Origin of the sequence: Flavobacterium sp., assembly GCF_040402955.1 — a bacterium.
Classification (GTDB): Bacteria; Bacteroidota; Bacteroidia; order Flavobacteriales; family Flavobacteriaceae; genus Flavobacterium.
Window position 1 is genome coordinate 78172 of the sequence record NZ_JBBALQ010000006.1, and the last position, 45103, is coordinate 123274.

General features: G+C 31.9%; 38 protein-coding genes. 30 read left to right on the forward strand and 8 right to left on the reverse strand.

Translation table 11 applies throughout. The features are described 5' to 3' along the window. Window positions 1–1149 (forward strand): sigma-54-dependent transcriptional regulator (locus tag ABWP78_RS04855; RefSeq protein WP_353169657.1); only part of this gene is annotated, 1149 nt, incomplete at its 5' end. A gap of 43 nt (window positions 1150–1192) precedes the next feature. Next, window positions 1193–1801, forward strand: coding sequence for a DEAD/DEAH box helicase (locus tag ABWP78_RS04860; RefSeq protein WP_353169658.1), 609 nt, complete (start codon window positions 1193–1195; stop codon window positions 1799–1801). A gap of 41 nt (window positions 1802–1842) precedes the next feature. Here ABWP78_RS04860 and ABWP78_RS04865 read toward each other — a convergent pair whose 3' ends face one another. After that, a complete protein-coding gene (locus ABWP78_RS04865) occupies window positions 1843–2901 on the reverse strand; it encodes a nucleoid-associated protein (RefSeq protein WP_353169659.1) in 1059 nt (352 codons plus the stop codon). 110 nt (window positions 2902–3011) lie between these two features. Continuing rightward, window positions 3012–3563, reverse strand: coding sequence for an IS1096 element passenger TnpR family protein (locus ABWP78_RS04870; RefSeq protein WP_353169660.1), 552 nt, complete (start codon window positions 3561–3563; stop codon window positions 3012–3014). 152 nt (window positions 3564–3715) lie between these two features. Between ABWP78_RS04870 and trxB the strand changes: the two genes are divergently transcribed. The 9 genes from trxB (at window position 3716) to priA (ending at window position 13802) form a co-directional block, all read left to right on the forward strand. Further along, on the forward strand, window positions 3716–4663 hold the full coding sequence (trxB, locus tag ABWP78_RS04875; RefSeq protein WP_353169661.1) for a thioredoxin-disulfide reductase: 948 nt from the start codon (window positions 3716–3718) through the stop codon (window positions 4661–4663). Between the two features lie 142 nt (window positions 4664–4805). Continuing rightward, window positions 4806–5162, forward strand: a complete 357-nt coding sequence (locus tag ABWP78_RS04880) for an arsenate reductase family protein (protein ID WP_353169662.1) — start codon at window positions 4806–4808, stop codon at window positions 5160–5162. Continuing rightward, window positions 5155–6051, forward strand: coding sequence for a DMT family transporter (locus ABWP78_RS04885; RefSeq protein WP_353169663.1), 897 nt, complete (start codon window positions 5155–5157; stop codon window positions 6049–6051). Before ABWP78_RS04880 ends, ABWP78_RS04885 begins: the two co-directional genes overlap by 8 nt. Window positions 6052–6115: 64 nt before the next feature. Further along, a complete protein-coding gene (locus ABWP78_RS04890) occupies window positions 6116–6976 on the forward strand; it encodes a YicC/YloC family endoribonuclease (RefSeq protein WP_353169664.1) in 861 nt (286 codons plus the stop codon). A gap of 90 nt (window positions 6977–7066) precedes the next feature. Then, a complete protein-coding gene (gene gmk, locus ABWP78_RS04895) occupies window positions 7067–7639 on the forward strand; it encodes a guanylate kinase (protein ID WP_353169665.1) in 573 nt (190 codons plus the stop codon). Between the two features lie 102 nt (window positions 7640–7741). Continuing rightward, window positions 7742–8323, forward strand: a complete 582-nt coding sequence (gene nadD, locus ABWP78_RS04900) for a nicotinate (nicotinamide) nucleotide adenylyltransferase (RefSeq protein ID WP_353169666.1) — start codon at window positions 7742–7744, stop codon at window positions 8321–8323. Between the two features lie 390 nt (window positions 8324–8713). After that, on the forward strand, window positions 8714–9880 hold the full coding sequence (locus ABWP78_RS04905; protein WP_353169667.1) for an iron-containing alcohol dehydrogenase: 1167 nt from the start codon (window positions 8714–8716) through the stop codon (window positions 9878–9880). A 408-nt stretch (window positions 9881–10288) separates the two neighbouring features. Further along, window positions 10289–11284, forward strand: coding sequence for an NAD(P)H-dependent glycerol-3-phosphate dehydrogenase (locus ABWP78_RS04910; RefSeq protein ID WP_353169668.1), 996 nt, complete (start codon window positions 10289–10291; stop codon window positions 11282–11284). Window positions 11285–11360: 76 nt separating this feature from the next. Then, complete coding sequence (gene priA / locus ABWP78_RS04915; RefSeq protein WP_353169669.1) at window positions 11361–13802, forward strand: replication restart helicase PriA; 2442 nt, start codon at window positions 11361–11363, stop codon at window positions 13800–13802. A gap of 76 nt (window positions 13803–13878) precedes the next feature. Here priA and ABWP78_RS04920 read toward each other — a convergent pair whose 3' ends face one another. Then, window positions 13879–14577 (reverse strand): LytR/AlgR family response regulator transcription factor, encoded by a 699-nt coding sequence (locus tag ABWP78_RS04920; protein WP_353169670.1) that lies wholly within the window; start codon window positions 14575–14577, stop codon window positions 13879–13881. Window positions 14578–14780: 203 nt separating this feature from the next. Between ABWP78_RS04920 and rpsF the strand changes: the two genes are divergently transcribed. The 19 genes from rpsF to ABWP78_RS05015 all read left to right on the forward strand — a co-directional run bounded on the left by rpsF (window position 14781) and on the right by ABWP78_RS05015 (window position 40543). Further along, window positions 14781–15122, forward strand: a complete 342-nt coding sequence (gene rpsF / locus ABWP78_RS04925) for a 30S ribosomal protein S6 (protein WP_353078732.1) — start codon at window positions 14781–14783, stop codon at window positions 15120–15122. Window positions 15123–15124: 2 nt separating this feature from the next. Further along, window positions 15125–15412 (forward strand): 30S ribosomal protein S18, encoded by a 288-nt coding sequence (gene rpsR / locus ABWP78_RS04930; RefSeq protein WP_091312528.1) that lies wholly within the window; start codon window positions 15125–15127, stop codon window positions 15410–15412. 61 nt (window positions 15413–15473) lie between these two features. Beyond that, on the forward strand, window positions 15474–15917 hold the full coding sequence (gene rplI / locus ABWP78_RS04935; RefSeq protein WP_353169671.1) for a 50S ribosomal protein L9: 444 nt from the start codon (window positions 15474–15476) through the stop codon (window positions 15915–15917). 94 nt (window positions 15918–16011) lie between these two features. Then, the gene (locus tag ABWP78_RS04940; protein ID WP_353169672.1) at window positions 16012–16488 is read left to right on the forward strand and encodes a DUF6495 family protein; all 477 of its coding nucleotides are present in this window, start codon (window positions 16012–16014) and stop codon (window positions 16486–16488) included. Window position 16489: 1 nt separating this feature from the next. Continuing rightward, window positions 16490–18481: an NAD-dependent DNA ligase LigA gene (gene ligA / locus ABWP78_RS04945; RefSeq protein WP_353169673.1), complete on the forward strand. Its 1992-nt coding sequence runs from the start codon at window positions 16490–16492 to the stop codon at window positions 18479–18481. Between the two features lie 185 nt (window positions 18482–18666). After that, window positions 18667–19185, forward strand: coding sequence for a DUF6913 domain-containing protein (locus ABWP78_RS04950; RefSeq protein WP_353169674.1), 519 nt, complete (start codon window positions 18667–18669; stop codon window positions 19183–19185). A gap of 1 nt (window position 19186) precedes the next feature. Continuing rightward, a complete protein-coding gene (gene dapA, locus ABWP78_RS04955) occupies window positions 19187–20065 on the forward strand; it encodes a 4-hydroxy-tetrahydrodipicolinate synthase (protein WP_353169675.1) in 879 nt (292 codons plus the stop codon). Window positions 20066–20149: 84 nt separating this feature from the next. Beyond that, window positions 20150–20956, forward strand: coding sequence for an outer membrane protein assembly factor BamD (locus ABWP78_RS04960; protein ID WP_353169676.1), 807 nt, complete (start codon window positions 20150–20152; stop codon window positions 20954–20956). An 8-nt stretch (window positions 20957–20964) separates the two neighbouring features. Further along, on the forward strand, window positions 20965–21279 hold the full coding sequence (locus ABWP78_RS04965; protein ID WP_091312562.1) for a DNA-directed RNA polymerase subunit omega: 315 nt from the start codon (window positions 20965–20967) through the stop codon (window positions 21277–21279). Window positions 21280–21294: 15 nt separating this feature from the next. Continuing rightward, window positions 21295–22506, forward strand: a complete 1212-nt coding sequence (gene coaBC, locus ABWP78_RS04970) for a bifunctional phosphopantothenoylcysteine decarboxylase/phosphopantothenate--cysteine ligase CoaBC (RefSeq protein WP_353169677.1) — start codon at window positions 21295–21297, stop codon at window positions 22504–22506. Continuing rightward, window positions 22496–23380: a type IX secretion system protein PorD gene (porD, locus tag ABWP78_RS04975; RefSeq protein WP_353169678.1), complete on the forward strand. Its 885-nt coding sequence runs from the start codon at window positions 22496–22498 to the stop codon at window positions 23378–23380. Before coaBC ends, porD begins: the two co-directional genes overlap by 11 nt. Before the next feature lies 1 nt (window position 23381). Continuing rightward, on the forward strand, window positions 23382–25034 hold the full coding sequence (locus tag ABWP78_RS04980; protein WP_353169679.1) for a DNA repair protein RecN: 1653 nt from the start codon (window positions 23382–23384) through the stop codon (window positions 25032–25034). Window positions 25035–25089: 55 nt separating this feature from the next. Next, the gene (gene fabV, locus ABWP78_RS04985; protein ID WP_353169680.1) at window positions 25090–26280 is read left to right on the forward strand and encodes an enoyl-ACP reductase FabV; all 1191 of its coding nucleotides are present in this window, start codon (window positions 25090–25092) and stop codon (window positions 26278–26280) included. A gap of 157 nt (window positions 26281–26437) precedes the next feature. Then, a complete protein-coding gene (locus tag ABWP78_RS04990; protein ID WP_353169681.1) occupies window positions 26438–30283 on the forward strand; it encodes a fibronectin type III domain-containing protein in 3846 nt (1281 codons plus the stop codon). A 221-nt stretch (window positions 30284–30504) separates the two neighbouring features. Beyond that, window positions 30505–36513 carry an NIDO-like domain-containing protein gene (locus ABWP78_RS04995; protein ID WP_353169682.1) on the forward strand — a complete coding sequence of 2003 codons (6009 nt, stop codon included), beginning with the start codon at window positions 30505–30507 and terminating at the stop codon, window positions 36511–36513. A gap of 89 nt (window positions 36514–36602) precedes the next feature. Further along, window positions 36603–37598: a glycosyltransferase family 2 protein gene (locus tag ABWP78_RS05000; RefSeq protein WP_353169683.1), complete on the forward strand. Its 996-nt coding sequence runs from the start codon at window positions 36603–36605 to the stop codon at window positions 37596–37598. Between the two features lies 1 nt (window position 37599). Beyond that, complete coding sequence (coaE, locus tag ABWP78_RS05005) at window positions 37600–38187, forward strand: dephospho-CoA kinase (protein ID WP_353169684.1); 588 nt, start codon at window positions 37600–37602, stop codon at window positions 38185–38187. 70 nt (window positions 38188–38257) lie between these two features. Further along, a complete protein-coding gene (locus ABWP78_RS05010) occupies window positions 38258–39841 on the forward strand; it encodes a sensor histidine kinase (protein WP_353169685.1) in 1584 nt (527 codons plus the stop codon). A gap of 3 nt (window positions 39842–39844) precedes the next feature. After that, the gene (locus tag ABWP78_RS05015) at window positions 39845–40543 is read left to right on the forward strand and encodes a response regulator transcription factor (protein WP_353169686.1); all 699 of its coding nucleotides are present in this window, start codon (window positions 39845–39847) and stop codon (window positions 40541–40543) included. Window positions 40544–40580: 37 nt separating this feature from the next. On the opposite strand, the gene rlmF is transcribed toward ABWP78_RS05015, so the two are convergent. The 5 genes from rlmF to thrS all read right to left on the reverse strand — a co-directional run bounded on the left by rlmF (window position 40581) and on the right by thrS (window position 44976). Then, window positions 40581–41495 (reverse strand): 23S rRNA (adenine(1618)-N(6))-methyltransferase RlmF, encoded by a 915-nt coding sequence (rlmF, locus tag ABWP78_RS05020; protein WP_353169687.1) that lies wholly within the window; start codon window positions 41493–41495, stop codon window positions 40581–40583. A 124-nt stretch (window positions 41496–41619) separates the two neighbouring features. After that, a complete protein-coding gene (gene rplT, locus ABWP78_RS05025; RefSeq protein ID WP_353169688.1) occupies window positions 41620–41964 on the reverse strand; it encodes a 50S ribosomal protein L20 in 345 nt (114 codons plus the stop codon). Between the two features lie 174 nt (window positions 41965–42138). Beyond that, the gene (gene rpmI / locus ABWP78_RS05030; protein WP_353169689.1) at window positions 42139–42336 is read right to left on the reverse strand and encodes a 50S ribosomal protein L35; all 198 of its coding nucleotides are present in this window, start codon (window positions 42334–42336) and stop codon (window positions 42139–42141) included. A 112-nt stretch (window positions 42337–42448) separates the two neighbouring features. After that, window positions 42449–42949: a translation initiation factor IF-3 gene (infC, locus tag ABWP78_RS05035; protein WP_353169692.1), complete on the reverse strand. Its 501-nt coding sequence runs from the start codon at window positions 42947–42949 to the stop codon at window positions 42449–42451. An 86-nt stretch (window positions 42950–43035) separates the two neighbouring features. After that, on the reverse strand, window positions 43036–44976 hold the full coding sequence (gene thrS / locus ABWP78_RS05040; protein ID WP_353169690.1) for a threonine--tRNA ligase: 1941 nt from the start codon (window positions 44974–44976) through the stop codon (window positions 43036–43038). Between the last annotated feature and the right edge of the window lie 127 nt (window positions 44977–45103).

Genomic DNA, 45103 nt, shown 5'->3' on the forward strand with positions numbered 1-45103 from the left:
ATCATAGAAGACGAAGCGCCAATTAGACGCGTTTTAAATAAAATTTTATCGGAAGAAAATGATACGTATTTGGTGCAAGAAGCTGAAGACGGTTTACAAGGAATTGAATTGGTAAAAAACGAAGATTTCGATTTGATTTTGTGCGATATTAAAATGCCAAAAATGGATGGGGTTGAGGTGCTTGAAGCAGTTAAAAAAATGAAACCTGAAATTCCAATGGTGATGATTTCAGGTCACGGCGATTTAGAAACTGCCATTCAAACGATGCGTTTAGGTGCGTTTGATTATATTTCGAAACCACCAGATTTAAACCGATTGTTAAATACTGTTAGAAATGCTTTAGATAAAAAGCAATTGGTTGTAGAAAATAAAATTCTTAAGAAAAAAGTATCTAAAAACTACGAAATGATAGGTGAAAGTGAAGCCATTTCACGTATTAAAACTATGATTGATAAAGTAGCACAAACGGATGCTAGAGTTTTAATTACAGGTCCAAACGGAACAGGTAAAGAGTTAGTTGCGCATCAATTACACGAAAAAAGTAATCGTGCTCAACAAGCCATTATTGAAGTAAATTGTGCTGCTATACCTTCAGAATTAATTGAAAGCGAATTATTTGGACACGTAAAAGGTGCTTTTACATCTGCTGTAAAAGATAGAGCTGGGAAATTTGAAGCAGCAAACGGCGGCACTATTTTTTTAGATGAAATTGGCGACATGAGTTTGTCGGCACAAGCTAAGGTTTTACGTGCTTTGCAAGAAAATTTGATTCAAAGAGTTGGCGCGGATAAAGATATAAAAGTTGATGTTCGTGTGATTGCCGCAACTAATAAAGATTTGAAAACAGAAATAGCTGAAGGTCGTTTTAGAGAAGATTTGTACCATAGATTAGCTGTAATTTTAATAAAAGTTCCAGTATTAAATGATAGACGTGAGGATATTCCTATGTTGATTGCCCATTTCGCTTTGAAAATTTCTGAAGAACAAGGTAGTTCGGTAAAAATATTTTCTAAACAAGCAGTGAAGTTATTACAAGAATACGATTGGACGGGAAATATTCGTGAACTAAGAAATGTAGTAGAGCGTTTAATTATCTTAGGAGGAAGTGAAATCTCTGAAAATGATGTAACTTTGTTCGCTTCTAAATAAAATCAGCCAATAGCTTAAAGTTTACGGCAAAACGCTAAATAAAATGCAATTAAAAAAAATAAACCCACTTTTACAGGAAGCATTAATCGAAAACGGCTTAACCGAAGCGAATGAAATGCAACAAGAAACGTTTTCAACTATAAAAAGTGGTGCGGATGCTGTAATTCAATCCGATAAAAAATCTGGAAAATCAACAACAATTGTATTAAATGTGATTCAACGATTGGAAAAACCAATAATGGAATCGCCAAGAGCTTTAATTGTGGTTGAAACAAAAGAGAAAGTTTTGGAAATGGTTGACATGTTTAAAAAATACAATCGATACACACAATTACGAGTTTATGGCGCACACGATAAAGGCGATATGGATTGGGATAAAAATCAAATTTCTTTAGGGATAGATGTTTTAATTGGAACGCCTAATCGCTTAGATTTAATGTTTGCTACTGCAGGTTTTGATGTAAATAGATTGCTTATGTTTGTCGTTGATGATTCTGATATTTTGTTTAAACTTCGATTAGATGCCAAAACAAATCGAATGTCAGAAAGTATTTCTAAATCGCAACGTTTGATTTTTTGTAATAAAATTTCAGATCGAGTAGAAGCGGTTGCCGATAGAACTATGATAGAACCCTTATTTTTTGAAATGTAAAAAAAATCCTCAATTATAAGTAATTGAGGATTTTTTTATAATTATGATTTACTTTCTTTGTTAAAATAAACCAAGTAATAATACATTTGTTTTTCTTCATCCCACCCTTTTTCTACAAATTTTTCTGCACTTTCTGGGTTTATGAAGTCTAACTTTATTTGTATATGAGTATCTAATTCAATTACATTTTTAAGTTTTCTACGAATATCTGTTACAGCAGCATTGGCTATTGGAAAATTAGAAACATCTTCAATGCTATATTTTGCTCCTTTGTCTACTTTATAATTTCTGAATTCTGGAATTAAATCGGGGTTGTTAATTACATCATTTAAGAATGCCGTTTCTTCAAATTCGTCGTTTTTCGCAAAATGATTTACCGCGCGATTCATAAATAATACTTCTTCCTTTTTATCTTCTGCAGGTAAAACAACTTCTTTTGCAAAATCTTTGCAAAACTGTAAGTATTTCTTAGTCATAAATGTTTCATCTTGAAAAACATCGACACTTAAAAAATGCTCTAACCAGTAACGCGCATCATATCTATTGCTATCAACGGTTAATATTTTGTAACCTTCCTCTTTTTTGTAATTGAAAATCAAACAACCTTTATCTAACTTGTTTAAGTTGATTCCGTCTTGTAAAATCATTTCTAGGTTACTTCCGTTTTCTTGAAATTGTAAGAAGTCGGTTTTAATTTCACTTTTAAAAACACCAATCGCATCTACTACATTATTATCAATAGAAACATTAGTTAAATAAGCAATATATACTTCACCACTTTTAATGTGTGGATGGTTGGATTGTTCAAATAAATGTTGTGTAATTTTTTTTGAAACGTTATGAATTTCACTTGGTTTATTAAATACTTCGGTAGCTAAATTGAACATTTCATTGTATTCTAAATCTACCTCATGTGCAAATTGATAGTAATTTTCTTCTTTTTCGCGAAAAGCTTTAAAAAAATACTCTTTCAAAATTGGCATAATTTCGTCATTCAACGTGTACGGATTTTCGGAAAGAAAAATTTGTTCTTCTTTGTGTTTATTACCAACTCGGTGTATAGAAAGGTTTTCTAAGTGTGTATTAAATAAGTTTATCATTTTAATGTGTCAATAAGTCAATTTGACAATGCGTCAATTAACTGTAATTATTAATTTTTATTTAGTTTTTTAATTGGCACATCGCCGCATTAGCACATTGGCTAAATAAACTAATTCCAATTTTCTTCAAAGCCTTGATCTTCGTATGATTCAGAATCACCATAGGCATCCAAATCATCTTCGTCTAAATCATCTTCAAACTCATTAAACAAATCTTCGTTTTCTAAATCGCCGCCTCTAAAACCACTTGTTGTAGCTTCGTCGGGTAAAATTCCGTGAGAAAACAATAATGCAGGATAATTTACATCTTCTTTATTTGTTTCAATAGCAGCTAATTCTACGAAAAAGGTCCACATAGAGAATAAATCGTAAACATATACTAATTTAGTATTTTGTTCGTGCACTAAATCGTCTAATTTATATTCTGCCATTGTTTTTATTTCACCTGGAATATCACCTGTGTCAAACATAGGAATGCCATCCTCTTCGTGCCATGCCCAATCGTCACCACAAGTATAAAAAGCACCTACTTCGGATCCATCAAAACCAAAAGCATTTACTAAAGCATTGTGAAAATCTTCTAAGCTGTCTTTTGAATCAATAGCAATATCTCTAAAGATATCTTCTTCATTGTCTAAAATGGCTCTAAACTTATAAATCATAATGTGAGTTTTTAAAAAACAAAAGTAATCAATATTTAAAACTTTTATTATTGAAAATTACGATTGTTGATAAATAGTTTATCGAATTAAATGATAAAGGAAAAAATGTTTTTTGAATTTACTATTTTTGCTTAGAATTAAAATTAATCATAATGTCAAACGAAATAGAAAAAGTAAAATGCCTAATAATAGGTTCTGGTCCAGCAGGATATACTGCAGCAATATATGCAGCTAGAGCAAATATGAATCCTGTTTTATACCAAGGAACACAACCAGGAGGCCAATTAACAACCACGAATGAAGTAGAAAACTGGCCAGGAAATCCTGAAGGAATTACTGGTCCTGAAATGATGATTGGTTTACAAAAGCAGGCACAACGTTTTGGAACTGATGTTCGTGACGGTTGGGCAACAAAAGTAGATTTTAGTGCTGAACCACATAAAATTTGGATCAATGATACAAAAGAAATTCATGCTAATACGGTTATTATTTCAACTGGTGCCACAGCAAAATATTTAGGTTTACCTTCAGAACAACATTATCTTCAAACGGGTGGTGGTGTTTCCGCTTGCGCGATATGTGATGGATTTTTCTATAGAAACCAAGAAGTAGTTATTGTTGGAGCTGGAGATAGTGCTTGTGAAGAAGCACATTATTTATCTAAATTATGTAAAAAAGTTACCATGCTGGTTAGAAGTGAAAAATTTAGAGCTTCAAAAATTATGGAACAACGTGTAAAAAATACCGAAAATATTACTATTTTAATGAATCATGATACGGTAGAAGTATTAGGCGATGGACAAGTGGTTACAGGCGTTAAAGCTAAAAACAAAACTACAAATGAAGATTTTGAGATTTCAGCAACTGGATTTTTCGTAGCGATTGGTCATAAACCAAATACAGATATTTTTGCAGATTATATAACATTAGACGAAACAGGTTATATTATTAATGTACCAGGCACTTCCAAAACAAATGTACCAGGTGTTTTTGTAGGTGGCGATGCTGCAGATCATGTGTACAGACAAGCTATAACGGCTGCAGGAACAGGTTGTATGGCAGCCTTAGATGCGGAAAGATATTTAGCTAGGAAACACTAACTTTTTGGTACATATTTATACAAAAATCGGATTTTTATATCCGATTTTTGTGTTTTAAAATAAAACGCAAAACATTGCAACAAAAATAACTTTCTTACCTTTGTGTTTTAAATTTATTTTTTTTAAGACCAATTCAACACATATGCGAAAAATATATTACCTCGCTTCTTGCGATACTTGCAGAAAAATAATTAAGTCATTGCCTTCAAATTCAAATTTAGAGTTTCACGATATTCGTCAAAATCCTATCACCGTAGCAGAATTAGAATTTATGCACCAGCTTTCTGGTAGTTACGAAGCTCTTTTTAGTAAAAAAGCGCAATTATATAAAGAAAAAGGATTAAAAAATTTATCTCTAACAGAAGCCGATTATAAAAATTATATTCTGGAACATTATACCTTTTTGAGTCGCCCAGTTGTGGTGTTAGAAAATGAAATTTTCATAGGAAATAGTCAGCCAAATATATTAAAATTGCAAAAGGCTTTAAATAATGAATAGTAGGTCTTGGGCTTTAGTTTGTGCTTGGATTGTAGCAATTATTTATGGAGTAACTTTTACCGTAGCTAAAGATGTAATGCCAAAGTATGTTGATGCTTATGGATTTATTGTAATGCGAGTTGCCGGTGCTACCATATTATTTTGGTTGGTTTCTTTTCTCGGACCTAAAGAAAAAATAGCAAAAAACGATTTTTTTCGCATTGCCGCTTGTGCTTTTTTTGGTGTTGCTTTCAATATGCTAACTTTTTTTAAAGGATTAAGTTATACCTCACCAATTATGGGGGCCGTTTTAATGGTAACTACTCCTATGATTGTTTTAGTGCTTTCTGCTATACTTATGAAAGAAAGCATGCAATCGAAAAAAGTTATTGGTATACTTTTAGGATTAGCAGGCACAATAACCTTAATTTTATATGGTAAAGATTTAAATAATGCACCAAATGCCACTTTAGGAAATGTATTAGTATTTGTAAATGCGGTTTCATATGCCTTTTACCTAATTTTTGTAAAGAAGTTAATGGATAAATACAACGCATTTACGTTTGTAAAATACATTTATTTGTTTGGTTTTTTTATGGTATTACCTTTTGGATATAATGAGTTACAAGTGGTAAACTGGAACGAAATCCCTTTAGATGTTAGTTTGAAAATTGGTTTTGTAGTTGTTTTTTCTACCTTTTTAACGTATTTGCTAAACTTAATTTCGATGCGAAATTTAAAACCAACAACAGTCGCTGTTTTTATTTATTTGCAACCTTTTTTTGCTACAATTTTTGCTATTGGTTTAGGAAAAGACAATTTGAATGTAGTAAAAATAGTTTCTGCAATATTAATTTTTGTTGGGGTTTATTTGGTGATTCATAAAAAGAAAGGGACTCGAAACGACTAATCACTATTCACTTTTTACTAATCACTAAAAAAACTTATCTTTACACTTTATTAGAAAAAAATATATGATATTATCAATGACCGGTTTTGGTAAAGCAAGTTTGCAAGTATCAACCAAAAAAATTACAGTAGAAGTTAAATCTTTAAATAGTAAAGGACTCGATTTAAATACGCGTATGCCTTCTGTTTATAGAGAAAACGAATTGGCTTTAAGAAATCTTTTAGCGCTTAAACTGGAAAGAGGAAAAGTCGATTTTTCATTATATGTTGAGGTAACTGGAGAAGATACTTCATCTAAGATAAATGCGCCAATTGTAATAGCATATATGGCTCAGTTAAAAGCTATTTTACCAAACGCTGACGATACAGAATTGATGAAATTGGCAATTCGTATGCCGGATACGATGAAAACGGAACGTGAAGAAATAGACGAAAATGAATGGAAACAAATTCAAACCGTAATTGATGAAGCGATTGAAAATATGTTGTCTTTTAGAAAATTGGAAGGCGCTTCTTTAGAAAAAGAATTTACGTTACGTATTGAAAATATTAGAAATTATATGAATCAGGCATTAATTTTAGATCCTGAAAGAGTAAATAACATTAAAGAACGTTTACAAACGGCTATTGACGAGTTAAAAGTAAATGTTGATACGAATCGTTTTGAGCAAGAACTAATTTATTATTTAGAAAAATTAGATATTACTGAAGAAAAAGTTCGTTTAACCAATCATTTAGATTATTTCTTGCAAACGTTAAACGGAAGTGAAGCCAATGGAAGAAAATTAGGTTTTATCACTCAAGAAATGGGTAGAGAAATCAACACAATGGGGTCCAAATCAAACCACGCAGAAATGCAAAAATTGGTTGTAATGATGAAAGATGAGTTAGAAAAAATTAAAGAGCAAGTATTGAATGTTCTTTAAAATTATATGCCATAAGCATTAGGCTTTAGGCAATTTAAAAACTATATTACAAGCTTATAGCATATTGCTTAAAGCCAAAAGCTTAAAAAAATGAATCAAGGAAAATTATTAGTTTTCTCAGCTCCGTCAGGGTCAGGAAAAACAACTATAGTAAGACATTTATTAGAACAGGAAGATTTAAATTTAGAATTTTCTATTTCTTGCACCACACGTGAACCAAGAGGCGAAGAAGTGCACGGCAAAGATTATTATTTTATTTCTTTAGAAGAATTTAAAAAACACATTAAAGCGGAAGATTTCGTGGAATGGGAAGAGGTTTATAGAGATAATTTCTATGGTACATTAAAAAGCGAAGTCGAACGTATTTGGGCAAAAGGTAAAAACGTAATTTTTGATATTGATGTAGCAGGTGGATTGCGAATAAAATCGAAATTCAAGCAAAAAACATTGGCAGTTTTTGTGAAACCACCAAGTATTGACGAGTTAAAAATTAGATTAAAAAAGCGTTCTACAGAAAGCGACGATAAAATAAATATGCGAATTGCAAAAGCATCGGTAGAATTAGCCACAGCGCCACAATTTGATACAATAATCAAAAATTACGATTTAGATGTTGCCAAAGTTGATGCGTATAATTTAGTTAAGGAATTTGTGAATAAATAGATATTACACAGAGTTACGCAAAGATTCAAAGAGTAACACAAAATTTATTTTTTGCGAAACTTTTCGAATAAACTTTGTGTATCTCTGCGAAACAACAAAAAAATGAAAATAGGTTTATATTTCGGAACGTTTAATCCCATACATATTGGGCATTTAATTATTGCCAATCACATGGCGGAGCATTCGGATTTAGATCAAATTTGGCTGGTAGTAACACCACACAATCCACACAAACAAAAAAACACTATGTTAGACGATTACCATCGTTTACACCTGGTGCATTTGGCAACTGAAGATTTCCCTAAAATTAAACCATCTAATATTGAGTTTAAATTACCACAACCAAATTATACAATTAACACCTTGGTGCATTTGCAAGAGAAACATCCTAATTACGAATTTTCTTTAATAATGGGTGAAGACAATTTAAATTCACTTCATAAATGGAAAAACTACGAAGCTATCTTACAACATCATCACATTTATGTATATCCACGATTAAATTCTGGTGAAATAGACAAACAATTTGTCAATCATACAAAAATTCACCGAGTTGGAGCGCCAGTTATCGAATTATCATCAACATTTATTCGTGAAAATATTAAAAACAATAAAAATGTAATTCCTATGCTACCTCATAAAGTTTGGGAATATGTTGAACATAATTTGTTTTATAAGAAGTAGGATTATATGAAAAAAGCTTTTTTTCAATTGCAAAGAACAAAGAAAAATACATTAATTATTTACATATTGTGTATTATTTCAATATTTGTAAGAATACTGTCTGAACATTTTAGAGGCACTTGGATTTATCTTTATTTGAGTTTGTTTTTTCTTATAGTTTTCTATGGTAGTATTTTTTGGTCTATTTTCAATGGAATTATTATGTATAAGAGAATTAAGTCAAAAACTAAGTTTGATTTTTTATGGATTTTTATTAATTATATTCCTTTTATTATCTTGTTTATAAGATTTGCATCTATTTGGTAAAATATAAATTTAATTCATCTTAACATTCCTTTACCATTTGTGCTGTGCTTTAAGTAGTATCTTTGTTAACTAAATAAATATATCATGTTAAACTTCGAGTTATACAATCCTACCAATTATATTTTTGGTAAAAATCAAATAGAAAAATTAGCTTCATTACTTCCAGCCAATGCAAAAGTTCTTTTAGCGTATGGTGGTGGAAGTATTTTTAAAAATAGCATTCATGAGCAAGTTACGGAACACTTAAAAGATTTTGAAGTTATTGAATTTGGTGGTATAGAACCCAATCCGCGTTTTGAAACCTTAATGAAAGCCGTAGAAATTATTCGTACCGAAAAAATCACTTTTATTTTAGCTGTTGGCGGTGGAAGTGTTATAGATGGTGTAAAATTTATTTCTGGAGCTGTTAATTATGAAGGAAATGCAGTTGATATTTTAAAAAACAGAATTTTATTTAAAGATATTTCAAAAGTAATTCCATTCGGAACAATCTTAACATTACCCGCTACAGGTTCAGAAATGAATTCGGGAGCTGTTATTACCATTAATGCCACACAAGAAAAACTAACCTTAGGAGGAAGTGCTCTGTTTCCTAAATTTTCAATTTGTGATCCAACAGTAATTCAATCGTTACCTAAATGGCAACTTCAAAACGGAGTGGTAGATGCCTTCACACATGTTTTAGAGCAATATTTAACGTATCCGCAAGAGGCAATGTTACAAGACCGGATTTCAGAAGGTATATTACAAACATTAGTTGAAATAGGTCCAAAAGTAGTTGAAAATCCTACCGATTATAAATTAGCATCAAACTTTATGTGGTGTGCTACAATGGCTTTAAATGGTTTAATACAAAAAGGAGTTGCGTCAGATTGGGCGACACACATGATTGGTCATGAATTAACTGCTTTGTACGGAATTGACCATGCAAGAACATTAGCGATTATAGGTCCTAATTTATATCGAGTGATGTTTGATTCTAAAAAAGAAAAATTGGTGCAATTTGGCGAAAGAGTGTTTAATATAAAAGGAAATTCAACGGAAGAAATTGCTGAAAAAGCTATAGTGAAATTGGTTTCATTCTTACAAGAAATGGGAATGGAAACGAAACTTTCTGAAGCAACTACAAATTATTCCGACACCGCCAATTTCATTGTAAATCGCTTTGAAGAAAGAGGTTGGAAAGCTTTAGGGGAAAAACAAAATATTACTTTAGAAAAAGTAAGAGAAATTGTTGAAATGAGTTATTAAAGGAAGTAAAAAGTAACATAGTAACAAAGTAGCAAAGTAATAAAGTTAAAAGTTAGAGAATCTATGTTTTCTATGTATTGCAAAGCTACTCAAATTATCATAACACTTTCTATGTACCTATGTGTTTAATTTTGGTGAAAAGTAAAAAAAAGCGTCCAAGAATTTCTCCTTGAGACGCTTTTTGCAAAAAAAACTACTAACTAAACTACTTTTATTATTTTTTAATCGATATAAGATTATTTTCAATAGTCGTGCCAGAAAATACATCTTCACAAATAATTAACAGTTTTTTCGATTTTATTTTAAATATTTTCAAAATTATTTTTTTTTAGGAATTTATTGCTAATGATTTTTACTATTGCATATTGCCATCCAAAAGTGTATTTTTGAACTTCATAATTTTAGAAGATGGAAAGCAATAAAAAATTTGCAGTTATAGGAGGTGGAAGTTGGGCAACAGCACTAGCCAAAATGTTATGTGAAAATCAAGAAAAAATAGCTTGGTACATGCGTAGTACTTATGCTTTGGAGTATTTGAAGCAGCAAAAACATAATCCAAATTATTTAAGTTCTGTGGCATTTGATACTAATAAATTACAACTAACAAACGATATTAATGAAGCAATTAAATTTGCAGACATTATCATTTTTGCTATTCCATCTGCTTTTTTAAGTGCGGAATTAGAAAAAATGACTGCATCTTTAGAAGGAAAAATAATTTTTTCTGCTATAAAAGGAATTGTACCAGAAACTAGTTTAATTGTAGGCGAACATTTTCATGAAACATTTTCTATTCCATACGATAATATTGGAGTAATCACCGGACCATGTCATGCAGAAGAAGTAGCATTAGAGCGATTATCGTATTTAACTATTGCTTGTTCTGATGAAAAAAAGGCAAAATATGTAGCTAAAAATTTGGCATCGTATTATATAAAAACCAAAACGTCTGATGATATTGTTGGAACCGAATATGCAGCGGTTTTAAAGAATATTTATTCTATTGCGGCTGGTATTGCTCACGGTTTAGGTTATGGAGATAACTTTCAAGCCGTTTTAATGAGTAACGCCATTCGTGAAATGAAAAAATTCATTCGAAAAGTGCACAAAATGAAACGTAATATTAACGACTCGGCATATTTGGGCGATTTGTTAGTAACGGGATATTCCGTTTTTTCAAGAAACCGAATGTTTGGAAATATGATAGGGAAGGGCTACACTGTAAAATCAGCTCAAATGGAAATGAGTATGGTAGCTGAAGGGTATTACGCTGTAAAAAGTGCTTACAATCTAAACTTAGAATATAAAGCCAAAACACCTATTATTGATGCGGTATATCAAATTTTATACGAAGGTAAAGATGCAAAATCAGTATTTAGTAAATTAACCGAGAAGTTGGATTAGTTAAAGTAAAAAGGTTAAAGTAAAAGATTTATTTATTTTTAACCCCAACACCCAATACCCTATACCTTTAAAAAAAATGTACTTCATCAACGTCATTCTTCCTTTAAATCTTGATAAAACGTTTACGTATTCCGTAAATGTGGAAGAATATAAGTTTTTGCAACCAGGAATGCGTGTTACAGTACCTTTTGGGAAAACAAAAGTGTATACGGCTTTAGTTGTAGAAAAGCATACCAATCCTCCTGTTTTGTACGAAGCTAAAGAAATCAGCCAAATTATTGATGAGGTTCCTATTGTAAATGAAATTCAACTAAAACATTGGCATTGGATTGCCTCGTATTATATGTGTTCGATTGGAGAAGTTTTTAAATCGGCTTTACCTTCCGGATTGATTTTAGAAAGCGAAACGATGATTTCTGCTTCGCATACAGAATCGGACAAAACATTGGCTACGGATGAAGAATTTTTAGTTTTAGAAGCTTTAGAAAATAAATCATCCATTACGATTTCAGAAATTTCTCAGATTTTAAATAAGAAAAATGTAATTCCAATTGTTCAAAGCTTGTTAGCTAAAGGATTATTGTCAATACAAGATGAAGTTCAAGACAATTACAAACCCAAATTAGTAAAATATATAAAACTTCAAGAAGAATTTCTGCAACCAGAAAAATTGCAAGAATTACTTGAAATATTAGGTAAAGCAAAAAAGCAAAAAGAAATTGTTTTGTCGTATTTTCAATTGCAAGCGACTGAGAAAAAGCCAATTCCTGCAAAATTATTAATCGAAACTTCCGGAGTAAGTGCAGCAGTAATTAAATCTTTAGTTGACAAAAATATTTTCGAAGAATATTATATCAATACCGACCGAGTTACATTTGAAAAAGAAGCCGATTATGAAATCAAATTAAGCGAATCTCAAGCTCTAGTTTTAGAAACTATTAAAGATAAATTCACGCAATTTGAAGTTAATTTATTATACGGCGTTACCGCTTCTGGTAAAACGGAAGTTTATATAAAACTAATTGAAGAATTTTTGCAACAAGACAAACAAGTAATGTTTTTATTACCAGAAATTGCCTTGACTACACAATTAGTACAACGATTATCTGCTTATTTTGGAAACCAGATTGCGGTTTTTCATTCGAAATATAATTCAAATGAACGTGTGGAAGTTTACAATCATGTGTTGCAAAATTCTGAAAAAGCAAAAGTCGTTTTAGGTGTGCGAAGTGCCTTGTTTTTACCGTTTTCTAACTTAGGTTTAATTGTGGTTGATGAAGAACACGAAGCTACGTATAAACAACAAGATCCAGCACCACGTTATCACGCCCGAGATGCGGCTATTGTTTTGGCAAAGTTTCATAATGCAAAAGTTTTATTAGGAAGTGCAACGCCAAGTTTAGAATCGTATCATAATGCCAAAACCAATAAATATGGTTTAATTGAAATGTTTACCCGATTTAATAATGTGGTTTTGCCTGAAATTCATTTAATCGACTTAAAAGATAAATATTTCCGCAAACGAATGGATGGTCATTTTTCCGATGAATTATTAGAAAGAATGCACAAAACATCAGCAAATAAGGAACAAATAATGCTATTTCAAAATCGCAGAGGATATTCGCCATATATTGAATGTACTACTTGCGGACACGTGCCTCAATGTCCAAGTTGCGATGTGAGTTTAACATATTACAAATTTAAAAATCACTTAAAATGCCATTATTGCGGACACAGTATGGCAAAACCAACACATTGTCACGCTTGTAATTCGTTAGATATTTCTGCGAAAGGTTTTGGTACGGAGCAAGTAGAATTAGAATTGATAAAGCTATTTCCTGAGAAACGAATTGCGCGAATGGATCAAGATACCACTCGTGGAAAATTTGCTTTTGAAAAAATGATTGACGCCTTTAAAAATCAGGAAATTGATATTTTAGTTGGCACACAAATGTTAGCCAAAGGTTTAGATTTTGAAAACGTGACTTTAGTTGGGATTTTAAATGCAGATAATTTATTAAATCAGCCCTATTATCGCGCTTATGAACGAGCGTATCAAATGATGGTTCAAGTAGCTGGGCGTTCTGGTAGAAAAGCAAAAAAAGGGAGCGTTGTGATTCAAACCTATAATCCAATGCATAATACGATTCAGCAAGTGGTGAATAATAATTATACAGCGATGTTTAATGAGCAATTATACGAAAGACGTAATTTTCAATATCCGCCATACTTTCGTTTGTTACAAATAAAATTGAAACATCGTGATTACGAAAAACTTCGTGAAGGAGCTACTTGGTTATATAATGTGTTAAAACAAAATATTGCAGTACCTGTTTTAGGACCAGAAGAACCAGCTATTAACAGAATTAGAAATGAATATATCAGAACAATTCTAATTAAAATTCCAAATAATACAAATCTTATTGGAACTAAAAAAATAATTAAAAAAGCATTAGTAAGTTTTGAAGCTACTTCACAATATCGAGCAATAAAAACAACTATTAATGTGGATTATTAGTAATTTTCTAAAAATTAATGTCAATTTGAACTTGTTTCAGATTTTTAAATAAATTCAGATAGATAAAAATAGTTGTTTAATATTTTTCCAAAAAAGCAATAATTTCTTCTTTTTTATTTCTACTTAACGGAATTTTTTCTCCGTTTATTTCCACTTGTTTGCTATTAAAACGATCTACTTTATCTAAATTAATAATGTACGATTTATGAATTCTAAGAAAATTATCTTTCGGAAGTTCTATTTCAAATGATTTCATAGTAGATAATACTAGGTAAGTGTCTTCGTAAGTAACTACTTTTATGTAGTCACCAAAAGCTTCTATCCATTTTATATGTGAAGTGTAAACTTTTATTTTTTTAAGATTACTTTTAATAATTAAATGTGCCCCGTTTTCGTCATGCGTTTGATCATGTTTTAAATGGTGCATTTCCATTGCTTTTTTTGCAGCAACCAAAAAACGAGTTTTTTTGATGGGTTTTTGTAAAAAATCTAACGCAGAATAATCAAACGCTTTTACTGCATAATCCGCTTTTGAAGTAATAAATACAATTAATGGCTTAATTTTTAAACCATCAATTAAATCAAAACCTGTAATGTGGGGCATTTCTATATCTAAGAAAATTAAATCAACAGCATTATTTGTAATATAATTCTTAGCTTCTAATGCGTTTGAAAAATCGCCACCTAATTTTAAGTTAGGATGTTCGGAGATTAATTTAGCAATAGTAATACGTTGAATAGAGCTGTCATCAACAACAATTGTGTTTAATTTCATACGTTGGTATTTATTACATTTAAAATGATGTAATGATTTAAAACTAATTTTTGTAAAACTAAAAATTTATTTAATTAATACTATAAAAATATACAAAAAAACAACAGAAAACTAATATTGTAATAAAAATAAATACTTTTTAACGAATTTGTAAATTAAATATAATTGTATATCTTTGCACCCAATTTAAAAAATACGTACAAATGAAAAATTACGAAACTGTTTTCATTTTGAATCCCGTTTTATCTGATGTTCAGGTAAAGGAAACAGTAAGCAAATTTGAAGATTTTCTTACTTCTAAGGGTGCCAAAATGGTATCAAAAGAGGATTGGGGCTTAAAGAAATTAGCCTATGAAATCCAACACAAAAAAAGTGGTTTTTACCATTTATTTGAGTACCAAGCTCCAGCTGAATTAATCATTTCTTTGGAAACTGAATTAAGAAGAGATGAGAGAATCATGAGATTCTTAACTGTTTCTTTAGATAAACATGCTATTTCTTGGGCAGAAAGAAGAAGAGAAAAATTAAAAACTAAAGCAAACTAATCATGTCAATAGCTAACAACGGTAAAAAAGAGGGAGATATCAGATATCTTACTCCTTTAAATATTGATACTAACAAGCAAAAAAAATATTGTCGTTTTAAAAAATCAGGTATCAAGTATATCGATTATAAAGATGGCGACTTTTTATTAAAGTTTGTAAATGAGCAAGGTAAAATTTTACCAAGACGTTTAACAGGTACTTCTTTAAAATTTCAAAGAAAAGTTTCTGTGGCTGTTAAAAGAGCGCGTCATTTAGCTTTAATGCCTTACGTGGCGGATTTATTAAAATAATACTAATCATTTGTTGCTCCAATTAAACTGGAGCTAACTTATAAAAATAAAGGACAACAAAATGGAACTAATTTTAAAACAAGACGTTCAAAATTTAGGTTTTAAAGATGATGTGGTAACTGTAAAAAATGGTTACGGTCGTAATTTCTTAATTCCTCAAGGAGCAGCTATTTTAGCAACTTCTTCTGCTAAAAAAGTTTTAGCTGAAAATTTAAAACAAAAAGCTCACAAAGAAGCGAAAGTTGTAGCAGACGCTAAAGCAACTGCAGAAGCAATCAAAGCTTTAGAGATAAAAATTACTGCAAAAGCAGGTGGTGAAAAATTATTCGGATCGATTACTAATGCAGATATAGCTCATGCTTTAGAAGCAAACGGACAGTCAATTGACAGAAAATTTATTACTTCTGGTATCATTAAAAGAACAGGTAAATACAATGCTACTATCCGTTTACACAGAGAAGTTATCATTGATTTAGCTTATGAAATTGTTGCTGAAAAAGCATAATTTTATTTAAAATATTTCTTAAAAAAAAGCGTTGCAATTGCAACGCTTTTTTTATTTTTACGGAACTTTAAGTTTTGATACTAAATATTCGTAAATGAAATATACCCGATTAACAAAAGAACAATTAGAAGAACTTCATCCTGAGTTTATCACTTTTTTAGCTACACAAACTATTGATAAAAAAGAATGGGATGAACTTAAAGATAATTCTCCAGAAATTGCTTTGCAAGAAATTGATGTATTTTCTGATTTAATTTGGGATAAAGCCATCACAAATGTTCGTTTTGTAGATCATTTTTCAAAAAATCACATATTTCTTTTTAAATGTCACGATACCTTTTTAGAATCAATAATAGTTAATACTTCAGAAGATTCTGTTGATTTTTTTACTACAGAAGGGTTAGAATGGTTAGGAAATAATCTTTTTTCAGATGTAGTTACTATTCAAACAGGAAACAAAGAAGTTGCCGAAAATCGTAATGAAGAAGTTTTTAAAATAATTGAAAACGGAGGTATTATTAGCAAAGGCGATTTATATATAAAATTAACTGCATTAATTAAGGTATCGTAATATGAGTGTTTTAGAAACTATTCAGTCTTTAAGAGCAGAATTAAATTTGCATAATTACAATTATTATGTGTTGGACAATCCTACGATTTCTGATTTTGATTTTGATGTAAAATTAAAACAATTACAAGATTTAGAATTGGCCAACCCTTCTTTTTTCGATGAAAATTCACCAACGCAACGTGTCGGTGGATCTGTTACGAAGAATTTTAATACAGTTGAACACGAATATAGAATGTATTCTTTAGACAATTCCTATTCTAAAGAGGATTTGTTAGATTGGCAAACAAGATGTCAGAAAATTTTAGGTGATGTTGATTTAGAATTTACTTGCGAATTAAAATATGATGGTGCTTCGATAAGTATCTCTTATGAAAACGGAAAATTAGTTCGTGCAGTAACACGTGGTGATGGTTTTAAAGGCGATGATGTAACTCAAAATATTAAAACAATAAAATCTGTTCCGTTAGAATTAAACGCAGGCTTTCCTGAGAAATTTGATATTCGTGGGGAAATCATTTTGCCTTTCGCAGGTTTTGAGAAAATGAATCAAGACTTAATTGAAATTGGTGAAACACCTTATTCAAATCCAAGAAATACAGCTTCAGGAAGTTTAAAATTACAAGATAGTGCCGAAGTGGCAAAACGTCCATTGGAATGTTTGTTATACGGAATGATTGGTAATAATTTAGCAATTAAAACCCAATATGAAAGTTTAGAATTGTCGAGAAAATTAGGTTTTAAAGTACCAAATCAAAGTAAATTAGCTAATAATATCGACGAAGTTTTTGAGTTCATTGAATTTTGGGATAAAAACAGACACAATTTACCCTACGAAACCGACGGAGTAGTTGTGAAAATAAACAACATTCATTTTCAAGAAGAATTAGGTTATACTGCAAAATCACCTCGTTGGGCTATGGCATATAAATTTAAAGCTGAACAAGTAAGTACAGTTTTGCAATCTATATCTTACCAAGTTGGTCGAACGGGAGCAATAACCCCAGTGGCAAATTTAGAACCTGTTCAATTAGCTGGAACTATCGTAAAACGAGCATCTTTGCATAATGCAGATCAAATTTCTAAGTTAGATATTCGTGTAAACGATGAGGTTTTTGTTGAAAAAGGAGGCGAAATTATTCCAAAAATAATTGGTGTGTCTAAAAGAGGAAATCAAGAAAATCCTACCATTTATATTTCAAATTGTCCAGAATGTGATACGAAATTGACAAGAAGTGAAGGAGAAGCAAATCATTATTGTCCAAATTTTTATGGATGTCCTCCTCAAATTATTGGAAGAATTCAGCATTTTATTACCAGAAAAGCAATGGATATAGATGGTTTAGGTGGTGAAACTGTCGCTTTATTATATAATGCCGGTCTGGTAAAAAATTATGCCGATTTATATGATTTGAAAAAAGAACAAATTGTGGTTTTGGAGAGAATGGCGGATAAATCTGCCGATAATCTAATTTCAGGAATTCAAAATTCAAAAGCAATTACATTCGATCGAGTTTTGTATGCATTAGGTATACGTTATGTGGGTGAAACAGTGGCTAAAAAATTAGCTAAACATTATAAAAATATAGACGCATTAGCTGAAGCGAATTTATTAGATTTAGTTACAGTTGATGAAATAGGAGAACGAATTGCACAAAGTGTTATGGATTTCTTCCAGAATTCAGATAACAAAGCTATAATAAATAAATTAAAAGCAGTAGGTATTCAGTTTGAATTAAATGAGATTTCAACAGCTGTTTCCAATATTTTAGAAGGAAAAATATTTGTTGTTTCTGGTGTTTTTGAAGTTTTCTCTCGAGACGATTTGAAAAAAGCCATCGAAGATTATGGCGGAAAAGTAGGAAGTTCTATTTCTGCGAAAACCAATTATGTTATTGCCGGAGCCAATATGGGACCTGCTAAATTAGAAAAAGCCAACCAATTAAAAATTGAAATTATTGACGAATACCAATTTCAAAAAATGATAAATAGCTAAGAATTAAACCACTACATTTTTTTTCATCAGTTAAATAATTATGAGATTTTTTCTTTTTACAAAATACAATAGTAAATAATGTTAAAGTTGTAACAAAAATTATGTAAAGAAGTTTCGTATTTTTACTTTTGGCTGTGATATATTCAATTAGATTGCTTTAATTTTGTCAAAGATGTAAAGTTGCAATGATTTATAAAATAGTAAAGGATTTTTTTCTTAAAAGAAAGGTAAATAGTAAATTAAAAAACTATCAACTTCAGTTGTCTTCAAATAAGATAGTTAAAGTTGGTGTTTTGATTGATGCCAATTATTTTACAAATCAAGAAGAGTTGATTGAGGAAATTGTGAAACACGGAATTTTAAGAGAAAACATTGAAATTTTGTCGTTTGTAAATAAAAACAGAAAAACAATTCTTGAAAAATTTGATTATTTTTTCAGAAAGGATATATCGTTTGGAGGTTTGTTTAAGAGCGAAAGGGTTACTGATTTTACCGAACAATCTTTTGATATGTTAATCAGTTATTACGACATTCAAAAACCAACTTTGCTTTTGGTTACAAGAAGTTCAAGAGCAAAATTTAAAGTAGGTTTTCAAACCATCGACAAGCGAGTTAATCATTTAGTAATCAATACTTTTGCTGAAAATTATTCGGAATTTATCTCTGAATTATTTAAATATTTAAAAATACTTAAAAAAATATAATATGCAATCATTAATAGGAACTGGTGTAGCTTTGGTAACGCCTTTTAAGAAAGATTTTTCTGTTGATACAGATGCGTTAACAAGAATTACAAACTTTGTAATTGAAGGAGGCGTAGAATATTTAGTGATACTAGGAACTACTGCAGAAAGCGCTACGTTAAATGCAGAAGAAAAAGAAGTAGTTATAAAAACAATTGTTGTAGCAAATAATGGCAGAGTACCAATGGTTTTGGGAGTAGGAGGCAACAATACGGCAAAAGTAGTTGAAGAATTAAAGTCAAGAGATTTGTCAAATTTTGCTGCTGTTTTGTCGGTTTCACCATATTATAACAAACCTACACAAGAAGGAATTTACCAGCATTTTAAAGCTGTTTCCGAAGCATCGCCAATACCAATTATTGTTTATAACGTACCAGGAAGAACAGCTAGTAACATGTTGCCTGCTACTGTGATACGATTAGCTAACGATTTTAAAAATATCATTGGAATTAAAGAAGCTGCTGGCGATATTGTGCAAGCAATGAAGTTAATTCAAACCAAACCAGAAGGGTTTTTAGTGATTTCTGGTGACGATATGATTACGTTACCTATGGTTTTAGCTGGAGGATCGGGTGTAATTTCTGTAATTGGAGAAGGTTTTCCAAGAGAATTCTCGGAAATGGTTCGATTAGGGTTAAACAAAAAAGTAGATGAAGCCTATAATTTACATTATAAATTAGCCGATTCTATTGATATGATTTTCGAACAAGGAAATCCTGCAGGTGTTAAAGAAGTCTTTAAATACTTAGGTTTATCTGAAAACACCGTACGTTTGCCATTGGTAAATGTAGACGAAAATTTGTCTGGAAGACTGTCTAATTTCATTAAAAATTTAGAATAAAAATCTTTTTTGTAAAACGTAAAAATATAGCTACATTTGCAGTTCCTTTTTCAAGCTGCAAAAAGGCATAATGAAACATCAAATATGAACAAATTTATATATATACTTTTAGTAGTACTTTCTATTTCGTCTTGTACTTCTTATCAAAAAGCGATGAAGTCAGATGATGTAGAATTCAAAACAAAAGTGTTTACAGAACAAATAGAAAAGAAAAAGTATTCTAAAGCAATTAGATTATTTGAGCAATTTGCTTCTGCATTAAGAGCAAAGCCACAAGGAGAAACAGTTTTTTACAATTACGCCCAGGCATTATACAATACCAAACAATATATTTCTGCTTCTTATGAGTTTGAAAGATTTGCAAGTAGTTATCCAAGAAGTCCACTGGCTGAAGAAGCAGCGTTTTTTGGAGCAGAATGTTACAGCAAAGTATCACCAATTTATAGTTTAGATCAAGTAGATACAGATAAAGCATTGAGTAAAATACAAGTATTTGTTAATAAATATCCAAATTCTACTTTTTTACCAAGAGCAAATGAAATTGTAAAGATATTATCTGAAAAATTAGAATTAAAAGCATTTGAAATCGCAAAACAATACAATACAATTGGCGAATTTACAAGAGATTACAATGCAGCTATTGTAGCGCTAGATAATTTTGTTTTTAATTTTCCAGGTTCAAAATATAAAGAAGATGCTCTGTTTTATAAATTTGATGCGATGTACAAATTAGCAACAAATAGTATTCCTTCAAAAAAACAAGAAAGATTAAATTCTGCTAAAACGTATTACCAAAATTTAGTTAAATTTAAAGCAGATACCAAGTATTTAGAGAAATCAAATAAAATGCTTGAAACGGTAGATAAAGAATTGAAACAATATATAAATTAATCATTATTATGGATTTAAAGAAAACAAATGCTCCAGTAAACACAATAACTTACAACAAAAGTGTAATTGAAGAACCAACTGGAAATGTATATGAAGCAATTACTATAATAGCTAGAAGAGCCAATCAAATTAATTCTGAAATTAAAAAAGAATTATTAGATAAGCTTGACGAATTTGCTACTTATAATGATAGTTTAGAAGAAGTTTTCGAAAATAAAGAACAAATTGAAGTTTCTAAATACTACGAAAAATTACCTAAGCCACACGCTTTAGCTGTACAAGAATGGCTAGAAGATAAAATTTATCATAGAGATACTAAATAATTTATACTTTAATTAATGTCTGTTTTAAAAGGTAAAAATGTTTTGCTAGGAATTTCTGGCGGAATTGCAGCTTATAAAACAGCCTCATTAGTTAGATTACTCATAAAAGCAGGTGCACATGTACAAGTAGTCATGACACCTGCTTCTGTTGATTTTGTTACACCCTTAACTTTGTCTACACTTTCAAAAAATCCTGTATTTTCTACTTTTTACAATAAAGAGGATGAAAATGCAACTTGGAACAACCACGTAGAATTAGCACTTTGGGCCGATTTTATGCTTATTGCTCCAGCTACAGCCAATACGCTTTCTAAAATGGCATCGGGCACTTGCGATAACTTGCTTTTGGCTACTTATTTATCTGCAAAATGCCCAGTATATTTTGCTCCAGCAATGGATTTAGATATGTACATTCATCCCACAACTATAATGAATTTCGAAACTTTAAAAGGTTTTGGAAATACAATAATTCCTGCTGAAAGCGGCGAATTAGCCAGTGGATTAAGTGGTGAAGGAAGAATGGCCGAGCCTGAAAACATACTTCAATTTATTGAAAAAGATATCGAAAGTAAATTACCACTAAAAGGTAAAAAAGTTTTAGTAACTGCAGGTCCTACATACGAAGCCATAGATCCAGTTCGATTTATAGGCAATCATTCTACAGGAAAAATGGGTTACGAAATTGCTCAAGCAGCCGCCAATTTAGGTGCAGAAGTTATTTTGGTTTCAGGTCCAACTCATTTGCAATTGCAAAATAGTTTAATAACAGTTATAAGAGTTACTTCAGCTGATGAAATGTTTGCTGCCTGTCATAATTATTTTGAAAATACTGATGTGGTAATTGCAGCAGCAGCTGTTGCCGATTATAAACCAAAAAATATTGCTTCTCAGAAAATAAAAAAGGATGAAGCTACGTTTACTATAGAATTGGAAAAGAATCAAGATATTTTATTATCTTTAGGTCAAATTAAAATGAACCAATTTTTAATCGGATTTGCATTAGAAACGGAAAATGAGATTGAAAATGCCAAAAGTAAAATCTTAAAAAAGAATTTAGATGTTATTGTCTTGAATTCTTTAAACGATGAAGGTGCTGGATTTGTAAAACCAACAAATAAAGTTACATTTATTGATAAAGATTTTAATATATTTGATATTCCGTTAAAATCAAAAGAATTAGTTGCCGTAGATATTGTTAACCTAATTGTAAAAAAATATGCGAATTAAATTTTTAGTATTCCTTTTTTTAAGTGTTTTTTTTGCGAATTCACAAGAATTAAAAGCTATTGTATCTATAAATACGGATCAAGTTACAAGTGTAAATCCTCAAATTTTTAAGAACTTAGAAAAACAGGTTTTCGATTTTTTGAATAATACTAAATTTTCTGAAAAAGGAGTGAAACAAAATGAAAAAATAAATTGTTCTTTTTTCTTCATCGTAACTAAATTTGAAAGCAATAATTTCGAAGCGTCGTTGCAAGTAAACTCTTCGCGACCCGTTTATAATAGCACATTTACTACTCCAATTCTAAATATAAATGATAAGGATTTTAGTTTTAAATACATTGAATTTGAAAACTTAATTTATGATCAAAATGCATTTACTTCAAACTTAGTTTCAGTTTTGTCGTTTTATGCCAATATTATTATCGCTTCTGACGCAGATACTTTTTCAGATAAAGGCGGAACAGATTCTTATGAAACAGCTTTAAACATTACCAATGTGGCACAATCAAGTGGGTTTTCAGGTTGGGTGCAAACGGGTAAAAAAACGACAAGATTCAATCTTATTTCAGATTTAATGTCAAATACTTTTGACCCTTACAGAGAAACTTTATACCAATATCACATTAATGGATTGGATAAAATGGCTGACGATTTAAAACTAGGGAAATTAGGCGTAGCCAATGCTTTAGACACCTTACTTAAGTTACACAAAGTTAGACCAAATTCGCTTTTAGCAAGAACTTTTTTTGATGTTAAAACTGATGAATTAGTAGATATTTTTAATGGTGGTCCAGGTATCGATACAGTTAAAGTTAGAGAAAATTTAGCTACCATTTCTCCGTTAAATTCTTCCAAATGGAATAAAATAAGGTAATATGCTTTTATCTTTATCAGTTCAAAATTATGCCTTAATTGAGCAGCTTAATATTAATTTTTCCAATCAGTTTGCTACCATAACAGGTGAAACAGGTGCGGGAAAATCAATATTATTAGGTGCTTTAGGTTTAATTATGGGAAATCGTGCCGATTTATCTTCCCTAAAAGATAAAGAAAAAAAATGCGTTGTAGAAGCCAGTTTTGAAATCTCAAAATACAATTTGAAATCACTCTTTGAAGCGAATGATTTAGATTACGAAAACACAACTATTATTAGAAGAGAAATTTTGCCAACTGGTAAATCTCGTGCTTTTATAAATGATACACCCGTTAACTTATCAGAATTACAACTTTTAGCAGAAAATTTAATAGACATTCATTCACAACATCAAACGCGTGAATTGGAACAGCAAAATTATCAGATTTCTATTTTAGATGCAATGGGTTCGAATGCCCAAAATCTAAATGAATACACCATTTTATTATCCGATTTTAGACTAAAATCTAAAGAATTAGAACAGGCAATTTCGAATAAAAATGCACTATTAACCGCGCAAGAATACAATTTACACTTGTTAAATGAATTAGAACAAGTAAATTTAAAACCGGATGAACAATCGGAATTAGAAGGAGAATTATTGAGTTTAAATAATTCTGAATTAATTACAGAAACGCTAATTAAATTGGTTTCTAGTGCTAATGATGAGCAATTTGGATTTATTACTTCGATTAAAGATTGTAAAAACGCATTGCAAAAAATTGCTGGCTTTTCATCCTCGTATTCAGAAGTTTTTGAAAGATTGCATTCTGCATTAATTGAATTAGAAGATATTACAGATACCACATTCCATTTAGCTGAAAAAAATACGTATAATCCAGAACGATTAGAATTTATTTTAAACCGATTGCAAGTTATTTACGATTTACAAAAGAAACATCAAGTCACTTCAATAGAAGTCTTGTTAGAATTACAAAATCAGCTTTCAGAAAAAGTACTTTTAGTAGACAATTTAGAAGAAAAAATAATTCAGTTAAAGGATTATTTAAGTCAAAAAACAATTGATTTGACTTCCATTTCTAATACAATATCTAAAAATAGGAGTGAAGCCATTCCTGTATTTGTATCTAAAATTTCTGCTATTTTGTATGAATTAGGTATGCCCGATTCGCAATTTAAAATGGAATTGAATACTTCAAATTCTTTTCTTTTTAACGGAACAGATGAATTAGAACTTTTGTTTTCGGCTAATAAAGGAATCAGTTTGGGGTCGTTTAAAAAAGTAGCGTCAGGTGGTGAAATGTCAAGAATTATGTTGGCTATTAAAGCTATTTTAGCTGATTTTTCAAAATTACCTACCATTTTATTTGATGAGATAGATACTGGTGTGTCTGGAGAAATCGCATTAAAAATGGGAGAAATTATGAAAAAAATGAGTGCCAACCGTCAAGTTTTTGCGATTACACATTTGCCTCAAATTGCTTCAAAAGGCGTTTCACAATATAAAGTTTCAAAAGAGACTATCGCAGACAATACCATTTCAAAAATTGTAAAACTAACTTCAGAAGAACGAGTAATAGAAATTGCAGAAATGTTATCAGGTAAACAAATTACCGAATCGGCACTATCACATGCTAAAACATTATTAAATTAAAATGTATACTTTTGTATCAAGTTTATAAATACAACAATAATAAAAATATAAAATTATGATTATCGAACCAAGAATGCGTGGATTTATATGTTTAACAGCTCATCCAGACGGTTGTGTAAAAAATGTAAAAAATCAAATTGACTATTTAAAATCAAAAGGAAAAATTGAGGGTGCAAAAAAAGTTTTAGTAATTGGTGCTTCAACAGGTTTTGGTTTGGCGTCAAGAATTACTAGTGCATTCGGTTGTGATGCTGCTACTATTGGTGTGTTTTTTGAAAAAGAACCAAGTGAAGGAAAAACAGCTACTCCAGGATATTATAATTCGGCTTCTTTTGAAATGGAAGCAGAAAAAGCGGGATTATATGCAAAAAGCATAAATGGTGATGCTTTTTCAAATGAAGTAAAACAGCAAACGATTGATATTATTAAAAAAGATTTAGGTCAAGTAGATTTGGTTATATATAGTTTGGCTTCACCAGTTCGTATGCATCCTGTTACTGGGGTTTTACACCGTTCTACTTTAAAACCAATTGGTGGAAAATTCTCAAACAAAACCGTTGATTTTCATACTGGAAATGTTTCAGAAGTTTCTATCGAACCAGCAAATCAAGAGGATATTGATAATACAGTTGTGGTTATGGGTGGTGAAGATTGGTCAATGTGGATGAATGCTTTGAAAGACGCAGGCGTTTTAGCAAATGACGCCATGACGTTAGCGTATTCTTATATCGGACCAGAAGTTACTGAAGCGGTATATAGAAAAGGAACAATTGGTCGTGCAAAAGATCATTTAGAAGCTACTGCTTTTGAAATAACAAAACAATTGGAAAGTGTAAATTGTAAAGCATACGTTTCTGTAAATAAAGCATTGGTAACACAGGCAAGTTCAGCTATACCAGTAATTCCATTATACATTTCATTATTGTATAAAACCATGAAAGCAGAAGGTATTCACGAAGGTTGTATTGAGCAAATGCAACGTTTGTATTCAGAAAGATTATATAGTGGAAACGCCATTTCAACAGATGAAAAAGGAAGAATTAGAATTGACGATTGGGAAATGCGCAGTGACGTGCAAGAACAAGTTGCTAAATTATGGAAAGTGGCCACAACTGAAAATTTATCAGAAATTGGTGATTTAGCAGGTTATAAAAAAGATTTTGATAGTTTATTTGGCTTCGGTTTTGAAGGTGTAGATTATCAGGCAGAAACATCAGAAATGGTTTTTGTACCTAGTATCAAATAAAAAAACATCAATTTAATGATAAAAAATCTCGATTCGTCGGGATTTTTTTGTTTTTCACCGGTATTTTTTATCTTTTAATCGACTATTTAACAAATGTTTATGCAAATCATTTTTTTTTTGTTTATTTACTTAATTAATTAACCTAAATCATATTAATATGAAAAAAATTACACTTTGGTTATTTGCCTTATTTACATGTTGGCAAATGACTGCTCAAGTTAATGTTGTTGAAAATTTTAATTCTTCAACAAATCTTCCTACTGGATGGACTAGTATAGGTTTTGGATATGTAACAGGAACTGAATCGTGTTCTGTAAATTCGTATATAGACAATTTGTATTCTTCAAGTGCTACAGGTGAAATAGTTTCTCCTAATCAAGTAGCGGGTTCCAACGGAACTAATTTAACAGTTTCTTTTGATTACAAAATTGAAGATTGGAATTCAACTGCTGCTACTGCCTCTGGTTGGGGTAATATTCAAGTTCAATATTCAATTAACAATGGCGTAGCATGGACTACTTTTTTTACAATTAATGATACAAATCATGTAGTTGCAAATACATGTGCTACTTTTTCAAATGTGATTCCTGCAGCAAGTTTACCAAGTGGATCTGATATTAAAATAAGATTTTTGTTTACTTGGGTTTCAGGAGACTACGATATTTATTTAGATAACTTTTCTGCTACACAGGTTACAGCATTACCACCTTCTTGTACTGTTTTATCAACACCAGTTAGTGGCGCTACAAATATTTCAAGTTCAACAGTATCTTGGAATGTAGCTCCTGGTATTCCTAGTGGTTACAAATTAAGTGTTGGTACCACATCTGGAGGGACTAATGTTTTAAATATGTTTGATGTTGGAAATGTGACTAGTTATAATTTAGGTGCACTTTCCGCCGGAACTACTCATTACGTAAAGGTTTTTCCTTATAATGCAAATGGGCAAGCTACAGGATGTACTGAAAGTTCGTTTACTACTTGTGGAGCAATCACCACATATCCTAGTGTTGAACCATTTGATGTTTTTTTACCAAATGCATGTTGGATGAAAGGCGATAATGGAGACATTACAGCAGGACCTGCAACATTTGGTTCAAATAATTTCTACGAAGATGGATTTGCAAATGTAGGTTCCACAGGATCTTTTGTTTATAACATATGGCAAGCAAATGCAAATGATTGGATTATTTCTCCTCAATTTACAATACCAGCTACTGGTTATGAATTAAAATTTGACGCTGCAGCTGCAAATTATGGTGCTACTACAGCAGTTACAGATTGGGAATCAGATGATTCAGTGGAAGTCTTAGTTAGTTCAATAGGTACAACAAACTGGACTGTTTTGTCAACTTTTAATGCCTCAAATGTTCCTTCAAATACTGGTTCTGTTAATATTATAGATTTAGATGCTTACTCTGGTCAAACAGTTAGATTTGCATATAGAGTTGTTGAAGGAACCACAAATGGAACTGCTGATTTTGAATTTTCCGTAGATAATTTACAAATTCGTTTAACGCCATCTTGTATTGAACCATTAGCATTAGTATCAGCTTCGATTACCTCTACAGGTGCTTCAATTTCTTGGGATCCAACTTCTCCAGTGCCTTCAGCAGGGTATGAGTATTTTGCTTCTACAACAAATACATTACCTCCTGCAGCAGGTACTGCAACAACTAATACTTTTGCAGTTTTATCTGGCTTAACACCAGCTACAACCTATTATATATTTGTAAGAGCAAATTGTGGATCAGGTGCATTCAGTCCTTGGTCTACTTCAATAAATTTTACCACAGCTTGTGCTTCAGTTACTAGTTTTGTTCAAAATTTTGATGCAGTAACTTTACCTGGCTTCCCAATATGTTGGGGAAAATTGGGTACAGGTGGCTCTGCCTATTTAGATAATTTCAATGCTAATTCTACACCAAATGTTTTGTATATGGCATCTTGGTCAACTACAGACTTGGCAGTAGTTAAAATGCAGCCTGTTTCTAATTTAGGAGCTGGAACACATAGATTAAAATTAAAAATTAGAGGTAGCTGGTCAACTGGTGGTATAATTGAATTCGGTTACTTAACGAATCCAATGGATGCAACTACATTTGTGCCATTAACTACGATGACTGCTGCAACATTGACCTATGAGAATATGTCATTTTCACCTCCTGTTGGAACGTACTCAGACTATCCAGCATTCAGACATACCGGAAATCCAACAAATAGTTTGTTGATTGATGATGTGGTTTGGGAGCCAATTCCGTCTTGTGCGGAACCAACAGCCTTAGTATATGCAAACATTACTTCTACTGGAGTAGATGTTTCATGGACAGCACCTACTAGTGCTCCGGCAAATGGTTATCAATATGTAATTTCTACATCTGCTACATTACCAACAACAGCTGGAACTGCAGTGACAAATATATATGTTTCAGTGTCGGGTTTAACGCCACAAACGGCATATTACATATTTGTTAGATCAATTTGTTCAACTTCAGATGCTAGTCCATGGGTTGGTCCAGTTTCATTCTTAACTGCTTGTGTGCCTGTTACAGCTTTACCTTGGACGGAAGGTTTTGAATCTGTGACTACACCGGCTTTTCCGCCGTGTTGGTCTGAAGAAAATGGAGATTACACAACTTCAGATGCTACTTTTGATAACACGGCACACTCGGGTACAAAATATTTAAGAGATGCATGGTCTGCAACAAATGAATTCATGTGGTCGCCAGGTTTTCAATTAACTGCAGGAACTTCTTATGATTTTTCTTCTTGGATTCAAGGTGATGGTGGTTCTGGATGGGTTGTAGATTATTTTGTAAATTCTAGTCAAATTTCTACAGGCGCTACTCAATTAGGAGCTACTTATAATGTTCCTGGAACAGGTACTTTAGCCATTCAACCATATGCTAAAATTACACGTACTTTTGTTCCAACTACTTCTGGAGTGTATTATTTTGCATTTAGAGTAAATCAACCAAATTTTGCTCCAAATTATGTAGCATTTGATTATGTTGAATTAAAAGTAACACCAAACGTTATCCCAGCTTGTGCTACTGGATTACAAGCAACGCCAAATACTACTTGTGGTAACTTCGCAAATCAATTGTCTTGGGCACCAGTTACTGATGCTACAGGTTATTATGTAACTATTGGAACTACTTCAGGTGGAACTGATATTGCTAATGCGGTTTCAGTTAGTGCAAACAATTATTCTTTCTTAGGAACTATTAATACGCAGTATTTCTGGAAAGTGGTTCCATTTAGTGGAGCTGGATCTGCAACTGGTTGTGCTATACAATCATTTACAACAGTAGCTACAGGATGTTATTGTCCTTCAGTACCAACATCTAATGATGGTTCTGGTATTACTAATGCAACTGTTGGTACATCTCCGTTTGTTATTGCTGATGTAATGTATGTTAACAATACAGCAACTGCTGTGGCGGTTGAACCAGGTACAAATACTAATGTGCAACTTGTTTTTGCAACAGGTTATACATATGATATTAATATCTGGATTGACTTCAATAATGATTTCGATTTCAATGATGCGGGTGAATTAGTTAAAACAGGTATAGCTTGTACTAATGTAAATCCAAATACTGTTGATGCTTCATTCTTAATGCCATTAACGGCACCTACAGGAGTACACAGAATGAGAATTGGAACTGCAGATGACGGTCAAGTTCCACCAGCTCCATGTTACAGTGGTGCATATGGTGTAACACTTGATTTCACTGTAGATACAACGTTAGGTTCAAATTCATTTGATACTTCAAACTTTGTAGCGTATCCAAATCCTGTAAAAGATGTATTGAATTTATCATACAAAACAGCTATTAGTAATGTAAAAGTAATTAACGTATTAGGTCAAGAAGTTGTAAATGCAAAAGCAACTACAAATGATGTACAAGTTGATATGTCTGCTTTAAATGCCGGAGTTTATATTGTTAATGTAACTGTTGATGATATAGTACACTCTATTAAAGTGATTAAAGAATAATTATTTAAATATAATTTTTTACTTAAAAGTCCCGATTTATCGGGACTTTTTTTATTTTATAAATATTACTTTTTAATGCTAATTTGTTAAAAACAAATGATTTTAAACAAAATAAGCATTTTAACGATTTTTTTTACAGTTTATCGGATTGTTAATAAATTGCTATGTAATAATCAATTTAATTTTCTTTTATTTGTAATACAAACTAAAATAACTTAATTATGAAAAAAATTACTTTCTGGCTTTTAGCACTCTTCACGTGTTTGCAAATCCAGGCCCAAGTAAATTTGTACAGCTTTGCTCAAAGCAATCAAACTTACTCGGAAATCACTGGAGGTACAATTTTAGGTACTTCAACTGCTACTTCAACTTTTGATTCGCAGATTTGGAATTTAGCAACCGCTACTATTCCTTTTAACTTCAATTTTAATGGAATTGACTACACAGGATGTAATGTAAGTAGTAATGGGTTCATTACTTTCGGTGCTACAGCACCGCTAGGAACAACAACTACACCAATTTCTACTACAACAACTTACGCAGGAGCTATTTCTGCCTGGGGTGCAAACACCTCTGGTCCTTTTGTGACTAGTTTAATTACAGGAGAAGTAAGGTATGAAGTGGTAGGTACAGCTCCCAACAGAGAATTGGTAATTCAATATAAAAATTGGAGACCAAATAGTTCTACTAGTATTTTTGAAATTCCATTTATGAATTTCCAAATTCGTTTGGCGGAAACTACCAACCAAATTAAAATGGTGTATGGATCTAATGGATACGCAATAGGTTCTACGGCTATTTCTGGAACTGCTCAGATTGGTTTAAGAGGGGCAGCAGTAACTGATTTTAAAACAAGACTTAATTCATCAACTCAATTATTTACGGCATCAACTAACGGTACGGCAAATAGTTCAACACAGGCATACAACACTTCAGTAGCTACCCCAGGTATGCCTACTAATGGTTTGGTATACACTTATACACCACCAGTAGTTTGTACAGGTGCGCCAGTTGCGGGTACAGTTACACCTGCGGTTCAAAATTTATGTGCAAGTACTACACCTACAGCATTAACTTTAACTGGAAACAGTGAAGGTTTTACAGGGTTAACTTTTCAATGGGAAACGTCAGCAGATAATACAAATTGGGCAAATGCTACAGGTACTTCTGCTACCACTATGGTTTATGCGGCGCCATTGTTTGCAGGAACAGCAACCGTGTACTACAGATGTAAAATTACCTGTACAGGTAGTACCTTATTTTCTTATTCAAATGTAGTAACAGTTAATCCAGCGGCTGCTCCAGTAGGACAAGCCACAGTGTTAAACTATACAAATATTACTCAATTAGGATTTACTGCTAACTGGACCAACTCGGATGGAAACAGACGTGTGGTGTATGTTAGTGATGCACCAATTGTTGATCCAGTTAATGGATCAGCTGCAGCATTTACAGCTGCTACTGCTTACGCAGGAACAGGACAACAAATTGTATATGATAATACAGGTGCTTCAGTTACTGTAACTGGTTTACTACCAAATACGCAATATTATGTAAAAGTAATTCAATACTTAAGATGTGGTTCGGCTACACCATTTAGTTATTACTTTAATGCCACTTCAGTTTCAAATGCTAGTACAGTAACAACAATACCTCTTGTGGCTATTCCATGGTCTGAGGGATTTGCTACTACTACTGTACCGGCTAACTGGGCAAGTACAGGTTTTACTATAAATAATACTTTAGTTCAAATTAATCCTGCTTTAGCAAGTAATTATATTTATAAAAATTTATTTTCAGGAACATCAACTTCAACTGGAAATTTTGTTACACCAATTTTTGCACCAGTACCTGCTAATCACAGATTTGTTTTTAATTACAAAGCGAATGATTATTCATCTCCTTACGGGACTACTGTTGCCAGTAGTTTTAACATGATTATTGCTGTTTCTACAAATAATGGTACTACGTTTACAGATGTAGTCACAGAGCCAAATAACGGTATAGCAGGATGGCAAACCTACGCTTTAAATTTAGCAGCGTATACAGGTCAGTCAATTAGAATAAAAGTTACTTCTAACTGGATTGCTGGAGATTTTTATGTAGCATATGATAACTATAAAATCGAGGCAATACCAACTTGTGAAGCACCTCTATGGAGTAGTATGATAGCTACGAATGTTGCAGCTAATACAGCTACACTTTCATGGGCAGCTTCAACTTCTACACCAGCTAATGGATACGATTATTATGTAAGTACTTCAAGTACTGATCCATTAAGTACAGTTACTCCAACAGGTTCTGTTGCTGCAGGTATAGTTACAACTGGTTTATCAGCACTTACTGGAAACACTACATATTATGTATGGGTACGTTCTAATTGTGCTACTTCAGATGTTAGTACTTGGTCTGGACCTATTACATTTAAAACATTATGTGCTAATGTAACCGCATTTACACAAAATTTTGATGGTCAAGCTTCTTCAGCGATGCCTTCTTGTTGGGAAAAAGTAGGAGCATTAGGTTCTTGTTATACTTCAACTACTACACCAACGCCTTCTGCACCAAACGTAGTTTATTTCTATGGTTCAACTACTTCTGCACCAACAATGCGTATGCAACCGGTTTCTAATTTAGGAGCAGGAACACATCGTATGAAGTTTAAAATGCGTTCTAGTTCTACTACAATTTTACCAGCTGTAGAAGTAGGTTATTTAACGAATCCTTATGACGCAACTACATTTGTAGCATTAACTTCAATTACTCCAACAAATGATGTTTTTGCTGAATTTGTATATGCACCACCAGCTGGAACCTATTCTGATTATCCGGCTATTAGACATACAGGATCTGTTTCAGGTACATTATATTTAGATGATTTTGCTTGGGAACCAGTTCCTTTATGTTCAGACCCATCTGCAATTGTATTTGCTCAAGTAGGCGCTTCAACTGCAATAATTTCATGGGATGCTCCAGCTACAGCTCCGGCAGTAGGATATGAATATTTTGTTTCTACAACAAATACAGTTCCTACAGTAGCAGGAACTGCAACTACAAATACATTTGCTTCTTTAACTGGTTTAACGCCAAATGCAGCACAATATGTATTTGTACGTTCTATCTGTTCTACAACACAGGCTAGTCCATGGGCTGGTCCAGTTACTTTTACGACTTTATGTGCTAACGTAACAGCGTTTTCTCAAAATTTTGATGGTGTTACAGCTTCGTCGTTACCTTCAGGTATGCCAGCATGTTGGATAAAATTAGGTACTGCAGGTTCTTGTTATACTTCAACTACCACACCTACGCCATCGGCACCAAACGTGCTTTATTTCTATGGTTCAACTACAGGTGCACCAACAATGCGTATGCAACCGGTTTCAAATTTAGGAGCAGGAACACATCGTTTGAAATTTAAACTTCGTTCAAGTTCTACAACTATATTTTCAACAGTGGAATTTGGTTATTTAACAGATGCAAATGATGTTTCGACATTCGTATCATTATCTTCATTTACTCCGGCATCAAATGTTTTTGCTGATTTTGTCTATGCACCACCAGCTGGAACGTATTCAGATTTCCCTGCAATGAAACACAATGGAACAGTTGCAGGTACATTATATTTTGATGATTTTGTTTGGGAAGCAATTCCTACTTGTCCAGATCCATCTGCTTTAGTAAGTGCTAACGTAACGTCTTCTTCGGTAGATATTTCGTGGGATGCTCCGGCTACAGTACCAGCATTAGGGTATCAGTATGTAATTTCTACAACAAATACACCTCCAACAGCAGCAGGAACTGCAGTAACTGCAACTTTTGCGCAAGTTACTACAGGATTGCTTCCATCAATTCAGTACTATGTTTTTGTAAGAGCCATTTGTTCTACTACAGATGCAAGTCCTTGGTTTGGTCCAATTACTTTCACAACGGCATGTGCGCCAATTACTACATTGCCTCATGTGGAGCCATTTAACATCGTATTGCCATCAGTTTGTTGGTTAAGAGGAGATAATGGTAACTTAACTACTGGACCAGCAACATTTGGAACAAATAGTTGGTATGAAGATGGTTTAGGAAATAACGGAACCACAGGTGCTGTTAAGTATAACTTATTTGTTGCCTCAGCTAATGACTGGATTGTATCTCCGCAATTTACAATTCCTGCAACTGGTTGGGAATTAAAATTTGATGCAGCCGCAGCAAATTATGCCGCTACTACAGCTGTAACCAATTGGGAAGCAGATGATTTTGTAGAAGTATTAATTAGTACTTCTACATCAGGATTAACAAACTGGACTACTTTGTATACATATAATAATACTAACGTACCATCTCCAGCAGGTGTTCCTAATATTATTGATTTAGATGCCTACAGTGGTCAAACGGTTCGTTTTGCCTATAGAGCAGTTGAAGGTACTGCAGATGGTTCTTCAGATATTGATTTTAGTTTTGATAATTTCGAAATTCGTTTATCACCTTCATGTCCTCAACCAACAAATGTTGTGGTTTCTAGTGTAACGGCTACTGGTGCAGCTTCATCTTGGGATGTAATGTCAGGTGCTACAGCTGGTTACCAATATGTTGTTTCAACATCTGCTACACCACCAACAGGTGTGGGTACAGCAGTTACAACAGCTTTTGTAGCATTAACAGGTTTAACACCTCAAACACCTTACTTTTTATATGTAAGAGCAAATTGTGGTTCAGGTTCATTTAGTGTGTGGTCAGTTCAAACATTCACTACACAATGTTCTGCTATTACAACTTTACCTTGGATGGAAGGTTTTGAAGGATTAACTACGGTGAGTTCTACTGATTTCCCTAGTTGTTGGTTTAAACAAAACGGTGATTGGGCTTCAAGAAATACAAATGATACTTGGAGTACTTCTAACACGGGAACTAATTTTATTAGAGATGCTTATGGTGCAACTAATGAATTTATGTGGACACCTGGTTTCCAATTAACTGCTGGTACATCTTATGATTTCTCTTCATTTATTCAAGGAGATAATGGTACTACTTGGGTTGTTGATTACTTTGTAAATTCAAATCAAAATTCAACAGGAGCTACTCAATTAGGAGCTTCGTATCCTATTCCAGGAACGGGATCTTCATATATAGCTCAGCCATATACTAAAATTACACGTTCATTTGCGCCAACAACTTCTGGTGTGTACTATTTTGCAGTACGTGTAAATGAAGCAAGTTTTGGACCATGGTATGCTTCTTTCGATGATTTTGAATTAAAAGTAACACCAAATATTATTCCGTCTTGTGCAACAGGTTTAACTGCAACACCAAATGCAACTTGTGGTAACTTTGCTAATCAATTATCTTGGTCTGCAACACAAGATGCTACAGGTTATTATGTAACTATTGGAACTACATCAGGTGGAACAGATATTGCTAATGCGGTGTCTGTAAGTGCTACCAATTATTCTTTCTCAGGAAATGTAAATACTCAGTATTTCTGGAAAGTGGTTCCATTCAGTGGAGCAGGTTCTGCTACTGGTTGTGCTATACAATCATTTACTACAGTAGCTACAGGATGTTATTGTGCTTCAGTTCCAACTTCTAATGATGGAACAGGAATTACAAATGCAACAGTTGGCACAACTCCGTTTGTTATTGCTGATGTAATGTATGCTAACAATTCAGCTACAGCTGTGGCAGTTGAACCAGGTACAAATACTAACGTTCAACTTACTTTTGCAACTGGATATGATTATGACATTAATATCTGGATTGACTTCAATAATGATTTTGATTTCAATGATGCAGGTGAATTAGTAAAAACAGGTATTGCTTGTACTGCTATAAATCCAAATACAGTTGATGCTTCTTTCTTAATGCCATTAACGGCACCTACAGGAGCACACAGAATGAGAATTGGAACTGCAGATTCTGGTCAAGTTCCACCAGCTCCATGTTACAGTGGCGCATATGGTGTAACACTTGATTTCACAGTAGATACAACGTTAGGTTCAAATTCATTTGATACTTCAAACTTTGTAGCGTATCCAAATCCTGTAAAAGATGTATTGAATTTATCATACAAAACAGCTATTAGTAATGTAAAAGTAATTAACGTATTAGGTCAAGAAGTTGTAAATGCAAAAGCAACTACAAATGATGTACAAGTTGATATGTCTGCTTTAAATGCCGGAGTTTATATTGTTAATGTAACTGTTGATGATATAGTACACTCTATTAAAGTGATTAAAGAATAATTATTTAAATATAATTTTTTACTTAAAAGTCCCGATTTATCGGGACTTTTTTGTTTTTATATATATCTTTGTTTTTATAAAAAATAACCATGCTATTTTCTTTAATTATACCTATTTTTAATAGGCCTGATGAAATTGATGAACTTTTAGAAAGTTTATCGAAACAAACCTATTCGGCTAATTATGAAATAGTAATTATTGAAGATGGTTCTACAATTACTTGTGAACATGTAATTCAAAAATATGTAGCTTTAAATGTTAGTTATTATTTTAAACCCAATTCAGGTCCAGGAGATTCTAGAAATTATGGAATGAAAATGGCTAAAGGTGATTATTTTATCATTTTAGACTCAGATTGTATTATTCCACCCAATTACTTACAAATTGTTGATGAAGAATTAAAAAGAGATTTTGTGGATTGTTTTGGTGGCCCAGATGCGGCATTGGATTCTTTTTCAAATATACAGAAAGCTATAAATTTCACCATGACTTCTTTCCTAACTACTGGTGGCATTAGAGGCGGAAGTGAAAAACTTGATAAATTTCAGCCCAGAAGTTTTAATATGGGCTTATCAAAAAAAGCATTTGAAGCATCAAAAGGTTTCGGTAATATACATCCAGGTGAAGATCCTGATTTGTCTATTCGATTATGGAAATTAGGGTACAAAACAAAATTAATTTCCAAAGCTTTTGTATATCATAAACGAAGAATAGATTGGAATAAATTTTATACGCAAGTAAATAAATTCGGTTTAGCAAGACCAATATTAAACTCTTGGTATCCAGAATTTACTAAAATTACATTTTGGTTTCCAACTTTGTTTTTAGTAGGATTTTTGTTTTCTGCTTTACTTGTAATTTTCAACTTTCCTTACTTTTTTTATGTGTATGTTTTTTATTTTATACTGTTGTTTTTTTCTTCGTTATTTCAAAATAAATCTATTGAAATCGCTTTATATAGTTTGGTAGCAAGCGTAATTCAGTTTTATGGATATGGAAAAGGATTTTTACTTTCATATCTTAAAATTCATATTTTAAAACAACAACCTGAAATAGCCTTTCCAAAACTATTTTTTAAGAAATAAAATGACAAAAATAATTGGACTTACTGGCGGAATTGGATCCGGAAAAACCACTGTTGCAAAGTATTTTGCTTCAAAAGGAATTCCTGTTTATATTGCCGATGAAGCTGCAAAAGAAATAATGAATACTAAAGCAGTTATTCAACAGGTTCAAGCACTTTTTTCAGAAAACGTAATTTTAGATAACAGTCAACTAAATAGAGAATTTATTCGTGAATTGGTGTTTAAGGACAAAAATAAATTAGCTCAACTCAACTCAATTATTCATCCCAAAGTAACTCTTGATTTTGAAAATTGGTTGAAAAAAAATAAAGATGCTCCTTTTATAATTAAAGAAGTAGCCATTTTATTTGAAACGAATGGGCAAGATTATTGTGATGCCACTATTTTAGTTACAGCGCCTTTAGAAACCCGAATTCAACGTGTTTTGGAAAGAGATAAAACGTCAAAAGATAATATTTTACAGATAATTCAAAACCAACTTCCTGAAGAACAGAAAATTAGATTAGCGACATATGTTATTGAAAATGAAAATTTAGAGAAAACGTATGAATTTATCGATATTTTAATAAAAAAATTAAATAATATTTAAATTTTAACATAATTGTTAATTATAGGTTAATTATTTCGCTTGTTGTTAGTTCCACCTTAACTTTGCTGTAATGAATAAAACAAGATTTATCATATTAGTTTTTTTAATGAGTATTTCTTTGATAGGAATTATCCTAGTCCAACTGTACTGGATTAACAGTTCGTTTCAAAAAAATGACGATCAATTTAAACACCACGCATTAGTGGTTTTAAGTAATGTTTCTGAAAAGCTAAATAATAAAGAAATGGTTGATTTCTATACCTCTTATAAAAAATTTAAAGACAGTACTGGAAAAGAACCTATGCAGGACCAATTAAAACAACTTTTTTACTATGAAAAAGATTCAAATACAAAAGAAGTTTTAATTTATTCTAATACAATTATTCCTGAAGATTTTGGTATTGATGGATCGTTCTTTGATAAAAACGCAAGTGCTATAAAAGTTAGAGATTTTCAAGCCAAAAGAAAAACCCAAATTTATAAAGATAATTCTTTAGAAGGTAGCGAAACTAATATGGGTGTAAAACCTAATGTAACTATTCAAAAAAATGGCAGATTAGGCGTTTTAGACCGAGTTCAATTTGAACTTTTGTTTAGAGATATTGTTTCGCAAAGACAAATTCATAAAAGGATTTCTTCAAAATTGGTAAATGATGTTTTGAATTTTGAATTATACAAATCAGAATTAAAAACACCTTATGAGTTTGCAGTATATAAAAATGGTTTAGCTACAAAAATAAAATCAGAAGAGTTTAGATATGATAAATGCACCATGTGTAGTGTACCTATTTTATTAGATGCCGAAGGTAAATCAGATTATAAATTATTACTTAGATTTCCAAATAAAACAAATTTTGTATTCTCGTCAATGTTGCCGATGACAATTTTAACTCTGTTATTCGTAGTTATAATTTTAGTAACCTACACCAGTGCTTTAAAACAGTTAATCATGCAAAAACAAATTTCTGAAATTAAAACGGATTTCATAAACAACATGACACATGAATTTAAAACACCAATTGCAACGATAAATTTAGCTTTAGATGCCATTAAGAATCCGAAAATTATTGATGATAAAGAAAAGGTACAAAAATACCTTCAAATGATTAAGGATGAAAACAAACGAATGCATGCCCAAGTTGAAAACGTACTTAGAATTTCTAAATTAGAAAGAAACGAATTAAATATTGATAAAGAACCCCAAGAAATAACAGATTTTATTGAAGATGCAATTGATCATGTGAGTTTAATTTTAGAAGATAGAGAAGGGGAAATACATACTCATTTTAATGCCAATAGAACTACTGTGCTTTTAAATGATGTACATTTTACAAATGTTTTGGTTAATATTTTGGATAACGCCATGAAGTATTCGGTAGAAAAACCAATAATTAACGTGTTTACGGATAATATTAAAGATTATGTTGTTATTAAAATAGAAGATAACGGAATTGGAATGACAAAAGCCGTGCAAAAAAAGGTTTTTGAAAAATTTTTTAGAGAACACACGGGTGACTTACACAATGTAAAAGGTCACGGGCTTGGTTTGGCTTATGTAAAACAAATTATCGAAGACCACAATGGTGAGATTTTTGTTGAAAGTGAAAAAGGAAAAGGAAGTACATTTATAATTAAATTGCCATTAATAAATTAAGTTATGGAAGCAAAAAAAATATTGTTAGTAGAAGATGACCCAAATTTTGGTTCGGTCTTAAGAGATTATTTATCATTAAATGATTTCGAAGTTACATTAGCTAAAAACGGAATGGAAGGTTTCGAGAAGTTTAAAAAAGACACCTATGATTTGTGTATTTTAGACGTAATGATGCCATATAAAGATGGGTACACATTAGCGCGAGAAATTAGAGAAAGAAATACAGAAGTGCCAATTATCTTTTTAACAGCAAAAACATTAAAAGAAGATGTTTTAAAAGGTTATAAAGTAGGAGCCGACGATTATTTAAACAAACCGTTCGATTCAGAAGTGTTATTGATGAAAATCAAAGCCATAATTCAAAGAAAAGCATCTGAAACAAAACCAGATTCCACTATTTTTGAGTTCACTATTGGTAAATTTCATTTAAATTCGAAATTGCGATTTTTAACTTTTGATAATCAAGATCCAATTAAATTATCTCCAAAAGAATCTGAATTATTAAAAATGTTAGCCCTTCATGAAAATGATTTAATGCCAAGAGAACTAGCATTAACAAAAATTTGGAGAGATGATAATTATTTTACTTCAAGAAGTATGGACGTATACATCGCCAAACTAAGAAAATATCTAAAATTAGATGACCGTGTAGAAATATTAAACATACACGGAGAAGGTTTCCGATTAGTAATAAATTTATAATAAAAAGGGCTGCCAAAATGGTAGCCCTTTTTATATATTAAAACTGCCAGCAAATAATTTGTGTAGTTTTGTTTCCGTTTGTTAAATGAAGCGTAGTACTGTTCTTAACTTCTACTTTTTTCATTTGTTTATACAAGGGTTTCAAGTTTGTTTTTTTAGAAACAATGGCACTAAACCATTTACATTGACTTTTAAAGTGAACACTTTCATAAATCATATTGGTTACAAAAGCCAATTCACCACCTTCGCACCATAATTCGTTATTCTGCCCACTGAAATTTAAAACAGGTTTGTCAGCTACTTTCTGACCTAAGTTTTTATTTTTTCGTAACGAACCTTTTGCAGCTTCTTCTGCAGAACTATGAAAAGGTGGATTACAAATTACAAAATCAAAAACTTCTTCCGATTCTAAAATGTATTTTAAAACATTTCGTTTGTTATCATTAAATCGGACGGTTACGTTTTCATTTAGTTTTGGATTTTTACTTAAAATGGTTTCTGCAGATAGTAAAGATTGTTTGTCCACTTCGGTTCCTACAAATGTCCAACCATACTCATGATTTCCAATAATTGGATAAATACAATTCGCACCTACGCCAATATCTAAAATTCTAACGGCATTTCCGGTTGGAACCACGCCGCCATTTGAAGCAGCTAATACATCTGCAATATGATGAATGTATTCGGCTCTTCCAGGAATAGGAGGGCATAAGTTGGTTTTAGGGATGTTCCAGTATTCTAAATTGTAAAAATGCATTAACAACGCCTTATTTAAGGCTTTTACAGCAATTGGATTTGAAAAATCAATTGACTTTTCTCCTGCTTTATTTAAAAATAAATGTAAGTTTAAATCGGGATGCGTTTTAATTAATTGTGCAAAGTCATATCTGCCAATATGTTTGTTTCTTGGGTGTAAACCTTCAAAAGAAAGGTTTGTTTCATTGTTTTCCATATATTCTTGTAAGTCGCAAATTTACAATTAATAATACGGATTTACATTATGATAAGATACAAAAAATCCCAACCTTTCGATTGGGATTTTGTATAAGTAAGATATAAATATGATTAAACGTTGATTATTTCACTTTATTTACGATAGTTGCAAATGCTTCTGAGTGGTTCATAGCTAAATCGGCAAGAACTTTACGGTTCAATTCGATGTTGTTAGCTTTTACTTTACCCATAAACTGAGAATAGCTCATTCCGTATTGTCTTGCACCAGCGTTAATACGCATAATCCATAACGCACGGAAATTTCTTTTCTTTTGCTTTCTATCACGGTAGGCATAGCACATTGCTTTTTCTACCGCATTTTTAGCGACTGTCCAAACGTTTTTACGTCTTCCGAAGAATCCTTTTGCTTGTTTTAATACTCTTTTTCTTTTAGCTCTTGTAGCTACTGAATTTACTGCTCTTGGCATAATTTTAAATGTTTTTTGTAGTAAGGCGACTTTATTAGTACTTTCAACTTCTGTTGTCAGGCTGAGCCTGTCGAAGTCTGCCCACTCCAGGGTTATTAATTAGTTTTAACCAAACAATGAATTAAATAAATTTTCCTTTTTTCATCATCTACTTTTTGTAGGAATGACTTGGGGCTATTTAATATTTAATTGTTGTTTAATGCTTTTCTCATCTGTCTTATGAACTAAACCAGAGTGAGTTAAAGCTAATTTACGTTTTTTAGATTTTTTTGTCAAAATGTGACTCTTAAAAGCGTGTTTTCTTTTGATCTTTCCAGAACCAGTAACTTTAAATCGTTTCTTGGCACTAGATTTTGTTTTCATTTTAGGCATTTTTTCCTAGGTATTTAATTTATTCTTACTTACTATCTTGATGGCTTTAAACGTTAGGCAGTAAACATTAGGCATTTGATTGCATATTGCTTATTGCATATTGCTTATAGCTTTATTTTACTTTTTTCTTAGAAGCAATGTATATAATCATACGTTTTCCTTCTAAAACAGGCATACTTTCTACTTTTCCGTATTCTTCTAAATCTTGAGCCAAACGTAATAATAAAATTTGTCCTTGCTCTTTATAGATAATTGAACGTCCTTTAAAAAATACAAATGCCTTTAATTTTGAACCTTCTTGTAAAAATTTTAAAGCATTTTTTTTCTTAAATTCATAATCATGTTCATCAGTTTGAGGTCCAAAACGAATTTCCTTAATTACAACCTGACTAGATTTTGCTTTTAATTCTTTTTCCCTTTTCTTTTGTTGGTACAAGAATTTTCCATAATCCATCAATTTACAAACAGGTGGGTCTGCGTTTGGTGAAATTTCAACTAAGTCTACTTCTTGTTCCTCTGCAAATCGCAATGCATCGGTCATTTTGTATACACCTGGTTCAATATTTTCACCTACTAATCGTACTTCAGCTACACCTCTAATTAAATTGTTAATACGATGTGCGGCTACTTTTTCTACTCTAGGAGTGTAACTCCCTCTTCCTCTTCTAATTGCTATGACTCTGTAATTTTAGTTAAACTTTAAAATTGTTTCAATGTTTTGCTTATTTCTTCATTTACAATTTTTGCAAATTCTTCAATTGTAACTGTAATATTTCCTTTTCCTTCTTGCCCGTTTCGACGTACAGAAATGGTACCGTTTTTCTCTTCTTCTTCACCAACAATAAGCATAAATGGCATTTTTTGCATTTCAGCTTCTCTAATTTTCTTACCTATTGTCTCGTTTCTATTATCAATTAGGGCGCGAATTTCGTGAATTTCTAGCAAATCTAAAACTTTTTTTGCATATTTTTCATATTTCTCACTTAAACTTAATATAATTGCCTGTTCTGGAATCAACCAAAGCGGGAAATTTCCTGCAGTATGTTCTAATAAAATCGCTATAAATCGTTCCATAGAACCAAACGGCGCTCTATGAATCATTACAGGTCGATGTAATTTGTCATCAGCACCTTTATAAGACAGTTCAAAACGTTCTGGTAAGTTGTAATCTACTTGTATAGTTCCTAATTGCCAACTTCTTCCTAATGCATCTTTAACCATAAAGTCTAACTTAGGACCATAAAATGCAGCTTCGCCAGCTTCAATAACGTAATTTAAACCTTTGTCTTTCGCAGCACTAATAATAGCATTTTCAGCTTTTTCCCAGTTTTCAACGCTACCTATATATTTTTCTGGATTGTTTAAATCTCTAACAGAAACTTGCGCTGTAAAGTTTTCAAATCCTAATGAACCAAATACATAAAGTACTAAATTAATTACGTTTTTAAATTCTGCATCCAATTGATCTGGCATACAGAAAATATGTGCATCATCTTGAGTAAATCCTCTTACACGAGTCAAACCATGTAATTCTCCAGATTGTTCGTATCTATAAACAGTACCAAATTCGGCATAACGTTTCGGTAAATCTTTGTACGACCAAGGTCTAGAGTTGTATATTTCACAGTGATGCGGGCAGTTCATAGGTTTCAACAAAAACTCTTCGCCTTCAGCTGGAGTCGTTATCGGTTGAAAACTATCTGCACCATATTTAGCATAATGCCCAGAAGTAACATATAATTCTTTCTGTCCAATATGAGGCGTAACCACTTGTTCGTATCCTGCTTTCTTTTGAGCTTTCTTTAAAAATTGCTCTAATCGATCGCGCAAAGCAGCTCCTTTTGGAAGCCATAATGGCAAGCCTTGTCCAACACGTTGCGAAAAATGGAATAAATCCAATTCTTTACCTAACTTTCTATGATCACGTCTTTTAGCTTCTTCTATAAATTCTAAATAGTCCGTCAAATCTTTTTGTTTTGGAAAAGAAGTTCCGTAAACACGTGTTAATTGTTTGTTTTTTTCATCACCACGCCAATACGCACCAGCAATACTCATTATTTTTACAGCCTTAATTATTCCTGTATTCGGAATGTGTCCACCACGACATAAATCTGTAAACGTAGCATGATCACAAAAAGTAATGGTACCGTCTTCTAAATTAGAAATTAATTCTGTTTTATATTCGTTGTCTTTATATTTATCTAGTGCTTCAGCTTTAGTTACAGCACGCATTTTAAATTCGTGTTTTTCTCTTGAAATTTCTAAAACACGGTCTTCAATCTTTTTAAAATCAGCATCCGTAATTTTATTGTCTCCAAAATCTACGTCATAGTAAAACCCATTATCAATAGCTGGCCCAAGCGTTAATTTAATTCCAGGAAACATTTCTTCTAGCGTTTGCGCCATTACGTGTGAAGTCGAATGCCAAAATGCTTTCTTTCCTTCCTTGTCATTCCATGTATATAAAGTAAGCGTACCGTCAGTGGTTAACGGAGTAGATGTTTCTATCGTTGTGTTATTATAATTAGCCGAAATCACATTTCTAGCAAATCCTTCGCTAATATTTTTAGCAACATCCATCGGAGTTACGCCTTGCGAAAACTCTCTTACCGATCCATCGGGTAAAGTAACTTTAATCATGGTTTATTTTTTATTGAGGTGCAAAGATAATACAATCCAATATTTCCTACAATATATATAGGTATAGTTTTTTTAGCAGCTATTTCCTGCTCTTCGCTATATCTTTTTGCCTAGTGGTCTTTAAAAA

Bases quoted from the DNA above. Each gene is read 5' to 3' on its own strand.
- ABWP78_RS04885 (WP_353169663.1), top strand. From the start codon at position 5,155: ATGAATAGTAGGTCTTGGGCTTTAGTTTGTGCTTGGATTGTAGCAATT.
- nadD (WP_353169666.1), top strand. From the start codon at position 7,742: ATGAAAATAGGTTTATATTTCGGAACGTTTAATCCCATACATATTGGG.
- coaE (WP_353169684.1), top strand. From the start codon at position 37,600: ATGACAAAAATAATTGGACTTACTGGCGGAATTGGATCCGGAAAAACC.
- rplI (WP_353169671.1), top strand. From the start codon at position 15,474: ATGGAACTAATTTTAAAACAAGACGTTCAAAATTTAGGTTTTAAAGAT.
- rpmI (WP_353169689.1), bottom strand. From the start codon at position 42,336: ATGCCTAAAATGAAAACAAAATCTAGTGCCAAGAAACGATTTAAAGTT.
- rlmF (WP_353169687.1), bottom strand. From the start codon at position 41,495: ATGGAAAACAATGAAACAAACCTTTCTTTTGAAGGTTTACACCCAAGA.
- ABWP78_RS04905 (WP_353169667.1), top strand. From the start codon at position 8,714: ATGTTAAACTTCGAGTTATACAATCCTACCAATTATATTTTTGGTAAA.
- coaBC (WP_353169677.1), top strand. From the start codon at position 21,295: ATGTCTGTTTTAAAAGGTAAAAATGTTTTGCTAGGAATTTCTGGCGGA.
- ABWP78_RS04995 (WP_353169682.1), top strand. From the start codon at position 30,505: ATGAAAAAAATTACTTTCTGGCTTTTAGCACTCTTCACGTGTTTGCAA.
- ligA (WP_353169673.1), top strand. From the start codon at position 16,490: ATGAGTGTTTTAGAAACTATTCAGTCTTTAAGAGCAGAATTAAATTTG.
- rpsR (WP_091312528.1), top strand. From the start codon at position 15,125: ATGTCAATAGCTAACAACGGTAAAAAAGAGGGAGATATCAGATATCTT.
- ABWP78_RS04960 (WP_353169676.1), top strand. From the start codon at position 20,150: ATGAACAAATTTATATATATACTTTTAGTAGTACTTTCTATTTCGTCT.
- trxB (WP_353169661.1), top strand. From the start codon at position 3,716: ATGTCAAACGAAATAGAAAAAGTAAAATGCCTAATAATAGGTTCTGGT.
- gmk (WP_353169665.1), top strand. From the start codon at position 7,067: ATGAATCAAGGAAAATTATTAGTTTTCTCAGCTCCGTCAGGGTCAGGA.
- ABWP78_RS04890 (WP_353169664.1), top strand. From the start codon at position 6,116: ATGATATTATCAATGACCGGTTTTGGTAAAGCAAGTTTGCAAGTATCA.
- priA (WP_353169669.1), top strand. From the start codon at position 11,361: ATGTACTTCATCAACGTCATTCTTCCTTTAAATCTTGATAAAACGTTT.
- ABWP78_RS05010 (WP_353169685.1), top strand. From the start codon at position 38,258: ATGAATAAAACAAGATTTATCATATTAGTTTTTTTAATGAGTATTTCT.
- ABWP78_RS04920 (WP_353169670.1), bottom strand. From the start codon at position 14,577: ATGAAATTAAACACAATTGTTGTTGATGACAGCTCTATTCAACGTATT.
- fabV (WP_353169680.1), top strand. From the start codon at position 25,090: ATGATTATCGAACCAAGAATGCGTGGATTTATATGTTTAACAGCTCAT.
- ABWP78_RS04940 (WP_353169672.1), top strand. From the start codon at position 16,012: ATGAAATATACCCGATTAACAAAAGAACAATTAGAAGAACTTCATCCT.
- thrS (WP_353169690.1), bottom strand. From the start codon at position 44,976: ATGATTAAAGTTACTTTACCCGATGGATCGGTAAGAGAGTTTTCGCAA.
- ABWP78_RS04980 (WP_353169679.1), top strand. From the start codon at position 23,382: ATGCTTTTATCTTTATCAGTTCAAAATTATGCCTTAATTGAGCAGCTT.
- porD (WP_353169678.1), top strand. From the start codon at position 22,496: ATGCGAATTAAATTTTTAGTATTCCTTTTTTTAAGTGTTTTTTTTGCG.
- ABWP78_RS04965 (WP_091312562.1), top strand. From the start codon at position 20,965: ATGGATTTAAAGAAAACAAATGCTCCAGTAAACACAATAACTTACAAC.
- ABWP78_RS04880 (WP_353169662.1), top strand. From the start codon at position 4,806: ATGCGAAAAATATATTACCTCGCTTCTTGCGATACTTGCAGAAAAATA.
- ABWP78_RS04860 (WP_353169658.1), top strand. From the start codon at position 1,193: ATGCAATTAAAAAAAATAAACCCACTTTTACAGGAAGCATTAATCGAA.
- ABWP78_RS05000 (WP_353169683.1), top strand. From the start codon at position 36,603: ATGCTATTTTCTTTAATTATACCTATTTTTAATAGGCCTGATGAAATT.
- ABWP78_RS04910 (WP_353169668.1), top strand. From the start codon at position 10,289: ATGGAAAGCAATAAAAAATTTGCAGTTATAGGAGGTGGAAGTTGGGCA.
- ABWP78_RS04990 (WP_353169681.1), top strand. From the start codon at position 26,438: ATGAAAAAAATTACACTTTGGTTATTTGCCTTATTTACATGTTGGCAA.
- ABWP78_RS04865 (WP_353169659.1), bottom strand. From the start codon at position 2,901: ATGATAAACTTATTTAATACACACTTAGAAAACCTTTCTATACACCGA.
- ABWP78_RS04950 (WP_353169674.1), top strand. From the start codon at position 18,667: ATGATTTATAAAATAGTAAAGGATTTTTTTCTTAAAAGAAAGGTAAAT.
- ABWP78_RS05015 (WP_353169686.1), top strand. From the start codon at position 39,845: ATGGAAGCAAAAAAAATATTGTTAGTAGAAGATGACCCAAATTTTGGT.
- rplT (WP_353169688.1), bottom strand. From the start codon at position 41,964: ATGCCAAGAGCAGTAAATTCAGTAGCTACAAGAGCTAAAAGAAAAAGA.
- dapA (WP_353169675.1), top strand. From the start codon at position 19,187: ATGCAATCATTAATAGGAACTGGTGTAGCTTTGGTAACGCCTTTTAAG.
- rpsF (WP_353078732.1), top strand. From the start codon at position 14,781: ATGAAAAATTACGAAACTGTTTTCATTTTGAATCCCGTTTTATCTGAT.
- ABWP78_RS04870 (WP_353169660.1), bottom strand. From the start codon at position 3,563: ATGATTTATAAGTTTAGAGCCATTTTAGACAATGAAGAAGATATCTTT.